Origin of the sequence: Sporosarcina sp. E16_3 (assembly GCF_017347125.1) — a bacterium.
In the GTDB taxonomy this organism is placed as follows: Bacteria; Bacillota; Bacilli; order Bacillales_A; family Planococcaceae; genus Sporosarcina.
Genome location: NZ_JADPRX010000010.1, coordinates 57,672 through 99,745, shown reverse-complemented (window position 1 = coordinate 99,745; position 42,074 = coordinate 57,672). Strand labels below are relative to the sequence as shown.

Annotated in this window: 41 protein-coding genes, 1 rRNA gene and 1 riboswitch (1 of these 43 only partly in view); of the genes, 16 read left to right on the top strand and 26 right to left on the bottom strand. The window is 41.8% G+C overall.

The window, feature by feature from the left end; all coding sequences use genetic code 11:
* Together I2483_RS08635 and I2483_RS08630 are read right to left on the bottom strand one after the other, a co-directional pair.
* A 16S ribosomal RNA gene (locus I2483_RS08635) occupies positions 1-66 on the bottom strand; the annotation flags it as partial.
* 417 nt (positions 67-483) lie between these two features.
* Complete coding sequence (locus I2483_RS08630) at positions 484-1,347, bottom strand: nucleotidyltransferase-like protein (RefSeq protein ID WP_186673609.1); 864 nt, start codon at positions 1,345-1,347, stop codon at positions 484-486.
* 126 nt (positions 1,348-1,473) lie between these two features.
* Here I2483_RS08630 and I2483_RS08625 point away from each other — a divergent pair, with 126 nt between their 5' ends.
* Entirely contained in the window at positions 1,474-1,854 is a 381-nt protein-coding gene (locus tag I2483_RS08625; RefSeq protein ID WP_186673611.1) for a YgzB family protein, read from the top strand.
* A gap of 49 nt (positions 1,855-1,903) precedes the next feature.
* On the opposite strand, the gene perR is transcribed toward I2483_RS08625, so the two are convergent.
* The 3 genes from perR to bcp form a co-directional block, all read right to left on the bottom strand.
* Complete coding sequence (gene perR / locus I2483_RS08620) at positions 1,904-2,347, bottom strand: peroxide-responsive transcriptional repressor PerR (protein WP_186673619.1); 444 nt, start codon at positions 2,345-2,347, stop codon at positions 1,904-1,906.
* Positions 2,348-2,478: 131 nt separating this feature from the next.
* Positions 2,479-3,423: a D-2-hydroxyacid dehydrogenase gene (locus I2483_RS08615; protein ID WP_207175323.1), complete on the bottom strand. Its 945-nt coding sequence runs from the start codon at positions 3,421-3,423 to the stop codon at positions 2,479-2,481.
* 14 nt (positions 3,424-3,437) lie between these two features.
* Positions 3,438-3,914 carry a thioredoxin-dependent thiol peroxidase gene (bcp, locus tag I2483_RS08610; RefSeq protein WP_207175321.1) on the bottom strand — a complete coding sequence of 159 codons (477 nt, stop codon included), beginning with the start codon at positions 3,912-3,914 and terminating at the stop codon, positions 3,438-3,440.
* Between the two features lie 126 nt (positions 3,915-4,040).
* On the opposite strand from bcp, the gene I2483_RS08605 reads away from it, so the two are divergent.
* Positions 4,041-5,345, top strand: coding sequence for a glutamate-1-semialdehyde 2,1-aminomutase (locus I2483_RS08605; RefSeq protein WP_218624907.1), 1,305 nt, complete (start codon positions 4,041-4,043; stop codon positions 5,343-5,345).
* Between the two features lie 251 nt (positions 5,346-5,596).
* Complete coding sequence (locus tag I2483_RS08600; protein ID WP_186673623.1) at positions 5,597-6,679, top strand: FUSC family protein; 1,083 nt, start codon at positions 5,597-5,599, stop codon at positions 6,677-6,679.
* 50 nt (positions 6,680-6,729) lie between these two features.
* Here the strand turns inward: I2483_RS08600 and nikC are convergent, their stop codons facing one another.
* The 11 genes from nikC to mutY form a co-directional block, all read right to left on the bottom strand.
* Positions 6,730-7,653: a nickel transporter permease gene (nikC, locus tag I2483_RS08595; RefSeq protein WP_207175319.1), complete on the bottom strand. Its 924-nt coding sequence runs from the start codon at positions 7,651-7,653 to the stop codon at positions 6,730-6,732.
* 17 nt (positions 7,654-7,670) lie between these two features.
* Entirely contained in the window at positions 7,671-8,675 is a 1,005-nt protein-coding gene (locus I2483_RS08590) for an ABC transporter permease (RefSeq protein WP_186673625.1), read from the bottom strand.
* A 112-nt stretch (positions 8,676-8,787) separates the two neighbouring features.
* Entirely contained in the window at positions 8,788-10,437 is a 1,650-nt protein-coding gene (locus I2483_RS08585) for an ABC transporter substrate-binding protein (RefSeq protein ID WP_207175317.1), read from the bottom strand.
* Complete coding sequence (locus I2483_RS08580; protein WP_207175315.1) at positions 10,434-11,447, bottom strand: ABC transporter ATP-binding protein; 1,014 nt, start codon at positions 11,445-11,447, stop codon at positions 10,434-10,436. The genes I2483_RS08585 and I2483_RS08580 overlap by 4 nt, the downstream gene beginning before the upstream one ends.
* The gene (locus I2483_RS08575) at positions 11,419-12,441 is read right to left on the bottom strand and encodes an ABC transporter ATP-binding protein (RefSeq protein ID WP_207175313.1); all 1,023 of its coding nucleotides are present in this window, start codon (positions 12,439-12,441) and stop codon (positions 11,419-11,421) included. Before I2483_RS08575 ends, I2483_RS08580 begins: the two co-directional genes overlap by 29 nt.
* Before the next feature lie 227 nt (positions 12,442-12,668).
* Positions 12,669-13,685: an ABC transporter substrate-binding protein gene (locus tag I2483_RS08570; protein ID WP_207175311.1), complete on the bottom strand. Its 1,017-nt coding sequence runs from the start codon at positions 13,683-13,685 to the stop codon at positions 12,669-12,671.
* 18 nt (positions 13,686-13,703) lie between these two features.
* Entirely contained in the window at positions 13,704-15,455 is a 1,752-nt protein-coding gene (locus tag I2483_RS08565) for an ABC transporter ATP-binding protein (RefSeq protein ID WP_255550360.1), read from the bottom strand.
* A gap of 151 nt (positions 15,456-15,606) precedes the next feature.
* A complete protein-coding gene (ntdP, locus tag I2483_RS08560) occupies positions 15,607-16,152 on the bottom strand; it encodes a nucleoside tri-diphosphate phosphatase (RefSeq protein WP_207175309.1) in 546 nt (181 codons plus the stop codon).
* A gap of 358 nt (positions 16,153-16,510) precedes the next feature.
* Positions 16,511-16,822, bottom strand: a complete 312-nt coding sequence (locus I2483_RS08555; RefSeq protein ID WP_207175307.1) for a gamma-type small acid-soluble spore protein — start codon at positions 16,820-16,822, stop codon at positions 16,511-16,513.
* 63 nt (positions 16,823-16,885) lie between these two features.
* Positions 16,886-17,632 (bottom strand): enoyl-[acyl-carrier-protein] reductase FabL, encoded by a 747-nt coding sequence (gene fabL, locus I2483_RS08550; RefSeq protein WP_207175306.1) that lies wholly within the window; start codon positions 17,630-17,632, stop codon positions 16,886-16,888.
* Positions 17,625-18,695, bottom strand: coding sequence for an A/G-specific adenine glycosylase (gene mutY / locus I2483_RS08545; protein WP_207175332.1), 1,071 nt, complete (start codon positions 18,693-18,695; stop codon positions 17,625-17,627). Before mutY ends, fabL begins: the two co-directional genes overlap by 8 nt.
* 118 nt (positions 18,696-18,813) lie before the next feature.
* Here mutY and I2483_RS08540 point away from each other — a divergent pair, with 118 nt between their 5' ends.
* Positions 18,814-19,797 carry a metal-dependent hydrolase gene (locus tag I2483_RS08540; protein WP_207175304.1) on the top strand — a complete coding sequence of 328 codons (984 nt, stop codon included), beginning with the start codon at positions 18,814-18,816 and terminating at the stop codon, positions 19,795-19,797.
* Positions 19,798-19,833: 36 nt separating this feature from the next.
* Here I2483_RS08540 and I2483_RS08535 read toward each other — a convergent pair whose 3' ends face one another.
* Positions 19,834-20,166 (bottom strand): YfhH family protein, encoded by a 333-nt coding sequence (locus tag I2483_RS08535; protein WP_207175302.1) that lies wholly within the window; start codon positions 20,164-20,166, stop codon positions 19,834-19,836.
* On the bottom strand, positions 20,156-20,968 hold the full coding sequence (gene recX, locus I2483_RS08530; protein ID WP_207175300.1) for a recombination regulator RecX: 813 nt from the start codon (positions 20,966-20,968) through the stop codon (positions 20,156-20,158). The genes I2483_RS08535 and recX overlap by 11 nt, the downstream gene beginning before the upstream one ends.
* Positions 20,969-21,076: 108 nt before the next feature.
* Between recX and I2483_RS08525 the strand changes: the two genes are divergently transcribed.
* Both I2483_RS08525 and I2483_RS08520 read left to right on the top strand, forming a co-directional pair.
* Positions 21,077-21,985, top strand: coding sequence for a TIGR01777 family oxidoreductase (locus I2483_RS08525; RefSeq protein WP_207175298.1), 909 nt, complete (start codon positions 21,077-21,079; stop codon positions 21,983-21,985).
* Between the two features lie 48 nt (positions 21,986-22,033).
* Positions 22,034-22,837 (top strand): polysaccharide deacetylase family protein, encoded by an 804-nt coding sequence (locus I2483_RS08520; protein ID WP_207175295.1) that lies wholly within the window; start codon positions 22,034-22,036, stop codon positions 22,835-22,837.
* A gap of 772 nt (positions 22,838-23,609) precedes the next feature.
* Here the strand turns inward: I2483_RS08520 and I2483_RS08515 are convergent.
* Positions 23,610-24,788: an MFS transporter gene (locus I2483_RS08515; protein WP_207175291.1), complete on the bottom strand. Its 1,179-nt coding sequence runs from the start codon at positions 24,786-24,788 to the stop codon at positions 23,610-23,612.
* Between the two features lie 599 nt (positions 24,789-25,387).
* Here I2483_RS08515 and I2483_RS08510 point away from each other — a divergent pair.
* The 3 genes from I2483_RS08510 to I2483_RS08500 all read left to right on the top strand — a co-directional run bounded on the left by I2483_RS08510 (position 25,388) and on the right by I2483_RS08500 (position 29,448).
* The gene (locus I2483_RS08510) at positions 25,388-25,564 is read left to right on the top strand and encodes an SE1561 family protein (RefSeq protein ID WP_207175290.1); all 177 of its coding nucleotides are present in this window, start codon (positions 25,388-25,390) and stop codon (positions 25,562-25,564) included.
* A gap of 28 nt (positions 25,565-25,592) precedes the next feature.
* Positions 25,593-27,134 carry a fumarate hydratase gene (locus tag I2483_RS08505; protein WP_218624906.1) on the top strand — a complete coding sequence of 514 codons (1,542 nt, stop codon included), beginning with the start codon at positions 25,593-25,595 and terminating at the stop codon, positions 27,132-27,134.
* Between the two features lie 409 nt (positions 27,135-27,543).
* Positions 27,544-29,448, top strand: coding sequence for a heavy metal translocating P-type ATPase (locus tag I2483_RS08500; protein WP_207175289.1), 1,905 nt, complete (start codon positions 27,544-27,546; stop codon positions 29,446-29,448).
* Positions 29,449-29,489: 41 nt separating this feature from the next.
* Here I2483_RS08500 and I2483_RS08495 read toward each other — a convergent pair whose 3' ends face one another.
* Positions 29,490-30,488 (bottom strand): YihY/virulence factor BrkB family protein, encoded by a 999-nt coding sequence (locus I2483_RS08495; RefSeq protein WP_255550358.1) that lies wholly within the window; start codon positions 30,486-30,488, stop codon positions 29,490-29,492.
* Positions 30,489-30,540: 52 nt separating this feature from the next.
* On the bottom strand, positions 30,541-30,894 hold the full coding sequence (locus I2483_RS08490) for a YtxH domain-containing protein (RefSeq protein ID WP_207175288.1): 354 nt from the start codon (positions 30,892-30,894) through the stop codon (positions 30,541-30,543).
* A gap of 229 nt (positions 30,895-31,123) precedes the next feature.
* Here I2483_RS08490 and I2483_RS08485 point away from each other — a divergent pair, with 229 nt between their 5' ends.
* Positions 31,124-32,488, top strand: a complete 1,365-nt coding sequence (locus tag I2483_RS08485; RefSeq protein WP_186672354.1) for an alanine/glycine:cation symporter family protein — start codon at positions 31,124-31,126, stop codon at positions 32,486-32,488.
* A gap of 75 nt (positions 32,489-32,563) precedes the next feature.
* Positions 32,564-32,785 (top strand): DUF1128 domain-containing protein, encoded by a 222-nt coding sequence (locus I2483_RS08480; protein ID WP_186672356.1) that lies wholly within the window; start codon positions 32,564-32,566, stop codon positions 32,783-32,785.
* 805 nt (positions 32,786-33,590) lie between these two features.
* Here I2483_RS08480 and motB read toward each other — a convergent pair.
* A complete protein-coding gene (motB, locus tag I2483_RS08475) occupies positions 33,591-34,349 on the bottom strand; it encodes a flagellar motor protein MotB (protein ID WP_207175286.1) in 759 nt (252 codons plus the stop codon).
* On the bottom strand, positions 34,333-35,148 hold the full coding sequence (gene motA, locus I2483_RS08470) for a flagellar motor stator protein MotA (RefSeq protein WP_207175282.1): 816 nt from the start codon (positions 35,146-35,148) through the stop codon (positions 34,333-34,335). The genes motB and motA overlap by 17 nt, the downstream gene beginning before the upstream one ends.
* 185 nt (positions 35,149-35,333) lie before the next feature.
* Here motA and I2483_RS08465 point away from each other — a divergent pair, with 185 nt between their 5' ends.
* The 3 genes from I2483_RS08465 (at position 35,334) to I2483_RS08455 (ending at position 37,472) form a co-directional block, all read left to right on the top strand.
* Positions 35,334-36,566, top strand: a complete 1,233-nt coding sequence (locus tag I2483_RS08465; RefSeq protein ID WP_207175281.1) for an aminopeptidase — start codon at positions 35,334-35,336, stop codon at positions 36,564-36,566.
* 109 nt (positions 36,567-36,675) lie between these two features.
* Positions 36,676-36,816: a hypothetical protein gene (locus tag I2483_RS08460; RefSeq protein WP_207175280.1), complete on the top strand. Its 141-nt coding sequence runs from the start codon at positions 36,676-36,678 to the stop codon at positions 36,814-36,816.
* An 80-nt stretch (positions 36,817-36,896) separates the two neighbouring features.
* Positions 36,897-37,472 (top strand): beta-class carbonic anhydrase, encoded by a 576-nt coding sequence (locus I2483_RS08455; RefSeq protein ID WP_207175279.1) that lies wholly within the window; start codon positions 36,897-36,899, stop codon positions 37,470-37,472.
* A gap of 100 nt (positions 37,473-37,572) precedes the next feature.
* Here I2483_RS08455 and I2483_RS08450 read toward each other — a convergent pair whose 3' ends face one another.
* Both I2483_RS08450 and I2483_RS08445 read right to left on the bottom strand, forming a co-directional pair.
* Positions 37,573-38,118: a GNAT family N-acetyltransferase gene (locus tag I2483_RS08450; protein WP_207175278.1), complete on the bottom strand. Its 546-nt coding sequence runs from the start codon at positions 38,116-38,118 to the stop codon at positions 37,573-37,575.
* 7 nt (positions 38,119-38,125) lie between these two features.
* A complete protein-coding gene (locus I2483_RS08445; RefSeq protein WP_481886329.1) occupies positions 38,126-39,928 on the bottom strand; it encodes a M3 family oligoendopeptidase in 1,803 nt (600 codons plus the stop codon).
* A 160-nt stretch (positions 39,929-40,088) separates the two neighbouring features.
* On the opposite strand from I2483_RS08445, the gene I2483_RS08440 reads away from it, so the two are divergent.
* On the top strand, positions 40,089-40,820 hold the full coding sequence (locus I2483_RS08440) for a tryptophan-rich sensory protein (protein WP_207175275.1): 732 nt from the start codon (positions 40,089-40,091) through the stop codon (positions 40,818-40,820).
* A 230-nt stretch (positions 40,821-41,050) separates the two neighbouring features.
* Here I2483_RS08440 and thiT read toward each other — a convergent pair whose 3' ends face one another.
* On the bottom strand, positions 41,051-41,608 hold the full coding sequence (gene thiT, locus I2483_RS08435) for an energy-coupled thiamine transporter ThiT (RefSeq protein WP_207175272.1): 558 nt from the start codon (positions 41,606-41,608) through the stop codon (positions 41,051-41,053).
* A gap of 80 nt (positions 41,609-41,688) precedes the next feature.
* Positions 41,689-41,790: riboswitch (TPP riboswitch) on the bottom strand.
* A 107-nt stretch (positions 41,791-41,897) separates the two neighbouring features.
* Here thiT and I2483_RS08430 point away from each other — a divergent pair.
* On the top strand, positions 41,898-42,074 hold the 5' portion of the coding sequence (locus I2483_RS08430) for a magnetosome magnetite crystal formation protein family (protein WP_207175270.1). It continues 165 nt past the right edge of the window; 177 of the gene's 342 nt are visible here — the first part of the coding sequence; it begins with the start codon at positions 41,898-41,900; its stop codon lies off the right edge, out of view.

Below are 42,074 nucleotides of genomic sequence, written 5' to 3'. Positions count from 1 at the left end.
CTCGACTTGCATGTATTAGGCATGCCGCCAGCGTTCGTCCTGAGCCAGGATCAAACTCTCCATAATAGAAGAAAATGAATAGCTCATTTCTTGCTGACTTGAATCCGAAGATTCTTGTGTGTGTTTCTTTTCAACCAACCGAAGTTAGTTTAATTGGAAACGTTTTGCTCAAGTGCGTTAGCACTCTCGCTGTATTTCATTGATGTTTTGCTGTTCAGTTTTCAAGGTTCATTTGGAGAGGAGTTATGTTTCGTTCCTCACTTATTCGTTGTCGTTGTTTCGGTGACAACTTTTATATCATAACATTTCGTGCATTTTGTGTCAACAACTAATTTCAATTTCTTTTCCCAACTTTTATTTCATCTCTCAAGCGGCTATTTGCTTTGCCTCCCAAGCGACAAGAATTATAATAACATGCTCCACACTCTTTTGTCAACTAGATTAATAGGACGAATTTAAATCGCCCTATTACCCTGTTGCCAGTCATACTACTCTATAGTCCCTGTGGAAGATCAATTCATTTTTCGAATCACTCTGAACCACGAGAATGAATCCTTTATCAATCAGAAATTCAATAAACACTTCAAGGTCAATTGAATACATGCTGATCTCTTCGTGTTCATGTAATTCCTGAATCGTCCATAGCTCTTGAGTCGCCATGACGTCTCTAATATGACGCGCACCATCAGCTGTCCGATTATGAATGAAAAATTCACTCGCAAGAAACAATAGTTCTAATCTTTTTTCTAAAGGCTCATCACTCATAATCAGTTCTTCATATAGTTTATAAATTGCCGGGTCGACCTTTTTCACCTGGGACCATACCATCACTTCTGGAATTAATCCGTTTTCAATAACCGCAAGCCTCGCAAGATGATGAAGAGATTTAACTACGTGATGATAAGCATCCATGTAGTTTTCTTCTTCAAAAAACTTTTTACCTTCCATATATCCTCTTACAAGTTTCGAAAACTCTAGGCCCATTTTTATATCCCGTCCACCAAAAGGATACTCCTGCAATTCCATTCTAAGTCTTTCAACGAACTCATTTCGATCGAAGTAGACCTTTCCGTAATATAACCAATCTACAACTTTCCGCTTTGAACCAAGAACTAACCACTTCCGCAATTGCTTCTCACTAATTATATGCATTGCAGCTTTCTCATTTCCGTCTGTGTAATGTTTCGTAAAGACAGGGATTTCATCGTCGGCGGTAATGATGAGGAGGATTGCATCGAATGTATCTGTAATCGGATCCTCTTTCCCTCTCTTTTCTACAAGAATGACACCAAGTGTCTCCGGAAAACTTGCCCGCTCCTGATAAATTGGTCTTAATACTTGTTCCACTAACACACCTCCCTGCCATTTCCTTTCGACGAAGAGGCTAGGATATCCTTTATTAAGAAGGTTAAATAACGTAGAAAACAAAATATATGATATAGTAATTGAGGATATATCAAGGAGGTACGTTGGATGAAACCCTATAAAAATAAGATAAATAGGATCCGGTCATTCGCCCTTGCTTTAGTATTTGCCGGGGTCGTCATTATGTATATCGGGATTTTCTTCAGGAAATACGAGATTGTTATGCTCATATTCATGTTTCTTGGCGTTCTTGCCATCCTAAGCAGTACGATTGTTTATGCTTGGATTGGATCTCTATCCACGCGAGCCACTCAAATCGTCTGTCCTAGTTGTGGCAAACATACGAAAATGCTCGGACGCGTCGACATGTGCGGGCATTGCCGAGAACCACTCACACTTGACCCTTCATTAGAAGGTAAAGAGTTTGACGAATCTTATAATAGAACGAAGAGCAAAACTACTGCAGTAAAAGAGAATTCGAAGGAATAAAAAAAGCGTCCGATACAACCTTCACTGGAAGGAGTATCGGACGCTTTTTTTATTTAGTATTCGCTACGCCTGAAACACATGACGGACATGTACCATATACTTCTAGACGGTGTGAATTCACTTTGAATCCTGTTACATGAGCAGCTAAGCGCTCAACCTCTTCTAGTCCTGGATGATGAAAATCAACAATCGTTCCGCATTCGTCACAGATGATATGATAGTGATCGTGAGTCACAAAATCAAAACGGCTTGAAGCATCTCCATACGTAAGTTCCTTAATGAGTCCCGCATTTCGGAACACACGAAGATTATTATATACTGTTGCAACGCTCATGTTAGGAAAATCACCTTCGAGTGCTTTATATATATCATCGGCCGTTGGATGTGACTCAGAAGAGATAAGATACTCTAAAATCGCATGTCTTTGCGGCGTAATTCTGACACCACTTTTTTTCAATGTGTCCAGCGCGCCTTTCAATCTAACTTCTGACATCGCTATGCACCTCTATCCATAAAGATTCTCACTTTATAATTATTATCATTAGTGTACTTAAAACAGGGTGCATATGTCAACTAAATCGCTGTTCGAACCGCATCAGTTTTGTCTATTCATATAGTTCCAATTTAGTAGCCAAGATCCATGTCAATCAAGTTCAGCAGATCTCGCTTGCCCTGTTGCCACTTGCCCAGGTTTTCTTCGAAAATAACGAGGGCCCTTTCAACATACTTCCCGGAAAGACTTGAAACATGTGGTGATACCGTACAATTTCCAAGTGACCATAGTTCATTATCAGCAGGTAGCGGCTCTACTTCAAATACATCGAGCACCGCATGCCTGATTTCATTACTTTTCAATGCAGCTATCAGGATTGGTTCAGCAAACAGGTCTCCTCGACCGAAGTTCATGAAAACCGCGTTATCCTTCATGGCCTTGAAATACCCTTCAGTTAGTAACCCTTTTGTTTCTGGCGTGCTTGGTAAAACAGAAATAATAAAGTCTGCTTCACCCACTCTATCTAGTAAAGCTTCAAACTTTATAGTCTCGTCCATCGATTCACATGCCCTACCCGATCTGTTACAACCAATTGTCGTAACACCAAACGCTTGAAGTAAGCGCCCTATTTCAGAACCAATTGCGCCAGGTCCTAAAATAAGTGCGGTCGACCCCTTTAATTCAATGGAACCTACTTTCCGATTCCATTCATTTGATCGTTGCCTTTCGTCAATAAGCGGTAATGACCGCTGCAATGATAATATATGTGCGAGAACGGATTCCGCCATCGGTGTTTTATGAATACCACGCACATTTGACATGATGATGTTGCGCTCAGCTATTTCAGCAAGCGGCATTTTTTCAACGCCCGCCGACGCAACCATAATCCATTTCAACGCTTTCGCTTTGTCGAGTAGTGCAGCGTCTACATCACCGCCATATGTCACGATAATTGATGCTGTTTGGATTTCTATGTCTGCCGGCTTTTTATTGAAATGAAATGTCACTTCAGGGAACTTTGTAACTAGCCCCTGTTCTTGATGTTTCTTCATATCAAATGTAAATAGTACTTCCATTACTCATTCCCCTCTCAAGGCTTCGTTAGTTGCTCTAGTGTCGCAAGCGCTTCTTCTATATGCCCTTTCACTTTCACTTTTCGCCATTCCTTAACGACCGTCCCCGTTGGATCAATCAAAAATGTCGAACGCTCAATACCCATATACTCCTTACCGAACATCTTCTTCAACTTCCAAACAGCATATTTTTCTGCAACTGTGTGTTCTTCATCAACAAGAAGGGAAAATGGCAATCCGTGTTTTCCTATGAATTTCTCATGTGACGCTGCGCCGTCCGGGCTCACCCCAAGAACTACTGCATTCAACTTGCTGAAGTCTTCATACGCATCGCGGAAATCGCAAGCTTGTGTCGTGCATCCAGGCGTTGAATCTTTCGGATAAAAATAAAGAACAACATACTTTTCACCCGCGTAGTCTTTTAATGAAATCATTTCATCGTTCTCATTTGGCAATGTAAACTCCGGTGCCTGCATACCTTCAAGTGTCGTCATTTTCCATTCCTCCAATATATTCTTTCCTTAATCGTACAGAATGCGTCCTTTAGTTTCAAATTCTTTGGCTATCTGCTTCATTTTGTTTAGAATAGAGAGGGTAATGAATTGAACGGGGGAATTGAAATGATAAGAACGAATTCGGAGTTAATCTATAATGAAGCTTGCGAGCATATCGTAGGAGGGGTAAATAGTCCATCACGCGGATACCATGCAGTTGGCGGCGGTGCTCCTACGGTAATGGAACGCGCAGAAGGTGCTTACTTCTGGGATGTTGACGGCAATAAATATATCGACTATCTTGCTGCATATGGACCAATCATTACGGGGCATGCCCATCCACATATCACTGAAGCAATCGTTAAAGCAGCGCAAACAGGTCTGTTATACGGGACACCTACTCGACATGAAGTGAAGTTTGCAAAAATGTTGAAGGAAGCAATGCCTAGAATGGATAAAGTACGCTTTGTAAACTCTGGGACAGAAGCTGTCATGACGACAATTCGAGTTTCCCGTGCCTATACAGGGCGAACAAAAATCATGAAATTCGCGGGCTGCTACCATGGTCATTCGGATCTTGTACTTGTTGCAGCAGGTTCCGGCCCCGCAACATTAGGTACCCCCGATTCAGCAGGTGTACCAGAATCGATTGCTAAAGAAGTGATTACGATTCCATTTAACGATCCTGATGCTTATATAGAAGCAATGGAAAAATGGGGCGATCAAATTGCATGTATTCTAGTCGAGCCTATCGTTGGGAACTTCGGCATTGTTGAACCAAAAGAAGGGTTCCTTCCACTCGTCCACGATATCGCAGCCGAAAAAGGCGCTTTGATTGTTTATGATGAAGTAATTACTGCATTCCGTTTTCACTACGGAGGCGCACAGGATTTGCTCGGATTAACACCAGATCTTACTGCATTCGGAAAAATAATTGGCGGCGGCTTACCAATTGGCGGTTACGGTGGAAAAAAAGAGATTATGGAACAAGTCGCTCCACTAGGACCTGCTTATCAAGCAGGGACAATGGCAGGGAATCCAGCTTCGATGTTAGCAGGAATTGCTCTTCTTGAAGTTCTTCAAACGCCTGGTATTTATGAAGAAATGGACCGTCTAGGCGCTATCCTTGAAGAGGGAATTGTGAAATCTGCAAAAGAGCACGGAATTACATTAACGACAAACCGTCTTGGGGGAGCCCTTACGCTATTCTTCACAGACGTAAAAGTAGAAAACTACGAACAGGCTGAAGCTACAGACGGCAATGTGTTCGCCAAGTTCTTTAAACTGATGTTGAAAAATGGTATTAATCTTGCACCTTCGAAGTATGAAGCGTGGTTTTTAACAACCGCCCATACTGAAAAAGATATTATGGATACACTTGTTGCAGTCGATCATTCATTCAAAGAGCTTGCGGCTTCTATAAACGGTTGACCGCACCGCATAGTTAAGGTAAAGTAGCGAAAAACAACTTTAACTTCATTTAGCGGAAGCCCTCCACTATTATAAAGTGATAGGAATTTGCAAAATAGGCATACAACTTGGTAGGGGGAAAACTCTAGCTAAATGAAGTTACAGTCTCCGACGGATGACACAGACTTTTAAGTGGAATTTATCGGGCAGGCTTGGTAAAAGTCTGGGCGCAAATACGCCAAGGCGTATTTGATTAGAAAGGATAAAACCCTATGATACTTGGTGCCCGCATTTTTAAAACGGGCATTGCGATAGTGTTCGCATTGTTCCTAGCAGAGCTTTTACAAATGCCGCATCCATTATTTGCGGGAATCGCGGCTATTTTTGCCATTCAACCTTCTATCTATAGATCCTATTTAACAATTATCGAACAGATTCAAGGTAATGTGATAGGTGCAGTCGTTGCGGTTTTATTTGTTCTGTTATTCGGTAATCAGCTTGTCTTTATAGGACTTGCCGCAGTCATCATTATTTTAATCATGATTAAATTGGGTCTTGAAAAATCAATTTCGATGGCGCTTGTGGTGATGATCGCCATAATGGAAATCAAAGGCGATGAGTTCCTGTCATTTGCATTGCTCAGATTTTTGACGATGATTATCGGTATTCTTGCTGCTTTCGTTGTGAACTTGCTGTTCATGCCACCGAAATATGAAACAAAATTATTTGAGTCCATCCACCAAGCACAAGACGAGATCATTCGTTGGACCCGCCTTGCTGGAAGACAGGCGTCCGATCACATAGCAACAAAAAAGTCACTGACGAAATCGAAGGAACGCCTTTCCCAAGTGGACCAGCTTTACACACTGTTTAAAGAGGAACGTAGCTACTTCAGAAAGAATACTAGAAACAAAGCGAGGAAACTTGTCGTTTATAGACAAATGGTTGCTACTTCAAAGAGTAGTTACGATGTGTTAAAAAGGCTTCATCAGTTTGAAAATGAACTGATTGATTTGCCGGAGCATTTCCGAATGATGGTACAGGAACGTTTGGATTCCTTGCTTACTTACCACGAACAGCTCCATTTGAAGTTCGTTGGAAAGCTTAAGTCTGACATTGTAAGCATGAGTCCAAATGACGAATATATTCAGCGCCATGAAGTAATGGAGATATTCGCAAAGGAAATCGCGCTTACAAAGGAAGAAGAGGAGTTTTCCGCCTATCATCTTCTTCATATCCTATCGTCTATCTTTAATTATGAAGAACAACTTGAACACTTTGACAAACTGATTATCCTATTTCAGAAGTATCATAATAACAAAGTGAACACGAAATTAAGCGAAGAAATCTATTAATAAAACGTCCTCCCCCCCGGTGAAATCATCGGAGTGTAGGACGTTTTTTCTTAGCTCTTCATTTTAGGATCGAGTGCATCGCGTAAACCATCACCCATTAAGTTAAAGCCCAGTACGGTAAGCATAATTGCGATACCCGGGAAAATCATTGTCCACGGGGCTGAATGAAGGAAGTTTTTTGAATCCGCTAACATTTTCCCCCACTCCGGCATCGGCGCTTGTGCACCAAGTCCCAAAAACCCGAGTGCTGCTGCTTCAAGGATTGCCGTTGCAATCGCCAATGTTCCTTGAACAATTACAGGTGCCATAGAGTTCGGTAAGATGTGGGAAAACAGAATCCTCGCATCTTTCATTCCAATTCCTTTTGCAGCAGTAATATATTCATCTTCTTTTATACTCAATACCTTTGAACGTATGAGCCTCCCAAAGTTCGGCACATTAATAACTGCGATTGCAATAAGCGCATTTTGTAGATTCGGGCCAAGTACGGAAACAATTGCAATGGCCAATAAGATAGAAGGAAATGCCAGCATGACGTCGAATACACGTGAAATAATCGTATCAACCCATCTGCCGTAATATCCTGCTATGATACCAAGTGCACTTCCTACAACTACCGATCCGATAACAGAAAAGAAACCAACCCATAATGATATCCTGGCACCGTGGATAATTCGAGAAAGAATATCTCTTCCAAAATCATCTGTGCCAAGCCAATATTCACTGGAAGGAGGGAGAAGCCGATCCGATAAGTTTTGGTCGTTAATACCCTGTAGTCCAATGTTTGAGCCAAGAAAACCTTGTTCCGCTAGAAAACCGAATCCCGCCAGCAGGATAAAGAATAAAACAATTCCCATACCGGCAACTGCCACTTTACTCTTTTTAAAGCCATTCCAAGCTTCACGCCAAGGTCCTGCGGTTTTTACAATTTTATTTTTTGCGATTCCATCAGCTTTAGGTACAAATTCAGACATAAGTGCTTCCCCCTTCCTCAATCATATTTAATCCTCGGATCTATCAGACTATAGAGCAAGTCAACAAACAAGTTAATCATTACAAAGAAGAGTGCCACAATTAAAATTGATGACTGAATGACAGGATAATCTCGGTATCCAATGGCATCGTAAATATAACGTCCTACGCCAGGCCAAGCGAAAATTGTCTCTGTCAAAATCGCACCGCCAAGTAACATTCCCATTTGGAGTCCAATAATTGTTAAGACTGGAATGATAGCATTCTTAAGCGCATGCTTATAAACTACCCAAAACATTTTCTGCCCTTTTGCACGAGCGGTACGAATATAATCAGAACGCATTACTTCGAGCATACTTGAACGCGTCATCCGCGCGATAATTGCCATAGGAATTGTCGCCAGTGCCAGTCCAGGTAAAATAAGGTGACGGAAAACTTGCCATAACTGGTCAAAGCGTCCTTGGATAATTGTATCAAGTACATAAAGATTTGTTATGGCACTGATGGGATCTCGTACTTCCTCTCGCCCTCCAGTCGGTAACCATGGATTTTCTACAGCAAAAACCCATTGCCCCATAAGCCCCAACCAAAAGATAGGCATTGACACACCGACAAGTGCCAAAATCATCGCCGTATAATCAAACCAAGAATTTTGGAACCACGCCGAGATAATTCCCGCATTGATACCAATGATAACCGCAATAACAATGGCAAACAGTGCCAATTCAAACGTAGCTGCTAAATAAGGCCATATTTCATCTGATACAGGAGCCCGGGTTCTCATAGATTCACCCAGATCCCCTTTGAAAAGATCCCCCAAGTATTTGAAGTACTGTATATACCAAGGGTTATCAAGACCTAGCTTCACTGTCAGCGCTTCGACTGCCTCTTTGGTCGCTTGTTGTCCAAGTATCATCTGTGCGGGATTACCGGGGATTGCACGAATAATCATAAATACGAGAAACGTCATCCCAAGCAGGACAGGAATGAGCTGCAACATTCTTTTTCCAATGTAACTGAGCATAAGTTTTCACCTCTCCAACTCTACTATCCACCTATTATGTATTCATCTAACGAAAGGAAAAAGGGAGAAATCCAAATGACCTCTCCCTTTCCATTCATTTACAACAACTTTTTTACTTGAATTCTACATTTGAAAGCAAATCTGACCCAGTTGGGTGTGGAACGAAACCTGATAGATTCTTAGCTCCTCCAAGAAGTGGAGTTGAGTGAGCCAGTGGTACCCAAGGAGCATCCTCATGAATAATAAGCTGTGCTTCTTTGTACAATTCATTTCGTTTCTCTTCATCGACTTCAGTTTGTGCCGCAATTAGAATGTCATGGAGTTTATCATTAGCATAATACGTATAATTGTTACTTCCAATAGTATCTTTGTCGAGAAGGGTATATAGGAAGTTATCCGCATCCCCGTTATCCCCAGTCCAGCCGAGCATAAACGCATCTGCATCCCCTTTACTTGCAAGGTCAAGATAAGTTGCCCATTCATGAGAAACGATTTTCGCAGTAATCCCTATATCCGCAAGGTTTTTCTGAATGACTTCAGCAACTTTTTTACCATCTGGCATATATGGACGTGGAACCGGCATTGCCCATAGGTCCATCTCGAAACCGTCTTCAAGTCCTACAGATTTCAGAAGTTCTTTCGCTTTTTCAGGATTGTATTCATAACCTTCTACATCTTCGTTATAGCCTGAAATGGATGGCGGCATCGGATTTTTTGCGACATTCGCACGTCCTTCGAAGAATGAATCAATAATTGATTGTTTATCAATTGCATAGTTAATCGCTTGACGCACTTCTTTTTTATCGAAAGGAGGGCGCGTTACTGTAAGACCTAAATAACCTACGTTCATAGATGGACGTTCAAATAATTGAAGTTTTTCATTGTCTTCGATTGATTTGCCGTCTGATGGATTAATGCCATCTGCAAGATCGATACCCCCAGCCATCAATGCATTCAAACGTGCAGAGTTGTCAGGAAATGACTGGAAGATGATTTTTTTAAGTTTTGGTAGTCCTTCATCCCAATAATCATCGAATTTTTCAATTGTGATAGTTTCATTTGGTTTCCATTCGACGAACTTGAATGGACCTGTACCTACTGGGTTTCTTTCGAATTGATCGTCGCCTAATTCAAATGCAGTTGGGCTTGCAATTGCAAACATACTCATTGCAATATTTTTAAGGAATGGCGCTTGTGAACGTGTTAATTTAATTAAGACTGTATTTTCACCGTCTGCTGTAACTGAATCAATAACGTGTCCTTCATCACCTTTGAAACCACCGAACATTGAGCTGTAATATGGGAATTTTTCTGCATCACCATTTGCCCATCGCTCGAAGTTTTTAACGACCGCATCAGCATTGAAGTCAGTTCCATCATGGAATTTGACGCCTTCGCGTAATTTGAACGTATACGTTAAACCGTCTTCACTTGGTTCCCATTCCGTTGCTAGTCCTGGGTTAATCGTCGTATCCTGCTCCCCAAAGTTCAGAAGCGTTTCGTAAAGGTTGACCGTAACTTTGAAGGATTCCCCTTCAGTTACCCTTGATGGATCAAGTGAAGTTGAATCTCCACCGCGTCCAAACACTAATGTATCTTGCACATTTTTACCGTCTTCAGTTTTTGTACCTTCAGTTTTAGTACCTTCTTTTTTACCGTCTTCCTTCTTACCATCGCCAGCATCTGACGAACAAGCGGCTAGCGCTGTCGAAAGAACGAGAAGCAACATTAGTACTAGTAAGCCTAACTTCTTTTTTCTCATATTGACCCCTCCAACTGTTTTATATCATTGTCTACCTGTTCACTGTAAAGATGACAGGCGACAGAATGACCGGAATCATGCTCAATGAGCCTAGGTGTAACTTTCGTGCAAATTTCCATCTTATACGGACAGCGCGTATGAAACGTGCAGCCGCTAGGAGGGTTTGCCGGGTTTGGAATATCCCCTTCAAGAAGAATCTGCTCTTTCTTGAAATCTGGATCAGGTACCGGAACCGCTGATAACAGCGCCTGCGTGTAGGGATGAAGCGGCTTCGCATAGAGCTGCTCACTGTCTGCCATTTCTACTATCTTCCCAAGATACATGACTCCAACGCGATCACTTATATGGCGAACAACCCCAAGATCGTGGGCAATAAAAATATAGGTGAGATTAAATTCCTTCTGCAAGTCTTGCATTAGATTTAACACCTGAGACTGAATTGACACATCAAGAGCCGAAACAGGCTCATCAGCAATTATCAGTTTCGGATTGGTCATAAGTGCCCGAGCAATTCCAATACGCTGCCGCTGTCCCCCGCTAAACTGGTGCGGATAGCGTTTAGCATGATAGGCGCTCAGACCCACAATTTCGAGAAATTCATGCACTTTCTTTTTCCGCTCTTTCGCATTAGCCATACCATGCACAATGAGCGGCTCTTCTAATATCTTTTCAATAGTATGACGCGGATTCAGAGATGCGTATGGATCTTGGAATACCATTTGGATATCACGTCTTGTTTTTCGCATTTCCTCCGTAGATAAGGACGTCAGATCTTTACCGTCAAACTCTACTTTTCCTTCGGTCGGTTCAAGAAGTCGCATGAGCATCCGTCCAGTTGTCGATTTACCGCATCCAGATTCACCAACTATGCCAAGTGTTTCGCCTTCATTCACGTAAAACGATACATCATCCACCGCTTTGACGTGGCCGACTGTTCTGCCAAGAATTCCTTTTTTAATAGGGAAATACTTTTTCAAACCTTCAACTTTCAATAAGGGCTTTGTTGTCATGCTGTTCCACCCCTTCTCTGTCGTATAGGAAACACCTAGTCTGGTGAACATCCGATGTTTCATATAGTTCAGGGTTTTCTGTTAGACAACGATCAAATGCAAACTCACACCTTGCCGCAAACCTGCACCCATGCTGAATCGAACCGGGTTTAGGCACGCTGCCTGGAATAGAATAGAGCCTATCCTTTTTGAAGCGCATATCGGGAACAGATTGAATTAGCCCTTTTGTATAGGGATGCTGTGGATCATCGAAGATCATCTTAACGGGTGCTTCTTCAATGATTTGCCCTGCGTACATGACAATTACACGTTCGCATGTTTCTGCAACGACACCCAAATCATGTGTGATAAGAAGAACAGCCGTATTTAATCTCGTATTTAATTCCCGCATTAACTTCAATATCTGCGCTTGAATCGTCACATCAAGAGCAGTGGTCGGTTCGTCAGCAATGAGTACTTTAGGATCACATACCAACGCCATTGCAATCATTACACGTTGACGCATTCCGCCCGACAATTGGTGTGGGTAGTCTCTCATCATTGCTTCCGCACGAGGCAAACCAACAAGTTTCAACATTTCAATTGCTTTTCCTTCAGCCTTTTTCTTAGACCAACCTTTTTCGTGGATCCGCACTGCTTCCGTCATTTGATTGCCAATTGAGAACAATGGATTCAGCGATGTCATCGGTTCTTGGAAAATCATTGCAATATCATTTCCCCGAATGCGCCGCATCTGTTTTTCATTCAAGGTTAGTAAGTCTTTATCTTCAAATAATATATTGCCTCCGACAACTTTCCCGGGAGGTTTTGGTACGAGCCCCATTATCGATAAGGATGTTACACTTTTTCCACAGCCGGATTCTCCGACAATTCCAAGGATTTCCCCTTCACGCAAGTGAAAGTCAATATGATCAACAGCCGGTATTTCCCCCGAATCAGTAAAAAAGGTCGTCTGTAAATCTTTTACTTGGAGGACAGTTTTCCTCTCATCCATCAGATCACCCTTTTTCTTAATCTATCAATTAATTATTTCCAAGTTTAATAGGTCGTCCTAATTATACGATTATACAGAATAAATGCAATACATTTTTTCCGTATAATCGTATAATGACAATGGCACATGCCAGATACTACAATCTATTAACAGTGAGAAATGTTATAATTTCTCGCTAAAAAAGCTATCCGACTAACCAGGGAATCCCCGGTTAATCGGATAGCTTTTCAATCTTCTATAGGTAATTTGAATTCTACTTCGGTTAGTACATCATACCCTGTTGCTTGTGGAGAAAAATGTAGTAAGTTTTTTGTCGCTCCGAAAAGTGATGTTGAATCGGCAGTAAATATGGAAGGTGCGTCTTCATAAATGTTTTCCATAAATGGACGTTCAACAAATTGTAAGTCGGCATCGTCGTCAACTTCCACTCTATCAGTTGGATTAATACTATCCGCTAAATCAATATCTCCCGCAATCAATGCATTCAAGCGTGCAGTATGATTAGGAATTGACTTGAAGCTGACTTTTTCAAGCTTCGGCAATCCTTCTTGCCAATACCCTTGGAATTTCACAACCACAATTGCTTCATTTTGTTTCCCCTCTACATATTGAAACGGTCCCGTACCGATAGGATTGCTCTCGAATTCTTCATTACTTTGTTCAAATACGGTCGGGCTAACAATCGAGAATGGACTCATCGTTAGGTTTTTTAAGAATGACGCTTGCGGGTGATTCAACTTGATTGTTATTTTATCATCGCTGTCAGTCGACACCGATTCAATAATACGACTGTCATCCCCTTTGAAACCATTGAATACCGAACCGTAGTAAGGAAACTCTTCTGCATTGCCGTTAGTCCAGCGCTCAAAGTTTTTCATGACCGCATCTGCATTAAAATCTGTATCGTCGTGGAATTTGACGTCTTTCCGCAACTGGAATGTGTACGTCAAACCGTCTTCACTAGACTCCCACTTCTCTGCTAATCCAGGAACTACCGTCGTGCCTTGCGCATTTAGATTTACAAGCGTCTCATACAGATTGACAGTAACATGGCTAGAATCCCCTTCTTTCAAATGCGCTGGATCTAGTGATGTGGAATTCCCGCTATGTCCGTAAACTAAGATTTTCTTTGCATTTTGTTGGACACTTTCATCATCCGAATCTGACGCTGAACATGCCCCAAGCATTGCCAAAAGGGCAACAATCATGATCAGGGTTATTGGCCCTAACTTTATCTTTTTCATAAAAATACCTCCAACTTTTTAATCTCCAAGTACTTGAACTTGGAACAAGCCATAGTAAATCCCTTGCAATGTCATCAATTGTTCATGTGTACCCATCTCTTTTAACTGCCCTGAATCAATGACGAAAATCTTATCTGCGTGCGTAATTGTCGATAAGCGGTGAGCAACAATGAGTGTCGTTCTTTCATTCGCAAGTCGTTCAAGCGACTCCTGAATGAGTGCTTCACTTTCAAGGTCAAGTGCGGATGTTGCTTCATCTAAGATAAGGAGTGGCGGATTTTTCAAGAAGACACGTGCAATCGCAATTCGCTGCTTCTGACCACCTGATAACTTCACGCCTCGTTCCCCTACTTTTGTATCGTAACCAAGCGGCAGCCCCTCTATGAAATCATGTGCATTCGCCGCTTTCGCAGCAGCAATCACTTCTTCATCTGTAGCATTCGATTTCCCCATCAAAATATTGCTCTTCACGGAATCACTAAACAAAATAGTATCTTGCAAAACAATTCCAATCTGCTCACGTAGCGATTTTATTTTGACGTCACGTAAATCATGACCATCTATACGCACAGCCCCGCCCGTCACATCATGGAACCTTGGAATCAAACCAACGATAGTCGATTTCCCACCGCCGCTCATGCCGACGAATGCGACTGTCTCTCCCGGCTTCACAGTGAAATTAATGCCATCCAAGATTGTTTCTCCATCTGCTTCATACGTAAAGCTCACATTATCGAACTCGATTTCCCCTACAATTGGAGGAAGTTCCGTTGCCCCGGGCTTATTCGTAATATCATACTCCTGTTCCATCAGATTAAAGACACGATCCATAGAAGCAAAAGATTGTGTTAGCGATGTTGAAGCATTAACCAGTCTTCGCAACGGGCTATAAACTCGGTCGATGTATGCGATGAACGCAACCATCGTACCAACAGACAAATCGTTGTTAATGACTTGATAACCTGCGTATGCAAGAACGAGAAGTGGTGCAACATCAGTAATCGTGTTTACGACTGCAAATGCTTTCGCATTCCACTTGGTGTGATCAATTGCTTTATCGAGGAAGTTGCCATTCGTTTTATCGAAACGCTGTTGTTCCTCTTCTTCAAGTGCAAAACTTTTTATGACACTTACACCCGAAACACGTTCATGCAGGTAGCTTTGCACATCCGCAAGTGCTTGGGATCGTTTCCCAGTCAATTCTCGTAGTTTTCCGAAAAAGTGTTTGACGCTGTACGCATAAAAGGGGAATGCCAGAAGCGTAACAAGCGTAAGTGGAACGTCCATCGTCAGCATGATGACAACTGCGATGATGATTGTCGCGAGGTCAAGCCAAACATTCATAAGCCCAATCATAACAAAGTTTTTCGTTTGCTCCACGTCATTTATAACCCGCGAAATGATTTCTCCAGCTCGTGTATTTGAATAGTAGCTGAGACTCAATTTTTGCAGATGCGAATACAGTTCTTTGCGGATATCGTACAAAATCTTATTACTCACATACTGGGCATAATATTGCCGGTAATATTCAACCGGTGGCCGGATGATAAAGAACACGAGAACTGTTCCGCCAAGCCAATAAAATAATTGCCTCGTCATTTCTGCCTTAGTGAGTGTATCCGATCCGATAATGTCATCGATTACTATTTTCATCAGCAGTGGAATGAATAACGGAATAGCGAATTTCACAATCCCAATAATTATCGTCAAAATAATTAGTCCGTTGTACGGCTTCACAAACTTCATATAGCGTTTTATACTATCACCCATCTTTTAACCTCCTACTATGAAAAGCGTAAGGCGCCGTTTAGCCCCGACAAGCGCTGGAAGGCTTGAAGATAAAGGCGGTCTTTGCCTTTTCGGCAAGACTGAAGCGTCTCGAGTAGAAAAAGCCTGCCGCAACTAATCGCGACCAGGCTTATCACTTACTTTTCTTGACCTGTTTGTAAAACTCATATCTGGAAGTCCATACTTCAATGAAATCAGAAGCGAACGGTCCCCTACGCTGTTTGATCCAGCCAAGCAAAGTATCCAAATTCTTCTTAAGTATCTGATCAATAACATCGGGATAACCCATCTGTTTCCTATGATCGTCATATTCATCCTCATCAAGGATCATATAACTCATATCTGGGAACACTTTCACGTCAAGGTCATAATCAATGTACTTCAATGATTTGTTATCATAAACGAAAGGTGAGCTCATGTTGATGTAATAATAAACACCATCTTCTCTTAACATGCAAATGATATTGAACCAGTGCTCAGCGTGAAAATAGCAAATGGAAGGCTCGCGTGTCAACCATGTGCGTCCGTCCGACTCTGTTACAAGCGTCCTTTCATTCGCACCGATGACAATATTACGCGTTCCTTTCAATACTACAGTTTCCTGCCAAACCCGATGAATTTTACCATTATGTTTATAACTATGTACTTGTATCGTTTCTCCTTCTTTAGCAATCGTCATGATTAACCCACCTTTTGGTTGCCGGAAAATTTCGAAGCCATTATTATTTCATCATTATACCAAGAGAACGGTACTATTTGAAACCTTTCAACTTTTATTTCCAATCATGACGTCAATTGTATGTAAAACAAAAGCGCAAGCGCCTGTTCAAAGGCGACAGGCATAAGACGGGCTGGCGAAGCGGTGTTCTTTGCCGCACAGCCGGACTGGCTTATGACCCGAGCCTTTAGGCGCTGGAGTCTGGACGTGGAATATCGTCTTTTGTAGGGTATCCACAGGGCGAGAATTTTATAGTTTCCAAGAAATAAAAAAACCGGCAGAAGCATAAAGCCTCTGCCGACCGGCGGTATCCATTTACTTATTTCGAACCGTTCTCGAACTGATTCGCGCGCTGTCCAGAAGCATTTCTTTTGTTTGCTTCGGATTGTTGGTTTTGTTTCCTAACTTGATTAACATCAGTTTCGGAACCAAACTCTTCAGTCATCGCATTTTGGTTTTGATTTTGGTTTTGCATTTTTTGCATTGATTGTTGGTTTTGTTTTCTAACCTGATTTACATCAGTTTCAGAAGCAAACTCCTCGTTCATTGCATTTTTGTTTTGTTTTTGTGATGCTTGGTTCTGTTTTCGTACTTGTTTCGCATCAGTTTGATTCGGGTTATTTTTGGTCAATGGATTTTCACCTCCGTACAACTATCATGTACAAGAAGGCATTTTTTATTCAATTGGAAGTTTTTACAGTAAAATCGAACGTCCACCGTCGACAATAATCGTCTGTCCGCGAATCATATCTGAATCAGCGGAGATTAGGAACATCGCCGCTTTCACCATGTCATCAATTTCAACCATACGACCCGCAGGTGTGTTAATACGCGCATCTTCTAGCAGTTCATCACGATTAGGGAAATGTTTCAGTGCTTCTGTATCAAGCGCGCCACCCGAAACGGTATTGACAGCGATTCCTAGTGGTGCAAGTTCAACAGCAAGATAACGTGTAAGCGATTCAATCGCCGCTTTGGAAACGCCTACCGTTGTGTAGTTTTCAAGGTAACGAATAGACCCAAGCGAACTGACTCCAAGGATTTTTCCGCCTTTATCCATTAGCCTTGCAGCTTCTTGTGCGCCAAATAGCATTGCTTTCGCATTGATGTTCATCGTCCAATCCCAGTGCGTTTCTTCTAGTTCCATAATCGGACGCAAAACACCCGATGCCGCATTTGAAACAAATACGTCTAAACGTCCGAATTCCTCTTTCACTTGTTCAAACATTGTACGAAGCTTTTTTACATCCCCAACATTTGCACGAATCATAATTGCTCTCCTGCCAAGTGCCTCAATTTCCTTCACTGTTTCTTCCGCGGCAGACCGGCTTCGCGCATAATTTACAACGATATCATAGCCTTGTTTTGCGAGCTCAATCGCAAGTGCTTTTCCTAGTCCCCTGGAACTCCCTGTCACCATTGCTACTTTATTTTCAGTCATCATTTAGTCCTCCTCGTTTAATCTCATCCCAAATTTTCAAAACAGGCACTGGTCTCGGCAGTGCTTCCACTTCTTCCTGCGTGAAAAACCGGTAACCTTCAGGAATCATATTTGTTTTTTCGATCCGTGCTCCGAAGCTTTTCATCTCCCAAGTTAAATGGGAAAAGATATGTTTGAAAGATAGTATATCAACGATATCCTTTAGTTCAATACCGAAATGTTCAATAGCCATTTCTTGTGGTGTCTTATCATCCGCCGGCTCGACCATTGGAAACTCCCACAAACTTGCAAGCAGACCTTTCGAAGGGCGTTGTCTTAATAGCCACTCACCTTGACTATTTTGAATCGCAAATGACGCAACAGGTATAATTTTCATTTTTGTTTTCTTCGTTTTCACAGGTAACTCCTCTTGCCTGCCTTCTTGGAAAGCTAAACAAAATTCTCGGACAGGACATAGAAGGCATTTCGGTTTCGGCGTACAGATTGTCGCGCCAAGCTCCATCAGCCCTTGATTGAACGAGGAAGGATCTTCTTTGTCGATTAAATCCATGACTACTGTTTCAAATATCTTTTTTGTACGCGGTATCGCAATATCTTCTTCTATTAGAAGCAGTCTCGAAATGACACGCATAACATTACCATCTACGGCATGCTCAGGAACACCGTATGCAATGCTGAGAACCGCCCCTGCAGTGTAAGGGCCAACGCCTTTCAACGTAGAAATCTCCGTTCGATTGGAAGGCACTTGTCCGCCATAATCTGATACGACTTCCCTTACACCTGCCTGTAAGTTCCTTGCCCGCGAATAATAACCGAGACCTTCCCACATTTTCAATAAATCGTTTTCTTCCGCTTCCGCAAGTACCTCCATCGTCGGGAAACTTGCGATAAACCGTTCATAATAAGGTATAACGGTATCTACTCTCGTTTGTTGAAGCATCACTTCGGAAACCCAAATGTAATAGGGATTCGATGTTCTTCTCCAAGGCAGGTCTCTCTTTTCACGACGATACCAGGAAAGAAGCGCCTCGCGGAATTCGTCTTTCTTCACTATTATTTGCATCATTTCCTCCTTATCGCATATGCTTATCATTGAGCATAAACGGGTAATGATATGTATAGGTCATTTAAAAAATCAATCAAATGCTTAGCACGACTGCTTAGGTAGAAGGAGTGATCATTTGGATACTGGAACACATATTGTCATGGGTGTAGCACTTGGCGGCCTCGCTCTGGCGGACCCTGTCGTCTTAACCGATAGTGCAACAATGAGCGCAGTCGTTGCAAGTGTTATTGTCGGCTCACTTATCCCGGATATCGATACCGTATTAAAATTAAGAAGTAACGCTGTCTACATACGGCATCACAGGGGGATTACACATTCTATTCCTGCGGTTTTATTATGGCCGCTACTTATTACAATACTCATGTCTTTTTTCGTCCCAGAAGCCAACTTCATACATGTATGGGCGTGGACCTTTTTAGCTGTTTTTCTACATGTCTTCGTCGATATTTTCAATTCCTATGGAACGCAGGCATTACGGCCATTTTCCAACAAGTGGGTTGCTATCGGCGTTATTAACACGTTCGATCCAATCATTTTCATATTGCATGCCCTCGCGATAATTATTTGGGCAATGGGTGCAAATCCGGTCTATACGATTTTGGCCACATACGTAATAATCTTCTTTTATTATTTATTGCGCTTTGCGATCAAATCAGCCGTTAAAAAAGCCGTCTTCAATACGGTACCCGATGCGACGGAAATTATTATTGCGCCTACAATGCGCTTCTTCCAATGGAGAATTGCTGCTTCTTCAGAAAAGTGTCATTATGTTGGGCGTGCTTACGGCAGGTCCGTTAATATTTACGACCGCTTTGAACGAGAACCTATGCCGAAATCCCCTGAGGTTGATGTGGCGATGAGCGATAAGAACATCAAAGCGTTTACATCATTCTCACCTATTTACAGATGGTCGGTCACAAACATCGGCGACATATGTGAAGTGCGCTTAATCGATCTTCGTTACCGGAGCAAAGGCTATTACCCCTTTGTTGCGGTTGCACATATTGACAAGGAACTGAACGTCATCAATTCGTATACAGGTTGGATTTTTTCCGAAGACAAGCTACAAAAAAAGCTCAACTTTGCACCCAACTCATGACAACGGCTATGGACAGGTATTACTGTCCATAGCCTTTTATTTCCCTTCTTTTACTGACTTCAGCATTGCAATCGGTAACGCCTCATCTGCACGTTCGCCGCCTAGTCTGTAACCCCACGCAAAACGACCTTTTAAGTAGTCAACTTGAAAAAACATACCTTCGTCTCCGTCAATTCGGTACATTTCACCAGGTACAATTGTACTTGGGTCAATTAGATAAGATTGCGCCATAACCATTTTACGTTGGTAAACCGCATACTCATTAAGGATGCCCAATTGCTCGGCTTTGCGCGCTTTTTCACGCAGCCGTGCGATTTCTGTACGTAATTCATGTTCAGTCATTGCACTATATTTTTTTTCAATCTCCATCTTCTTCATTCTCCTTTTTATCAATGAAATGATCAATGTGCTCAAACGGAATACCCTTTTGATACATCGCCTGTTTCACTTTGTTGTTCAAGTCTCGTCCACTAAACTTTGAACTATAGCGACGCCAAGCTTTTTCTCCGATTGACTCGGCGATAGCTGTCCATTCATCTTCTTCGCGCTCAAAGTTAATATTCGCAAGTGCTTGTTTAATAAGGTCGAAGGAATACCCTTTTCGAAGCAATGCATTTTGGATTTTTTGTTTTAATTGGGATGGAGCCACGGAAGGATTTGCATTTGCTGCCTTCTCTGCAAGTTTCGTTGCGATTTTAAGCTGTTCTTCTTCCGGATAAGATTCAAGGACTTTGATCTGCAATTCCTTCCCTATCCCCTTTTTATGCATCTCTTGCTGAATTGCTTTTGGGCCTTTACTGGATGAATTTATCCTCGTTTGAAGAAGTGCTTCTGAATAGGTTTCATCATCTAGAAATCCAAGACTTTTCAACTTCACGAGCGCTTCTAGTATAATTGCTTCCCCGTATCCCAATTCCAAAAGTTTTTTCTTCACTTCAAACTCACTGCGCATTCTGAAACCGAGATAATGGAGTGCACGGTTGAATGCTTTCCGAATTTCGTCTTCATAGACCATCTCGTCAATTGACCAGTCTTCCAGGGACATCCCTTTCGTTAGACCGAATTTGACAAGTACCGATTCATGGACACTGTATGCATACTTTTCGTCTAAAAAAATATTGTATCGTTCGAGATCTTTTTTCTGCTGTGATATTTTAGTAATAACAGGCACTATTTGCACGCCTCCCTTGCTTTCTATTTAGTATACATGTTCCGTCCTTGTGCTTCAGCTTAATAGGTTCCATTATAGGGTATAGAATGCTAATGGGGGTGTCGGAAAATGAAAATCGTCATTGCGGGTGGTTCAGGTTTTGTCGGTCAGAAATTAACGGATACTTTATTAAATGAAGGACATGAAATCATAATTTTATCCAGGAAAGAAAGTAAGGTTGATGGCAATATAAAATACGTGAAATGGCTTCAGGAAGGTACCTATCCGGAAAATGAAATCATTTCAGCTGATGCCTTTGTCAATCTTGCAGGCGTGTCCATCAATGAGGGACGTTGGACCGCGGAACATCGTAAACAAATCTATGCTAGCCGAATGGAAGCGACCGATGAATTACTGCGAATCATTTCCGCTTTGCAAACTAAACCGGTTGTACTTGTGAACGCTAGTGCAATTGGTATTTATCCCGCATCAGAAGACAATGTCTATACAGAAGAATCACTGGACTATGCGGATGACTTTCTAGGTCAGACTGTAACGGATTGGGAAAAGAAAGCAGCATCCGTGGAATCTGAAGGTATACGAGTCGTGTTCATGAGATTCGGAGTCATACTCGGAAAAAATGGTGGAGCATTGCCGCTTATGGTGTTGCCTTACAAGTTATTTGCGGGCGGAACTGTTGGTTCAGGCAATCAGTGGGTATCTTGGGTCCATTTAGAGGATATCGCACGGGCAATCGCATTTGCGATCGACAATAAAAACTTACATGGACCTGTGAACGTCACCTCGCCATTTCCAAAACGAATGAAATACTTCGGTAAAACAATTGGTTCAGTGTTACATAGACCACACTGGATACCAGTTCCTTCATTCGCAATGAAAATAGTGCTTGGTAAAAAAAGTGCGCTCGTTCTAGAAGGACAACATGTCTTACCGCAAAAACTGCTAAACAACGGCTTCATATTTCATTTTCCGACGCTAGAGTCGGCACTAAATGATTTGTATACTAAAGACGTATAGTTCCGCTTCATCTGCGCATCCTACCTTAAAAGGAAAGGTGCGTTTTTGATGATAAAAAAACATGCTCCAGGTATATTATTGGCGACTATTATCGTAATGGCAGGATTTGTTTTTAATCCATTTTCAGCTAAGGCGGATGAATTTCATTGGGGCTTCAAAAAAGCTACAGGGGGGACCCAGCCCAGTGCTGGCGCTGCACTCGACTCCATGCTCGATAAACATGGAGCCATTTACAAAGGAAAGCCAGACGAAAAAATTGTCTATTTAACATTTGATAACGGCTATGAAAACGGCTATACGGAAAGTATTCTAGATACATTGAAAAAAGAAGACGCTCCGGCGACATTCTTTCTCACTGGGCATTACTTAAAAAGTGCTCTCCCCCTCGTCAAACGGATGATTGCAGAAGGTCACGGGATCGGTAACCACACGTATGGACATCCGAACTTGGCCAATCTATCCGAACAAAGGATGGAAGAAGAATGGACCAAATTCGACAAGCTGTTGAATGAAGTGACTGGACTCAAGCGGACATACTATACAAGACCCCCTGAAGGCGTGTTCAATGACAAAGTCCTCTCCAAAGGCAACGAACTCGGATACAGGCATATTTTCTGGTCGGTCGCATTCATTGACTGGTACGCCGACAAACCCAAAGGTCGTGACTTTGCTTATGGTGAACTGATGAACCAACTTCATCCGGGCGCTGTGATTTTAATGCACACAGTTTCACCTGATAATGCACAGGCTTTACCATCCTTTATCCAAGATGCCAAGAAAGCAGGTTATACTTTCCAGACGCTCGACGACCTTGTTTTAGAATATGAAAATGTTAACTCCATTTTAAGATGATCAGTCAAGCATGTTGATTAACCATTTATTTGCATAAAATACTGGTGAGAAGGGCTTAATGACCTTCATTTTCACTGGACTATTTTCGCCCCGCTATCGGCTAACTAATCATGACAGATTTACTGAGGGTCCTAGTGTGGCTAGAAGTGACTCGTCACTTCTTGCCACACTTTTTTTCAGTAATCCTGTTGTGAATAGTTTCCAGTCGCGTTCCTACAATGTTCAAGTGAAAAATGCAGTTTATTTGGAAGAAAAGAATAGATGACATTTGATGGAGAGTGTCAGTGCCCGAAGATGCAATTTCGGGCACTCTTGCACCTTGTACAATGCGTTCCTTGCTTACTTTTAGTAAAGATTATGCATATAATTCATGAGATGTCTTATAGATAGTGACATTTCTTTAAAATAAAAAAGAAAAAACCATAGAGAAAGTATCAGCCGCCAAAATTGTATCTTGGGCGGCTTTTCTCCAGGTAAGAAGCATACAATTCTTTCGTCCCAAAAAGCTTCAGCACTTCGTGTACTTATGCTTTTAAAGCGCGACGGATGAAGGACCACCATACGATTACCGAAATAACTGTGTAGGAATGCGACAAAGTAGCATCCCTACACATCCAGACATCCCGGTAATCGTATAAAAGTCATTCAATCCAAAGCGCAACTATACAAGTAGCGGACAGGGGGCGATTAAGTTAGTTACTGATTACTTTTGCTAACTAAACAGACATGATGATCAGAAATAGAAAGAGCGTCCATTATTGGACGCTTTTTCTCATGCTGCAATCGGGCGTTGTTTCAGTTTTCCAATAAAAGACACAAGGAATAACACAGCCAAAAACAGTGAAATAAGTAGCAGGAAACTAAATCCTGCGTCAAACTCTAGGAAAAGACCACCCAGAAATGGACCTGTCAAACTGCCTAAACTAAAGAAAATCCCGCATAACAGGTTTCCAGTAGGCAACAAATGCTTCGGTGTTAAATCGGACATGTACGAAATACCGAGTGAAAAAATAGATCCTGAAAAAAGTCCAGCAATAAAAAACATAGCTATAACAGCAGTCGTAGATGTTTCAACAGTACTTGCGATGAAAAATGAGATAGACCCACCTCCGAGTGCAACAAGAAAGACCGGGCTTCTTCCAATCTTGTCCGATAGCATTCCTAGAGGTAACTGCGAAATAATCCCCCCTACGGAAAATGTAGCTAGAATAATTGTTACAGATGTAAATTCAACGCCATTTCTGAGCGCATACACCGGATACATCGCATTTAGTGTAGATTCAAGAAAACCGTAGCCAAATGGTCCGAGAAAAGCGAGCCAAGCAACAGCCATCGTTCCTTTGAATCGAGCGGAAAGTCGTTCATTACCAGGCTTCCCTTTAATAATATCTGGGAAATCATTTTTCAGCATGAAAACGAGTGACCACGCAAGCATGCACAGTATTCCCGATACAATGAACGGTAAGCCTTCAAACACATTGACGAGCGGGGCGAATAATGGACCTGCCGCAAATCCGACACCGAATGACAAACCATAAATTGCAATATTGCGTCCTAATCTTTGTTGCGGCGAGAAACTTGTAATCCATGTTTGAGTTGAAAAATGAAGTGCATGATCTCCGATGCCAATCAGCAATCTTAGGACATACCAAAATACAACACTTTTCCATAACGGAAACAGCAGTAATGATATAAAAACAAGCATGCCGCCCCCAATAATAATTGGCTTATAGCCAAAACGACGGAGCGGTGCCTCCATAAAAGGTGAAACGAGTAACGTTCCTATGTATAAACCCGTGGCATTCAAACCATTCATTGAACTCGAAATGCCGTCCTTTTCGAAGATAGCTGAAATAAGTGGCAACAGCATGCCTTGTGAAAATCCAGAAATCGATACAATAATAACAAGTATCCAAAAACGGCGCTTCTCTAGTTGTGAAAAAGCATCCATGTTTCCACCACTCCCCCACTTGAAGATCCTTGTATGATTTTAGCACAAGAAAACGGCGAAAACGCAAAATAACATAAAGGCCCAGTCCATATCTGTTTGTCAGATTACGGCTGAGCCTTTACGTATGAATTGAACCTTCACTTTCCATCTGCATAAGTCGTATTAGTCTCCTGGCACACTGCCAGCGGACACTTACGAATCCCCTCCTTCTAAAATTCTTCCTCTTCGTCTATTGCCTGTTCCCGCTACCTTTCTATATTTTTTTGCTTAACTCTCACTTTCACATCCAAGCTATTACTGACGCTGTCTGCATTCGGTTTGAGACTTCACCTCCACAGAACTAAATTTGGGTATAACGATACCTACATAGTTGAGCTTTCTCTTTTACAATTAAAGTTCTCAACCTCCTTAGTGTTCGTTGTGATTACCCTTTCTGTTATCCTCCCTTTCGTTTGATTAAATGAATCATAACACATAGTTTTTGTATTGTAAAGATTATGTTAAAGGGAATATTCAATTATTATAAAGGTTGCACTCCCCTCCATTGATAAATTCCGTTTTTTCGTTTACGATTACACTAATGAAAAGAGGTGTACGGATTGGACAAAGCACAGAATAACGGTCATGTTGAAGGATTAAAAACACGGCTTCATCAATTTCTTGAAACGCTGGATACAATTGAACCAGAAACTGCAGACCTTCAGGAAATCGATCAGCTAATCAGCTTGCTAGACGACCTTGAAGAACAGATGGAAAAAATTAAAGCCGATAAGTAACAAGCTATAACTAAGGGGGAAATCGAGAATGTACATAGAACAACTTGAAAAAAGCATGTATGATCTCATTTGCGAAACGTCCACGAATCTTCCGAAAGACGTGCGTCGAAAAATCCTTGCAGCAAAAGAATTAGAAGATGCCGGTACACGTGCAGCAATGAGTCTTGATACGATTACAAAAAACATCAATATGGCCGACGAAAAAATGTCGCCTATCTGTCAGGATACCGGCATGCCAACATTTAAAATCAAAACACCAGTCGGAGTCAATCAAATTGAAATCAAAGCCGCTGTCAAACGCGCGATTGTTCAAGCCACTAAAGACACTAAGCTCCGCCCGAACTCTGTCGACTCACTGACAGGCGATAATAGTGGAGATAACCTCGGTACAGGTGTCCCTGTTGTGAAATTCGAACAATGGGAACAAGATCATATCGAAGTGAAGCTGATATTAAAAGGCGGCGGCTGTGAGAATAAAAATATTCAATATAGCCTGCCAACTGAACTGGATGGACTAGGCCGTGCCTCACGCGATCTTGATGGCATCCGTAAATGTATTTTACACTCTGTTTATCAAGCCCAAGGGCAAGGGTGTTCTGCAGGTTTCATCGGTGTCGGAATCGGTGGAGACCGTGCATCAGGCTATGAACTTGCTAAAGACCAACTTTTCCGCGAAGTTGATGATCTAAATCCGAATCCAAAACTTGCAGAACTTGAAGAGTATGTTCTCGAATCAGCAAACAAACTCGGCATCGGAACAATGGGCTTCGGCGGCGAAGTTACCCTTCTTGGCTGTAAAATTGGTGTCATGCACCGTATCCCTGCAAGCTTCTATGTTTCTGTAGCGTATAACTGCTGGGCATACCGCCGCATGGCTGTCGATATCGATGCTGGATCTGGTGAAATTACGAACTGGCATTACAATGATGGTGAAAAAATCGCTTTCGCACAAGATGATACTAATCAAAATGAGGCGAATCAAACCGCACGTACTGTCGAGCTCACTGCCCCAATTTCAGAGGAACAGATCCGTGATTTGAATGTCGGCGATGTTGTCAAAATCAGCGGAATGATGTATACAGGTCGTGATGCAATCCATAAGTATTTATCAGAAAATGACTCCCCTATCGACCTTGATGGACAAATCATTTATCATTGTGGCCCAGTTGTGATGAAAAATGAAGATGGCAGTTATGAAATCAAAGCTGCTGGCCCCACAACATCAGCACGTGAAGAGCCGTATCAAGGCGACATCATGAAAAAGTTCGGAGTTCGCGCTGTTATTGGTAAAGGTGGAATGGGTCCGAAAACACTAGCTGCTCTTGAAGAACACGGCGGCGTCTACTTGAACGCAATTGGCGGCGCAGCACAGTATTATGCTGATTGCATTAAAGCAGTCGAAGGTGTTGACCTTCTTCAATTCGGTATTCCTGAAGCAATGTGGCATCTGCGCGTTAAAGATTTCACCGCAGTTGTCACGATGGACTCGCACGGCAATAGCTTGCATGCCGATGTCGACAAGTCTTCACTTGAAAAATTGTCTCAGTTTAAAGACAAAGTATTTAGCTAATTGAGTTAGGCATCTTATGTCGGAGTAATTCCCGGCATAAGATGCCTTTTTTAATTGGTAGTGGATTAATAGTTCGCGAAGTGGGGTGAGCTTGTGGGCATTCAACGACACAGTTGGCAAACTCGACAACCAATCCACAGAACTTAGCAACAACCTACCGAAACTTGACTACAGCAAAGAAACATTGCGACAAACCCCGCTAACCACTCCCTCATCCCCTACCTTCAATACAAACTAGTATCTATTTCCTTTCCAGTTGGATATACTATGTTTATTAACGATAATTATTATTAACTGATACTGATTATCATCTTATAACATTAGTCGGTTCCCACCAATGGGAGCCGACTTTCATACATTAATGAGCTATTTGAAATTGACTATCATTATCAATTAGGAGGAAGCAACTATGACTACTCTCACTGAACATCGACCAAAAAAAAATATAGTTTGGCCAGTGCATCTTGAATTGATTGCTGCGATTCTATCAGGTGCATTAATTCTCACAGCTTGGATGGCTGGTAAGTATGGATTAGATACCTTTTCTGTCCCCCTCTATATCACTGCCTTTTTAATAGGTGGATTTGCAAAAGCGAAGGAAGGCATCGAAGAAACGATTAACAACAAGGAACTGAATGTGGAGATGCTAATGGTTTTCGCTGCAATCGGTGCTGCATTAATCGGGTACTGGACGGAAGGAGCAGTCCTCATTTTCATCTTTGCACTCAGTGGTGCGCTTGAAACCTACACGTTGAATAAAAGCCATAAGGAAATTTCAGCGCTTATGGAATTACAGCCTGAAGAAGCGTGGCTCATTCAAGATGATGGTACTGATATCAAAGTGGCAACTGCTTCCCTAAAGGTCGGATCCATTCTACTCGTCAAACCGGGTGAAAGGGTTCCAGTCGACGGGAATATCACTTTTGGTACTTCTTCCATTGATATGTCTGCCATTAATGGGGAATCGATTCCCGTCACAAAAGAAGTCGGTGATGAACTATTCGCCGGTACAGTCAATTTGAGCGGTGCTATTCAAATTAAAATGACAAAACCTAGCTCTGAAACACTTTTCCAAAAAATAATTACACTTGTTCAAAGCGCACAAAGTGAGAAATCACCTTCACAGCAATTTATCGAACGATTTGAAGGCACTTATGTAAAAGCCGTTATTATCATGGTGCTACTCATGATGGTAGTGCCCCATTATTTGTTTGGATGGGATTGGACGACTACGTTCTATCGCGCAATTGTACTGCTCGTCGTTGCTTCCCCGTGTGCGCTAGTCGCATCTATTATGCCAGCGACTCTTGCCGCGGCCTCCAACGGAGCAAGGAAAGGTGTTCTATTCAAAGGTGGTATCCATCTAGAACATTTGGGTTCACTTAAAGCGATTGCTTTTGATAAAACCGGTACATTAACGAATGGTAAACCAGTTGTCACAGACTTCTATGTACGTGATGACGCAGATACAGATACAACACTAGCGATTCTTGCAAGTATTGAGTCTCAATCTAATCATCCACTTGCTGTTGCAATCACAAATTATGCCATTGGTAAAGGGCTAACCCTAGAGCGAAACCTTCAGATTGAGGATGTGCCTGGTCATGGTATTCGGGCGCTTGTCGATACGCGTGAACTGCTCGTAGGAAACCCACGTTTTGTCGGAAAAGAATTGGCAAAAGAGTTTCAGCATGGCGTCGCTTTATCCCTTGCTGATGAAGGGAAAACAATTATCTTCATGAAAGACGATAAGGGCATTATTGCAGCCGCGGCACTTAGAGATACATTACGCCCTGAAGCTTTCGATGCAATAAGTCAATTAAAGCAAGCAGGTATTCTAACAATCATGTTAACTGGCGATAATGAAAAAACGGCTGCAGCTATCGCGAAAGAAGCTGGCCTCGATTCATTCATTGCAGAATGTCTGCCTGAAATGAAAGTTAATCACTTGAAACGTCTCCTTGTTGAGCACAAAAATGTAGGAATGGTCGGTGACGGAATCAATGATGCACCTGCACTCGCTACTGCAACATCGGGAATAGCAATGGGCGAAGGGACGGATGTTGCGCTCGAAACTGCAGATATCGTCCTCATGCAGAATGATTTAAGACGGATTTCTTATGCCATTAAGTTATCCCGTAAAATGCAACGGATCGTGAAGCAGAATGTCTTGTTCTCCATTTCTATCATCACGGTGTTAATTGTTGCAAACTTCCTTCAAGTTGTTGATCTGCCGCTTGGTGTTATTGGCCACGAAGGTAGCACTATCCTTGTCATTTTAAACGGTCTCAGAATGCTTAATCGAATTGAATAAGCAACTACTATTTTTAAGTAGAATAAAAGCAATGCATCCTATTACAGGACTGCATTGCTTTTTATTTTTGCTTTTATCAATTGAGTTCTTTCTAACATTACAGCATTAAGCTGGCCACCAAGCATTAGAATAATCGCCGAGAAATATAACCAAATCATTAACACAATAATTGCTCCAATACTTCCGTATGTACTCGAATAGTTAGCATAACTACCAACATAAAATGAGAATGCAAAAGATGTCAGAATCCAGCCAACAGTCGCAAATAGCGCTCCAGGTAATATACTTTTAAATTGAATCTTCAAATTAGGCACCAGCCAATAAATAAGTGAAAATACAAAGAATATAAGCACGGGCGGTACTAGCCATCGTAAACCAGCCCAAAAGTAAAGGAAACCCTTCTCAAGTCCCATGTAAGAGAATGCAAGAACCCCAATCTGTTGACCGAATACTGGTAATATAAGCGCCACTAGTAATACAGCGATTAGCATAATAGTAAAGACCACCGACATAACGCGGGCCATAATGAACGAGCGTGATTCTTCCGTGAAATAAGACCGGTTCAAAGCTTTCGTCAGTGCGTTCATACCTTTTGATGCTGACCACACCGTTGCAAGTGCCCCAATTGATAGTAAGCCGCCATTGCGATTTTTCAAGATCTCGTTTAATGTGTTCTCGATTAGCATAGCAACGCTTTCTGGTGCATAGTCCCGAATCAATAAGAAAACCTCGGCTTGGTTAAAGTTTAAATAAGGTAGCAGTGTCATTATAAAGATTAATAGTGGAAACATAGACAAGAGGAAAAAGAAGGCGAGCTGCGAGCCAAGGCCCGTTATGTCGACTTTCTTTATCCTAACAAGAAGTTCTTTCAAAAATCCATTTGTCGTTGTGACGTCAAATTCCTCAAGTCCGCCTTCTCTTACATCATCTAAAAACTTTCTGGCTGCAGAGTCTGCCAGAAAGCTGTCCAGTTTCTTTTTATACTTCGCAGGTTTCTCTTCTTCGATTGGCGTAGGCGTTAAATGTTCATCATTCTTCAAACTTTCGTCACCCCCTTCAATATTGTCCGCTTTTTATATCAACGCCATTTCCCTAAGGCGTTTCATTAACAATTGATTTATATTCAACTTTCGACTCAACAAATGCATCCTTCGTATCCATGACTAAACTTTTCACTTGCGGCGTGAGTGTTTTTAACTCATTTACCTGGGCTTTAATGTATGATGCATCACCTGATAGTTGCTCAATGAAAGACTTATACTTGTCTTTCTTCTCCTCCAGTTTCCATTTGAGCACATCGGTATTTTTCGCATAATACCTCATTTCCATTATACAATTAGTTGATTTCTTGACAATCTGTTTTCGAGTACTCGGATCGAACATACTTACAACCGCACCTGCAAGTGCCCCCGCAATAATAAATGTACCAAATTTGCTATTTCCCATAATAATCCCTCCAATTCAAACTCTTTCGCATATACAATTATACCCCAGGAAGAAGATTAACAAACAATATGACTGAGTTCTAAAAATAAAGCTTGACGAATGCTGCAAAATTTCGGAATATTAACAATAAGGATGTCAGTATTAGGTGACTGACAGGATGTGAGGTGTCAACGAAGCAAATTGGGGTGGAACGTTCTTAAAGTAAAATAGTACAATTGGGGGTAATTGAATGGATGGATTAACAGCTTTTTTGGATAAACTTGGGGGTATTATCTGGGGTCCACCTTTACTAATTTTACTTGTTGGTACAGGTATTTATTTAACATTTAGACTAGGACTTATTCAGTTACGATTATTACCATATGCATTAAAGTTAGTATTTACGAAAAATCAGGATAAAAAATCTGAAGGTGATATTTCCCACTTCCAGGCTCTTATGACAGCAATGGCTGCAACCGTAGGTGTAGGTAATATTGTGGGTGTTGCTACCGCTATTTTCCTCGGCGGTCCTGGAGCCTTGTTCTGGATGTGGGTATCAGCATTCTTCGGAATGGCTACAAAATACGGCGAAGCAATTCTAGCTGTTAAATACCGCGTTAAAGATGCTAACGGTCAAATGGCCGGCGGACCGATGTATTACCTTGAACATGGACTGAAAATGAAATGGCTCGGCGTATTGTTTGCTATTTTCGGTGCCATAGCAGCATTTGGAATCGGAAATGGAACGCAAGCAAAAGCAGTGGCAGACGTTATGAATCAAACTTTTAGTGTGCCACATTGGATCTCCGGTCTCGTTCTTGTTGTATTAGCAGGAATGGTTATCTTGGGTGGTATTAAAACGATTGGTAAAGTTACATCATTCTTCGTACCAATCATGGCAGTGTTTTATGTTCTTGCCGGAGTAATTGTACTGGTCTTGAACGTTGGGCTGATTCCCGAAGCTTTTGCTACGATTTTCAAGTATGCATTTAGTGGCGAAGCGGTTGCAGGTGGTGCAATTGGTACAGTGATCCGTTTCGGAGTTGCTCGCGGAGTATTCTCGAACGAAGCTGGTCTTGGATCCGCTCCAATTGCCGCAGCAGCTGCAAGAACGGATATGCCTGGACGTCAAGCACTTGTTTCAATGACACAAGTACTCTTTGATACATTAATTATTTGTTCCATTACGGGCGTAACAATCATTATGTCTGGCATTTGGAAAGATAATCCTGACGGTCTTACAGGTGGTGCTTTAACATCTGCCGCTTTTGGACAATTTCTAGGTAGCGCCGGTCCAATCGTTGTTTCAATTGGACTATTATTCTTTGCTACATCAACAATCTTTGGTTGGGCATATTATGGAGAGAAGTGCTTCCAATACCTGTTCCCAAATCCGAAAATCCTCATTTATTACCGCCTTGTATTTATTGGCGTAATTTTCGTTGGGGCAACTGCTACGCTTGACGTAGTCTGGTTATTCGCTGACGTAATGAATGGACTAATGGCAATTCCAAACTTAATTGGTCTTCTTGGATTGTCTGGCGTAATCATTTTCGAAACAAAACGTGTTCAAGCCAAAATCAAAGAAGAAAAAGAAGCCGCAAAACGAGGCTAATCTCCAATTCGATTTGACAGTCCGGGAGAATAATGAAATGATAGGACCAAAGCTTATTGAAAGGTGGTCAATACTATGGATTTATCTAACCCGACGCCAGAAAATGTTTCTTATATGATTGACAAAATTACAGAAAAACTTCGTATGGTTAATTCAGCCGCTATGAATCCGGAGAATTTCAGCACATCTAAATATGATGATTTGCACTATATGTACAAAATGGTCATGAAACGTACTACTATTACACCAAATGAAATGCAGGCAATTGCAGCTGAACTTGGTACGCTCAGAAGTTAATCAATCAAAAAAAGATTCGCCAGTATGAATTTACCGGTGAATCTTTTTTTATCTTGGAACACGTCTTTTGATTAACCATTTATTCGTATAAAATACTGGCTTGAAGGGCTTGATGACCTTCATTTTCACTGGACTATTTCCGGTCCGCTTACGGCTACCTATTCGTGACAGATTTACTGAGGGATCCTAGAGCGGCTAGAAGTGACTCCGTCACTTCTAGCCGCTCTCTTTTCAGTAATACTATTGCGAATAGTTGCCTGTTGCGTACCTACACTATTCAAGTGAAAAATGCAGTTGTTTTGGAAGTAAAGAGTAGATGATTATCTATAGAGGTTGCAAGTGCCCGAAGATGAAATTTCGGGCACTTTTGCACATTGTATAATGTGTTCATTGCTTACTTTTAGTAAAGTTTATGCTTCAAATTATGTGATGCCTTATAGATAGTGACACTTCTTTAATTAAGAAAGAAAAAACCCTAAAGAAAGCAATCAGCCGCCAAAATTGCATCTTTGGCGGCTCTTCTCCAGGTAAGAAACCCGCTATTCTCTCGTCCCAAAAATCTTCAGCATTACGTGTATCTTTGTTTTTGGAGAGCGACGGATGAAGGACCACCATACGATTACCGAAAATAATGTGTAGGGATGCGACAAAGTCGCATCCCTACACATCCAGACATCCCGGTAATTGTATAGAAGCCATTCTAATCCAAGCGATCAAAATACACCTATACACCTAGCACCCAATGTATGATCAAGTTACTTGCTGGATACTTTTAGTTAATAAACAGACGGGATCTTGGAACAATTTATTCAAATGCAGTTCCATCCTTCAGAACAAGTGGCTGGATAAGTACTTCAACCCGACGATTTTTACTTCGTCCCTCAGGTGTTTCATTTGACTCAATCGGTTGGAATTCTCCGTACCCTTTTGCACTAAATAAAAGTGGATTGATTTCTTCATTCCTCACAATACTTTTCAAGAAGGTCACAGCTCTCATAACACTGAGTTCCCAATTTGATTGGAATTGGGCATTTCCGATTGGAACATTATCTGTATGACCAGTGATCACGATTTGACGTGGGGGATCAAAAACAAGAAGTTCCGCAATTTCATCTGCAATCCCTATATACGCAGGCTTAATCTCTGCCATACCTGGACTAAAGAGGATACTGTCCCTAATTGTAACCATCAATCCTTCATCCGTCATTTTCGTTTCGAACTGATTCTCCAGTTCATTTACCGCTATATACTCATCTACTCTATCCTGGATTTCAAAAAGTGACTTCTGATCTTCTATATAAGATGTATTTTCGTCCTTTGAACCAACTGAATCCTTCGGTATTGGCACAGGTGTAGGCGCAGCATTATCCATCACACCTTGCCCACTATCAAATATTTCACTGAACACCGCTGACATCTGTTTAAGTTTGACCTCATCTACCGAGCTTGAGGCAAATAGCACGATGAATAACGCGAGAAGAAGAGTCATAAGATCAGAGTATGGCAAAAGCCAGGACTCATCTATATGGTTATCAGCCTTTTTTCTCTTACGTCTCTTCGACAAACTCCCCCGCCCCCTTATCGCTATTGTTTTTAACAGCAAGCTTTCGGCGCTCCTCCGCAGACAGATAAGAAGATAGCTTCTGCTCAATAACGCGCGGTGCTTCCCCTTCAAGAACTGACAGGACTCCTTCAATCATCATTTTCTTCTGCCTTACCTCTTCGTGCGATTTACGTTTCAATTTATTCGCAAATGGATGCCAAAGCACATATCCAGTAAAAATACCTAGCAATGTCGCAATAAAGGCTGCTGAAATCGCATGACCGAGGGCATCGATATCATTCAAATTCCCAAGTGCAGCAATCAGACCAACTACCGCTCCAAGAACACCCAGTGTCGGCGCATACGTCCCCGCCTGTGAGAATATTTGTGCTCCAGCGGAATGCCGATCTTCCATAGCTTCTACTTCTTCACTTAACACATCACGGATATAATCTGCATTTTGTCCATCAATAGCAAGACCCAATCCATTTTTCAAAAATGGATCATTAATTTCATCAGTTTTTGCCTCGAGCGATAATAATCCTTCTCGCCGCGCTATGTCAGCCCAACTTGAAAACATACGGATAATGTCAGAATCGGACGCAAGTTTCTGTTCTTTAAAAAGCACGCCAAATAATTTTGGTACACGTTTTAACTCATTCATTGGAAATGCAATGATAACAGCTGCAAGCGTTCCTACAAGTATTATTAGTATAGCTGCCATATTAAATAAGCTGCCTACCGGGACACCTTTCATCGACATCCCGACAAGAAGCGCGACAAATCCTAACACTAGACCAATTACTGTTGATAAATCCATAGTTGACCCTCCAAGTATTCCATTCTTCTTCTTATTTCGGCATCTTCGGCCTATTCTTTAGGTGAACAGAATTAATAAATATATGCAATCTTTCATACGGTCATAATTCATCAATTAGTTTGACGTTGCAGACCGAGCCTACAAATTGGTACTATTAAAGAAGATAGAGGAAGGAGTAATTATTTATGTCTACTTTTGAAAACAAATTATCCCGCTATGCTGAACTCGCAGTAAAAGTTGGAGTCAATATTCAACCTAATCAATACCTTTATATCAGTGCTTCAACAGAAACAACTGAATTTGTCCGTCTTGTAACTGAAAAAGCTTATGATGCGGGTGCACGTCAAGTATTTGTTGATTGGTCCGACGATACGATTTCCCGACTACGTTATGAAAAGGCACCTGCTGATTCTTTTGCAGAATTCCCTGAATGGAAAGTAATGGAACGTGAACAACTTGCGGAAAAAGGTGCTGCATTCATGAGCATCGTGTCCCAAAGTCCTGACCTATTAAAAGGAATTGAGCCGTCACGAATTGCCGACACACAAAAAGCCGCTGGACAGGCACTCGACAAATATCGGCAGTATGTACAATCTGATAAAATCAGTTGGACTGTAATCGCAACTCCTTCGAAAGCTTGGGCTGCAAAAGTATTCCCTGAACTTTCAGAAGAAGAACAGATTTCGGCGCTTTGGACTGCTATTTTCAAAGCAGTTCGCACAGACAAACAAGACCCTGTACAAGAATGGATCAATCATGATAACCATTTGCATGCCAAAGTCGATTACCTAAATGACAAAAGGTACCACAAACTTCATTATACTGCGCCCGGAACTGACCTAATTGTTGAATTGCCTGAAGGTCACTTGTGGTGCGGAGCTGGCAGCGTCAATGAAAAGGGTCATACTTTTATGGCCAATATGCCTACAGAAGAAGTTTTCACCGTTCCCCTAAAAACAGGCGTCAACGGCTATATCTCTAGCACAAAACCATTAAGCTATGGCGGAAATATCATCGATAACTTCAAATTAACATTTAAAGATGGACGCGTAACCGAAGTTTCAGCCGAACAAGGTGAAGAAGTCTTGCAACGTCTAATTGATACAGATGAAGGCGCAAAACATCTTGGTGAGGTCGCACTTGTTCCACATGCTTCACCGATTTCACAATCTGGGCTTCTTTTCTATAATACATTATTCGATGAAAATGCATCGAATCACTTTGCGCTCGGTAGTGCCTATTCATTTTGTATTGAGGGTGGCAAAACGATGGCACGTGAAGAGCTCGTTAAACGTGGTTTAAACCAGAGTATCACTCACGTCGACTTCATGGTCGGATCAGAAGTAATGGATATTGATGGAATCCATGATGACGGCTCTTCAGAACCAGTATTCCGCGGGGGTAATTGGGCTTTCTAATAATCGTCACAATTAGGTAAAACATTTCATGAAACCCTTAAATAATTTGGGTTTTTACTGTATACTAATGATAGTACCTAAACTAACAACTTTGAGAGGGGTCATATATATGGGCTTGATGTTCGCTACAGTTATCGGTTTTATGGTTTGCCTCGGTTTAACAGCTATGTTCACAATGCACTTTCTTTCTTCGGCTATGATTTCTGCCGATGCTTCAACAATTGATCCAAAACCAGACACGAATTTCTAAGAGTTGCCTAAAGGCAGCTCTTTTCTTTTTACATATTTTCAAGTATGATAATAAAAAAACCTACAGAATGGGAGTATATAATGACAATTCTTTCAGAAATACTTGATTATAACGATACATTTGTAACTGAAAAGCAATATGAACAATACGCAACAACAAAGTTCCCGGATAAGCGAATTGTAATATTGACATGTATGGATACAAGACTGACTGAATTGTTGCCTAAAGCGATGAACTTAAAAAACGGCGATGCTAAAATCATTAAAAGCGCCGGCGCAGTCGTCACACATCCATTTGGCGGTATAATGAGAAGCCTAATTGTAGCTGTTTATGAGCTACATGCAGATGAAGTTTATATTGTTGGACATCACGATTGTGGCATGAGTGCAGTAGATACTGGTCGCATTATTAAAAAGATGTCTGACCGTGGGATTGATGAAACTATTTTTAAGACGCTAAAATACTCCGGGGTTGACATGGAAGATTGGCTGCACGGATTTGGCGAAGTTACTGAAAGCGTTAAGATGAGTGTTGATGCAGTTCGCAATCATCCACTTATGGATACCAAAGTTTCCGTCCACGGGCTCGTCGTCCATCCCGATACTGGGAAGCTCGATATTATCGTGGATGGATATAAATATAACTCCCGTGCGTGATTTCGCTTCATTTCCCGGGAAATAAACAAAAGCCGATTCCATTTTACAGGAATCGGCTTTTTATATTAGCTACTAATCTCCGCAAAGCGGTCTTACCCTTTCAAAAATCGTTCTCCACTATAGCGTAGATGTAATGGTCTTCCCAGACACCATTAATGTAAAGGAGTTTGCGCATCAGTCCCTCTTGGAAGTACCCAGACTTCTCCAACACTTTTAACGAACCGCTATTACGAGGTGAAACATATGCCTCTACCCGATGTAAAGCAACTTTTTCGAAAGAAAACTTAGTAACTAGACGGACCGCTTCCGTGCCGATTCCCCTACCCGTTTCACGCTCATCGATTGAATAGCCGACGAAACCGCTGGAAAACGGTAGTCTTTTAATACTGTAAAGCGAAATATGTCCAATTAGCCTATTTGTAGCCATATCGAAGATACCGAAGTTGTACTCCCTTCGGTCCCTCATCTGATAAATCGACTCCCTGATTTTCTCTCTTTGGACTGCTACAGTAAAGTAACTACTTTCATGCCGTGGTTCGAAAATAGACCAGTATTCTTTATTAGCACTAATCAATTCCGTGAAGATAAAAGCGTCTTCCTCTGTCAATATTCGCAAGTAACAAGTTCGACCTTCAAGCAAAATCAATTCATATTCACCCTTTTACCGAAGTAAGTTCCAGGAACTCCTCAACATCTTTAACGCATAGCGCTACACCTTTTGCCCAAAACTCTTGTTTCGTAATATCCTCACCAAGATGCTTCATCGCTAGGTCTTCGACACTCATAACCGCAGTATCTCGCAAAAGCGCCATATATTTCTGCTCAAATCCTTCGCCATTCTCCAATGCTTTTGCATAGATACTTAGGGAGAACAAATAGCCGAACGTGTACGGGAAGTTATAGAATTGCACACCCGTAATGTAGAAGTGGAGTTTCGATGCCCAAAAGTGTGGATGGACCGTATTAAGAGCGTCCCCGTAAGCCTCTTGCTGCGCTTCCGCCATTAACTCGTTCAATCTTTCAGCAGGTACGATGCCATTTTTGCGTTCATCATAAAATCTCGTCTCAAAAAGGAATCTCGCATGAATATTCATAAAGAATGCAACACTGCGTTGAATCTTGTCTTCCAGTAGCGCAATCTTTTCATCCTTCGTTTCCGCAGCTTTAACGGCAGCATCCGCGACAATCATCTCTGCAAATGTCGATGCCGTTTCAGCCACTCCCATCGCATATTGGCGATTCATCCAATGGACTGGACGCAGTGCATATGAATGGAATGCGTGACCGAGTTCATGTGCAAGTGTTGCAACGTTCGACATTGTTCCGCTGTAAGTCATAAATATACGGGATTGCTCGGATGCTGGCATACCCGTACAAAAACCACCTGGGCGTTTGTTCGGGCGATCTTCCGCCTCAATCCAGCTATCTTCAAACGCCTGACGAGAAAACCCTTCCAATTCCGGACCAAATTCTCTGAAATGTTTTAGGATGAACTCTGCACCTTCTTGATACGTCATCTTTTTTGTTGATGCTGTAACTGGTGCATCCATGTCATACCAATTCATCTTGTCAGTACCTAGCATTCTCGCTTTGACGTTCAAGTATTCTACAAACGGTGCTTTATTTACACCAATTGCTCCCCACATTGCATCGAGTGTTTCTTCACTCATTCTATTTCGGAGAAGCGGCTCTTTCAATACTGAATCCCAACCCCGTTTTTTGTATACTTCAAGCCTAAAGCCGGCAATATGATTTAATGCGGATGCGAAGAAGTCTTCTTTTCCTTCCCATGCTTCTTCCAATGCTTCAAATGAGCGTTTTCGTACATCTGCATTCTCATGAGAACTCAGGTTATTTGCTTGCCCAACGGAAAGCTCTTTTTCTTCCCCATCCAATTCGATTTTAATTTTAATCTCACCTACGAGCATATCGTATAACTGCCCCCAGCCATGATAGCCATCAACGCTAAGTGACGTGATCAAACTCTCTTCTTCTTCAGATAGTTTTAAGTTAACCTCTTCACGCCATTCATTCAGTACGAATGCAAATCCCTTTAGTTCATCCGATTCCATTAATCCATTCCATGTATCTTCATCTGCTTTTGCAAGTGTTTGTCGGATTTTAAGACCGATTGTAGAGAAGCGTGCCCCAAGAGAGCCAGTTTCGCCCTGCAGTTGCAATGCTTTTTTATCAGTTGTATCTGCCGCAAGGAAACACCCGATAACGGCACCCGCCTGCGACAGGTTTAGTGCAACCTCTTTTAATGATTCAATAAGGTCCACAACCTGTTTTGACGCACCGGCCGAACGAGGAACTTCAAATGCAGAAGCCGTTTCTTCTAATGATCCAAGCTTTTCTTTTACGCTATCCAAATGTGTCCGTAGTTCCATTGATCCACTTCCACCTTTAAAGAACACATCAAGATCCCATACTTCAGAATACGTTTTTTGCTTCACTATTATTCCCCCTTGTTCCATTCTAAATTTTCTAAAAACACAACTTGATTATAACATGAATCTTCGGTGTGCGAAATAATGCAATTGTGACGGAAGGTTCATACTTTCTTTCGCAGGTTCCACCTTTCCTATGTATACTATTCAGTAGGAGGATTTTAATATGTTTAGAATTATAATTATGACCTTTTCGCTCATTGCAGTCGTTCTAGTCAATGCAGCTGCAAATATAATGCCTATCAATGGAAAAACGACCGGGGAAATCTCAACTAGTTTACCAGTGCTATTTACACCTGCCGGGTATGCCTTTTCAATTTGGGCAGTTATTTACCTGCTTCTCGCTATCTGGCTATACGGCTTCATGCGCAACAAAGTAAATGTTGACCATGCTTTATTCAATCGGCGGGTCGTTTTGTTTGTGCTCAGCAGTCTATTAAATATCACTTGGGTTTTTCTCTGGCATTTCGGCTTTTTCGGATGGTCAATTGTTACCAACCTAGCACTTCTTCTAACACTGTTGACAATTTATTTTACTTATTCTATAAAGGATAATCATTTTCAGGGTAGAGTTCCGATTGCTTTCTATCTAGGATGGTCTTTTGTCGCGACCATTGCGAATATCAGTTATGTCCTTACGCTACACGAGTGGTCTGGTTGGGGACTAAGTAACCCGTTATGGACCGTTATCTACTTAACGATCGCAACCGCTATCGCACTTCATTTTTTATACCATTATGCGGATGTTGCATTTAGCACAGTCTTTATATGGGCATTTATAGGTATCACTGTAAAAAACGGTACAGATGAACTATTCGTTTCCGCCGCAGCCCTATTTCTCGCTGCTACACTAGTAGGATTCATGTTCTTCAGAAGAAAAGCACTCACATTTAACTAACAAAAGCGCAAGGGCCTGTTCAGCCCCGACAAGCGCTGAAAGGCCTGTAAATAAAGGCGCTTTTTTGCCTTTACTTACAGGACAGAAGCGACAGAGGAAGGCAGCTTAGGATCGCGACATCCTGTCGCAATAGCTGCATGACCCACATCGTGTGGGCCCAGGGGCTAGGCACTGGAGTCTAGACACTAAAAAAATCGCCGTCCTCCCACATTGGGCAGAACGGCGATTTTCTATTTCCGCTCTAATAGACGCGGTGCTGTAGTGAATAATATTGACGCAACAATTGCTGATAAGATTATTGCAGGAATCATGTAACTAGCATTGTAAACGAGTGAATAAAGCCATACTGGTTGCCCAACAGGCGCGTATGATGCAAAGAATACAATTCCACCAATAAAGTGGATCACAAAGCGTAAGAGTCCGCCAATCACAGTACCTACTACGATAGCTACTACCATTGATCCTTTGTCGCCTTTCACTTTACCACTTAACAGCCACGCAAGTGTAACGCCTGCCACCCCTACGAGCGCGTAAGCCACGAAGTAATCGAGCGCTGCTTGTATCACGTTTAGAACATATCCACCCATCATCAGTTGCAGTAGACCGCTGACGAGGCCTGTTAGCATGCCGCCTACAATCCCCCATCTAAATGCCATGACAACAATTGGCAACATCGACAGCGTAACGGAGCCACCTTGCGGCATTGAAAATCCGATTTTATCGAGAACAAATGAAATTGCACCTAAAATAGCTATTTCAAGTAAAAGTTGAAGTCTTTTCCGATCCAAATTAATTCCTCCCTTTCCTAGCTCAGCGAAAGATGTGGGCATAAAAAAAGACACCCCGAAATAGATGGGACATCGAATATGTCATTTTCCATCCACATTCCTACGCAAGAATAATCTTACAGGTTCTAAGGGTCAGGACGTCTTGTCCAATCTCAGCCAAATAGGCTCCCCCTGTGGTTCCAGTAATTTAGTTGTCTAGTTCATTGTATAAGATGGGGATCCTTTAAGCAAGATGATTAATAGGGATGCTGCTAATCCTATATAGTTAAAATTAAATGGAGGGATTCCTGTGTCAAACAATAAACTATTAGCTGCCCTATGCTATTTCAGTGTCTTCTTCACCCCATTACTTATACCTGTCATTGTTTATTTTGTTTCCGATGACCGTGAAGTAAAACACCATGCCAAGCGCTCCCTCGTTTCACATCTTGTTCCTGTGGTACTTCTAATAGCAGGATTTATCATT

What these genes read in the sequence shown, in the direction of transcription:
- I2483_RS08625 (WP_186673611.1), top strand. Translation starts at nt 1,474, where the DNA reads ATGAAACCCTATAAAAATAAGATAAATAGGATCCGGTCATTCGCCCTT.
- perR (WP_186673619.1), bottom strand. Translation starts at nt 2,347, where the DNA reads ATGTCAGAAGTTAGATTGAAAGGCGCGCTGGACACATTGAAAAAAAGT.
- I2483_RS08615 (WP_207175323.1), bottom strand. Translation starts at nt 3,423, where the DNA reads ATGGAAGTACTATTTACATTTGATATGAAGAAACATCAAGAACAGGGG.
- bcp (WP_207175321.1), bottom strand. Translation starts at nt 3,914, where the DNA reads ATGACGACACTTGAAGGTATGCAGGCACCGGAGTTTACATTGCCAAAT.
- I2483_RS08605 (WP_218624907.1), top strand. Translation starts at nt 4,041, where the DNA reads ATGATAAGAACGAATTCGGAGTTAATCTATAATGAAGCTTGCGAGCAT.
- I2483_RS08600 (WP_186673623.1), top strand. Translation starts at nt 5,597, where the DNA reads ATGATACTTGGTGCCCGCATTTTTAAAACGGGCATTGCGATAGTGTTC.
- nikC (WP_207175319.1), bottom strand. Translation starts at nt 7,653, where the DNA reads ATGTCTGAATTTGTACCTAAAGCTGATGGAATCGCAAAAAATAAAATT.
- I2483_RS08590 (WP_186673625.1), bottom strand. Translation starts at nt 8,675, where the DNA reads ATGCTCAGTTACATTGGAAAAAGAATGTTGCAGCTCATTCCTGTCCTG.
- I2483_RS08585 (WP_207175317.1), bottom strand. Translation starts at nt 10,437, where the DNA reads ATGAGAAAAAAGAAGTTAGGCTTACTAGTACTAATGTTGCTTCTCGTT.
- I2483_RS08580 (WP_207175315.1), bottom strand. Translation starts at nt 11,447, where the DNA reads ATGACAACAAAGCCCTTATTGAAAGTTGAAGGTTTGAAAAAGTATTTC.
- I2483_RS08575 (WP_207175313.1), bottom strand. Translation starts at nt 12,441, where the DNA reads ATGGATGAGAGGAAAACTGTCCTCCAAGTAAAAGATTTACAGACGACC.
- I2483_RS08570 (WP_207175311.1), bottom strand. Translation starts at nt 13,685, where the DNA reads ATGAAAAAGATAAAGTTAGGGCCAATAACCCTGATCATGATTGTTGCC.
- I2483_RS08565 (WP_255550360.1), bottom strand. Translation starts at nt 15,455, where the DNA reads ATGGGTGATAGTATAAAACGCTATATGAAGTTTGTGAAGCCGTACAAC.
- ntdP (WP_207175309.1), bottom strand. Translation starts at nt 16,152, where the DNA reads ATGACGATTGCTAAAGAAGGAGAAACGATACAAGTACATAGTTATAAA.
- fabL (WP_207175306.1), bottom strand. Translation starts at nt 17,632, where the DNA reads ATGACTGAAAATAAAGTAGCAATGGTGACAGGGAGTTCCAGGGGACTA.
- mutY (WP_207175332.1), bottom strand. Translation starts at nt 18,695, where the DNA reads ATGCAAATAATAGTGAAGAAAGACGAATTCCGCGAGGCGCTTCTTTCC.
- I2483_RS08535 (WP_207175302.1), bottom strand. Translation starts at nt 20,166, where the DNA reads ATGGAGATTGAAAAAAAATATAGTGCAATGACTGAACATGAATTACGT.
- I2483_RS08525 (WP_207175298.1), top strand. Translation starts at nt 21,077, where the DNA reads ATGAAAATCGTCATTGCGGGTGGTTCAGGTTTTGTCGGTCAGAAATTA.
- I2483_RS08520 (WP_207175295.1), top strand. Translation starts at nt 22,034, where the DNA reads ATGATAAAAAAACATGCTCCAGGTATATTATTGGCGACTATTATCGTA.
- I2483_RS08515 (WP_207175291.1), bottom strand. Translation starts at nt 24,788, where the DNA reads ATGGATGCTTTTTCACAACTAGAGAAGCGCCGTTTTTGGATACTTGTT.
- I2483_RS08505 (WP_218624906.1), top strand. Translation starts at nt 25,593, where the DNA reads ATGTACATAGAACAACTTGAAAAAAGCATGTATGATCTCATTTGCGAA.
- I2483_RS08500 (WP_207175289.1), top strand. Translation starts at nt 27,544, where the DNA reads ATGACTACTCTCACTGAACATCGACCAAAAAAAAATATAGTTTGGCCA.
- I2483_RS08490 (WP_207175288.1), bottom strand. Translation starts at nt 30,894, where the DNA reads ATGGGAAATAGCAAATTTGGTACATTTATTATTGCGGGGGCACTTGCA.
- I2483_RS08485 (WP_186672354.1), top strand. Translation starts at nt 31,124, where the DNA reads ATGGATGGATTAACAGCTTTTTTGGATAAACTTGGGGGTATTATCTGG.
- I2483_RS08480 (WP_186672356.1), top strand. Translation starts at nt 32,564, where the DNA reads ATGGATTTATCTAACCCGACGCCAGAAAATGTTTCTTATATGATTGAC.
- motA (WP_207175282.1), bottom strand. Translation starts at nt 35,148, where the DNA reads ATGGATTTATCAACAGTAATTGGTCTAGTGTTAGGATTTGTCGCGCTT.
- I2483_RS08465 (WP_207175281.1), top strand. Translation starts at nt 35,334, where the DNA reads ATGTCTACTTTTGAAAACAAATTATCCCGCTATGCTGAACTCGCAGTA.
- I2483_RS08460 (WP_207175280.1), top strand. Translation starts at nt 36,676, where the DNA reads ATGGGCTTGATGTTCGCTACAGTTATCGGTTTTATGGTTTGCCTCGGT.
- I2483_RS08455 (WP_207175279.1), top strand. Translation starts at nt 36,897, where the DNA reads ATGACAATTCTTTCAGAAATACTTGATTATAACGATACATTTGTAACT.
- I2483_RS08440 (WP_207175275.1), top strand. Translation starts at nt 40,089, where the DNA reads ATGTTTAGAATTATAATTATGACCTTTTCGCTCATTGCAGTCGTTCTA.